We start from the raw sequence: 47,865 nt of genomic DNA on the forward strand, positions 1-47,865 counted from the left end.
GATTGCACAACCCGTGAAAAGTGCCCACCCACATGCTGCGGGTGTTGATCGGCAACATCGCGGATATCCGCGTTAGCATTTCTTTGGCGGCCTTGTTGGTGAAGGTCACCGCCAACACGCCACTTGGGCCCACTTGCCCGGTTTGAATCAACCACGCAATCCGTGCGGTCAACACCTTGGTTTTTCCACTGCCAGCACCAGCCAGAATAAGCGCAGACGCGCGAGGCAAGGTAACGGCGGCAAGTTGTTCAGGATTCAGCGTTTCAAGTAGGGACACAGGCTAAGCACACAGGCAGATGATTTGAACTGCTGTAGATTTTAACAGGAGAATCAATCCCCTTTGCTGCCCGAGGCGGCATCAATGGCCGCAGATGCAGCAGAGCCTGCCACACTGACGCCGGCAGACACCACCGCCCCCGTGACCGAAATGGCAGCACCCGCAGTGGCGGAGGCCACAGCGCAGCCACTTAAGGCAAAGGACCACAGCGGGGTCAATACCAGCAAACAAACCAAAGATCGCTTCATTTTGTGAACCCCGTTGAAGATGTGCCATCGAGTGTAACGGCAAACCGGCTGGCTGGCTGTAAAACCCCGATATAATTCAAGATTGGCCGAGTTTGACAGAAATTGCCCTCGGCCTTTTGTTGAATACGGTTCCTTTTAGCGTCTACTTAATCATGCTCGAAAAATACTCCGCCCAAGACATTGAAAACGCCATCCAGCAGGACTGGAAAGTGACTGACGCCTACAGGGCCGAAGCCTTTGCCAAAAATGCTCAAGGGCAGGAGAAGCCCAAGTACTACTGTGTGTCTATGCTGCCCTATCCAAGCGGCAAACTGCACATGGGCCATGTGCGCAATTACACCATCAACGACGTGATGATCCGCCAAAAGCGCATGAAGGGCTACAACACCCTCATGCCCATGGGATGGGACGCCTTTGGCATGCCCGCGGAAAACGCAGCGATGGCCAATGGCAAACCCCCAGCGGCATGGACCTACAGCAACATTCAGTACATGAAAAAGCAGATGGAATCCATGGGCCTGGCAATTGACTGGTCCAAGGAAGTAGCCACCTGCAAACCCGACTACTACAAGTGGAACCAATGGCTGTTTTTGAAGATGCTGGAGAAAGGCATCGTGTACAAGAAAACCGGCACCGTCAACTGGGACCCGATTGACCAAACCGTGCTGGCCAATGAACAAGTGATCGACGGACGCGGGTGGCGCTCTGGCGCGGTGGTGGAAAAACGTGACATCCCCATGTACTACATGGCCATCACCAGTTATGCCGACGCCCTGCTGGACGACCTGAAAGACCTGCAATGGCCGGAGCGCGTCAAACTGATGCAGGAAAACTGGATTGGCAAATCCACCGGTGTGCGTTTCGCGTTCACCCATGACATCACGGATGCGCAAGGCAAGTTGGTTCAAGACGGAAAAATGTTCGTTTTCACCACCCGTGCCGACACCATCATGGGCGTTACCTTTGCCGCAGTGGCGGCTGAGCACCCGCTGGCCACTTTGGCGGCAGCCAACAACCCTGAGTTGCAGGCTTTCATCGCTGAATGCAAGGCGGGTGGCGTGGCCGAGGCCGACATGGCCACCATGGAAAAGAAAGGCATGCCCACGGGGCTCAGTGTGAAGCATCCCGTCACAGGTGCCGACGTGCCGGTGTGGGTTGGCAACTACGTGCTGATGAGCTACGGCGATGGCGCTGTGATGGGCGTGCCTGCGCACGACGAGCGTGATTTTGCCTTTGCGTTGAAATACGGCATCGAGATCAAACAGGTCGTTGATGTCAAAGGCCAGCGTTTTGACGCCACCCAGTGGTCCGACTGGTATGGCGACAAAGACCATGGCATTTGTGTCAATTCAGGCGAATTGAATGGCAAACACTACAATGCTGCTGTGGATTGGGTTGCCGACTTCATGGCGGCAAAAGGCCTGGGTGAAAAGCGCATTCAGTTCCGCCTGCGCGATTGGGGCATTTCCCGCCAGCGCTACTGGGGCACGCCGATTCCCATCATTTACTGCGACACCTGCGGCGACGTGCCTGTGCCTGAGAAAGACCTGCCGGTGATACTACCCGAGGACCTCGTGCCGGATGGCAGTGGCAACCCTCTGGCCAAAAGTGCGGCGTTTTACCAGTGCACCTGCCCCAAGTGTGGCAAACCGGCCCGGCGCGAAACCGACACCATGGACACTTTTGTGGATTCCAGCTGGTACTTCACCCGCTACGTGTGCAACGACGCCAACACCATGACCGATGAACGCGCCGATTACTGGATGCCAATGGACCAGTACATCGGTGGCATCGAGCACGCCATTTTGCATTTGCTGTACAGCCGCTTCTGGACCAAGGTGATGAACGACCTGGGCTTGGTGAAATTCCGTGAACCTGCCACAGCCTTGCTCACCCAAGGCATGGTGTTGAACGACACCTACTACACCGAAGAAGCCAACGGCAAAAAAACCTGGATCAACCCCGACGACGTCGAGGTCAGCTTTGACGACCGCGGGCGTCCAGTGTCCGCCAAGCTGAAAGCCAGCGGCGCACCGGTGCACATCGGTGGTGTTGAAAAAATGTCGAAATCGAAAAACAACGGCATCGATCCACAGGCCCTGATTGACCAATATGGCGCTGACACGGCTCGCCTGTTTACCATGTTCGCAGCCCCGCCCGAGCAAAGTCTCGAATGGAGTGGCTCTGGCGTCGAAGGTGCGCACCGTTTCCTCAAGCGGCTTTTCCATCTGGGCTTGAATTTCGAATCGGTGTTCACTGCGCAATCCACCCTGCCAGCAAGTTTGGACAAGGCTGCGCAGAACACCCGACGGGAACTGCATGAGGTGCTCAAGCAGGCCAACTTCGACTACGATCGCAATCAGTACAACACCGTGGTTTCAGCCGGCATGAAAATGCTGAACACGCTCGATTCATTTGCTCAGCAGGCGAAAGGGGATGACGACAAGGCCGTGCTGGTCGAAGGCATGGGCATCTTGTTGCGTGTGCTCTACCCCATCGTGCCACACCTGACATGCCACCTGTGGCAGGCACTCGGTTACGCCGTCTCTCACGGCACGCTGCTGGACGCCCCATGGCCCGAGGTGGATGAAAAAGCCCTTGTACGCTCCGAATTGACACTGATGGTCCAAATCAATGGCAAATTGCGAGGCAGCATTGAGGTGTCGGCCGATGCGGACAAAGCGAGCATCGAAGCCACCGCACTGGCAAATGACACCGTGCAAAAGTTTCTGGATGGCGGCGCGCCGAAAAAGATCATCGTGGTGCCTGGAAAATTGATTAACATTGTGGTTTAACTGGAGATCGTGTCACGCATGCGACTGATCAAGCCCCTTTTACTGATCACCCTCACCTTCTGGCTCACCGCCTGCGGATTTCAGCTGAGGGGTCAGTACAAGTTCGACTTTGACGCCATCAAGCTCGCGGGCATGGAGAAAAGTGACGTCTACAGAATCATGGACCTTCAGCTTGAAATCAACGGCCTGAAAGTCAATGAGGGCGTCAAAGCCCCGCTTCGCTTGAACCTGATCCGTGAAAAGCGCGACCGCAGTGTGATCACCTTCAGCGCATCCGGCAGAGCACTCGAGGTGCGACTCACCTACGACCTGCAATACAGCGTGACTGACGCCAACGGCGATTACTTGATCGCCACCACCGACTTGACGCAACGACGAGACCTGACCTACAACGACAATCAGTTGCTCAGCAGCGAAAACGAAGAAAGCAACCTGTATCAGGAGATGCAGCAGGACATGGCACGCCAGATCGTGACCCGCCTCGCCAATCTCAAAGTCGCCAGCCAATGAGGTCGCGGAGGTGAAAAAAATTGCCCTTGAACACTGGTTAAAGCCAGAACAGGGAAATCCCAAGCAGCCACAACTTTTCTGTATTTTTACGGATGAACCTCTGTTTTTAACCCAAGGCAGCGATCTGTATCGCACCCGATTGCGTCTGAACACCCACTTTGAACGGCAGGTCATTGACGCAGACCGAAGTCTCGACCCACAAGCGTTTCTGGCGCTGTTCTCAGAGGTGTCCCTGTTTGGCGATCTTAGCCTCGTTGAATTGCGACTGACCCAACCGAAAATGAACAAGGACCTTGCTGAAGCGATCGACCAGGCGTGTCGATGGATGCAGCAGGGGCAATGTGATCATTGCCTGCTGGTCACCGGCCCCAGATTGAACAAAACCCAGGAAAAGTCCGCCGGTTTTTCATCTTTGCTTTCAACTGGCACCGAACTGGTTTGCAAAGCGATTACGAGCGCGAACATGGCCCAATGGATTTCGCAATCGGCTGAGCGCCTGGGTCTGAAAATGAGCCCTGACGGTTCAAACTGGCTGGCCGAGCGAACCGAGGGCAACTTGCTTGCGGCGCATCAGGCGCTTGAAAAGCTCGCCGTCGAGCACCAAGGGGCCATTTCGCTCGAACAGATTCAGCATGTTGCAAGCGACGCCGCACGCTACAATGTGTTTGACCTCGGCCCCAGCTTGCTTGCAGCCGACACACGACGCATATCCCGAATGATTGATGGTCTTCGCGCTGAGGGTGAATCCACTGTGCTGGTGCTTTGGACCTTGCAAGAAGAAATTAGGGCCATCCGTGAAACCCGTCTGCAGATGCATCGCGGCCTGCCTTTGGCGCAGGCCTGCCAGCAGGCGCGCATTTGGGGTGCTCGCCAACAACACATTGGCTCAGCCTTGAAACGCCACAACAGCGCCAGTCTGGAAGAATTGACGCGCTGGTGCTACACCGCTGAGAAAACCATCAAAGGTTTGCTCAAGGGTGAACCCTGGACTCTATTAGAATTGATCGGCATGGGCATTGCGGGTGTTTCCCCGCCCGCCCGAATTGGAATTGAATCATGAACATCGCAGAACAGGTGCTGAACATCGGAAAGCGCGCACGCACAGCGTCCGCCGCGATGGCCAAGGCCAGCACCGATCAGAAAAATCGCGCCTTGCGGGCCATTGCCCAACTCGTTCGACAACAATCAGCCATGCTGAAAGCCGCCAATGCGGAAGACCTTGAGCGCGCTCGACTCAATGGACTGGAACCCGCATTGCTGGACAGGCTGGCCTTGTCTGACAAAGCCATTGAAACAATGGCCGAAGGGCTGGAGCAGATCGCTCAGTTGCCCGACCCGATTGGCGAAATGACCGACTTCAAAAACAGGCCAAGCGGCATATTGGTCGGCAAGATGCGAGTGCCCCTGGGCGTGGTCGGCATCATTTACGAGGCGCGCCCGAATGTCACGGTTGACGCAGCCGGGCTGTGCATCAAATCCGGCAATGCAACCATTCTACGGGGTGGGTCCGAAGCCCTGCGCTGCAACAACGCCTTGGCCAAACTCGTGGCACAGGGTCTGGAGGCAGCAGGTTTGCCCGCAGACGCGGTCATTGTGATTGACACCACCGATCGGGCGGCAGTCGGCACCTTGATCACCATGGCCGAGTATGTGGACGTCATCGTTCCCCGCGGCGGCAAAGGCCTGATCGAACGCATCTCCAAAGAAGCCAGAGTGCCCGTCATCAAACATCTGGATGGCATCTGCCACGTGTTCATCGATGAATTCGCTGACGCGGACAAAGCCGTCGCCATCGCAGACAATGCGAAAACACACCGCTACGGCACCTGCAACACCATGGAAACCTTGCTGGTGCACAGTGCGCATGCCCCCGACACTTTGGCAAAGCTTGTTGAAATATACGGCAACAAACAGGTTGAACTGCGCGGATGTCAGCGCACCTTGGCGCGCTTTCCGAAGCTGCTTGCAGCCACCGAAGAGGACTGGTCTACCGAGTATCTGGCTCCGGTGCTGTCGATCAAATTGATAGACTCCCTGGACGAAGCCATTTCACACATCAACCACTTTGGCTCTCATCACACCGATGTCATCGTGACGGAAAATCACAGCAACGCCATGCGTTTTATCCGTGAGGTGGACTCCGCATCCGTCATGATCAACGCGTCCAGCCGTTTCGCCGATGGATTCGAGTACGGTCTGGGTGCAGAAATCGGCATATCCACCGACAAAATTCATGCGCGGGGCCCTGTCGGCCTTGAGGGATTGACCAGTCAAAAATACGTGGTGTTCGGCCACGGTGAAGTCAGACAATAAACACACTCGGGAGGCAGTTCGATGTCAGGTTATCTCTGGATCAAGTCATTTCACATTCTGTTCGTGGCGTCCTGGTTTGCAGGTCTGTTTTACTTGCCCCGCATTTTTGTGAATCTCGCCATGGAAACCGAACCAGCTGCCATCGCCCGGCTGCTTGTCATGGCCCGCAAGCTTTACAAATTCATGACATTGCTGGCCATTCCAGCCCTCTTGCTGGGCTTCATGTTGGTGGGCGTCTACAAAATCGGCACTGGCGGACACACCGGCTGGCTTCACGCCAAGATACTGGTTGTGTTGCTGATCGTGGGCTACCACCACGGCTGCGGCCGACTGCTGAAAAAATTTGAAAGGCAGGCCAACACCCGAAGTCACGTTTTTTATCGCTGGTTCAATGAAATTCCAGTGGTGCTCATGGCAATTGCCATCATTTTGGTGGTTGTCAAACCCTTTTGATCAAGGCACACATGTCGTTTAAAAACGCCCCGAAAGGTGGCAAATCTGCAGCAGTCCTGAAGCCAGTGTTTGAATGCTTCGCCAGCTGTCCTCGTGGCCTGGAAACACAGCTGCAAGCCGAAATCGAAAAACTGGGGGGCCGAAAGGTTGAAACCACCCACGGTGGCTGTACCTTCGAGGCCAGCTGGATCCAGGCCACTCGCATCACCTACTGGAGCCGCTTTGCTGGCCGAGTAGGTCTTCAGATCGCCAAAGGCCCATTCCAGTCCGATGAAGACTTGTACAAACTGGCATTGACCGTGCCTTGGTGGAACTGGTTTGGGCTCAGTCAGACCTTTCGGGTTGACCTCAACAATCTGGGTGCAAACGTCAAAAGCATCCGTTTCACGCAGTTGCGCCTCAAAGACGCCATTTGTGACGCCTTTATTCGACAGTTCGACGAGCGACCCAATGTCAGCATCGAAGAACCTGATGTGCGTGTGTTTGGCGCCGTGTCTGCCACGGAAGCCATGGTGTACATCGACCTGGCCGGTGAAAACCTGTTCAAACGGGGCTGGCGTCTTGACAAGGGCGAAGCCCCCTTGAAAGAGAACCTGGCTGCAGGCATCTGGGCCATTGCCGAACAACGCGCCACCGCCATTGGTGCAACCCATTTCATAGACCCGTTCTGCGGAAGCGGCACTTTGGTCATTGAATCGGTGTGCACACTGTGCGACCGAGCGCCCGGGCTTGAGCGCCCCTTCGGATTCGAGAAACTGAAGCCCTACGATCCAGCCTTGGGGCAGGCCTTGCAAAACGAGGCCAACCAACGCTTCAACGCTGGCCTGGACAAAGCGCTGGAGGAACGTCACTTTCAGTGGACCGCCAGCGACATCACCCCCCTCCTTGTCGAAATGGCTGAAGAAAATGCAAAGCGTGCTGGCCTGGGGGAATTGCTGGAAGCGGGATTGATTCAATTCAGCCAAAAAGACGCCCTGGTCACCAAACCAACCAGCGAACTCGGCTTGATGCTCACCAACCCACCTTACGGTGAGCGTGTGCGTGCCAAGGGCGCAGACATTCCTGAAGACGAAGCCTATGTCCGTCTCTTCAAAGAATTCGGCAATCTGTTGAAAAGCAGTTACGCCGGTTGGACCGCCATGGTGTTCTCGGGCGATCTGGAAATCAAGAAAGTCATTGGGCTCAGCCCCAAGCGCAAAACACCGCTGTTCAATGGCGCCATTGAATGCAGACTGTTTGAATTTCCGATTGCCGCGGGCAGTTACCGCCCGCGAGCAGAAAACAGCTGATCACTCGGCCAGCAACTTCTCGATGTCACCCGCCAGATCAGCAGGTTTGGTGGTGGGTGCATATCGCTTGAAAACATCCCCGTTTTTTCTCACCAGAAATTTGGTGAAATTCCATTTGATGGCTTCACTGCCCAGTATGCCTTTCGCCTCGGTGGTCAAAAACTTGTACAAAGGGTGGGCGTCTGCACCGTTGACGTCCACTTTGTCAGACATCGTAAATGTCACGCCATAATTCAGGTCGCAAAAGCCGGCAATTTCTTCTGCGCCGCCCGGTTCCTGCTTGCCAAACTGATTGCAGGGAAATCCGATCACCACCAAACCCTGACCGGCGTATTTGTCGTGCAAGGCCTGAAGACCCGCGTACTGGGGGGTAAAGCCACATTTGCTTGCTGTATTAACAATCAAAAGCACCTTGCCTTCGTAATCGGCCAATGCGATGGGTTTGCCTTGCAAGGTTTTGCTGCTAAAACTATAAATGGGTGCACTCATGAGGTGGCTTCTCCGGTTAAAAGTACTGAAAACCTGATGAAACTGATTGTAACGCTTAACCGGAAGCACCAAGGTGAACTTACCGCGTTGACAGTGCACTCATCGCCACTTCCCGGGTGATTTTGCCAGACACCATGAGCTTTTGAACCGACTGCTCCAAGGTGCGCATGCCCTGCTCCGCTCCAGTCTGAATGGCGGACATCATCTGAGCCACTTTGCCTTCCCGAATCAGGTTGCGAATCGGCGCAGTGGCCAGCATGATCTCATGCGCAGCAACTCGCCCTCCAGCATTCTGCTTCAACAAGGTCTGACAGATCACTGCCCTCAAGGACTCAGACAACATGGCCCTCACCATGGATTTATCGGCAGAGGGAAATGCATCGATAATTCGGTCGATTGTTTTGGGTGCAGAAGAGGTGTGCAAAGTCGCAAACACCAGGTGACCTGTTTCTGCCGCGGTCAATGCCAACTGGATTGTCTCCAGATCGCGCATTTCCCCCACCAGAATCACGTCTGGATCTTCGCGCAAGGCAGAGCGTAGCGCAGCGCCAAATGAATGGGTGTGCTCGCCCAACTCACGCTGGTTGATCACGCAATTGATGGGTGTGTGCACAAATTCAATCGGGTCTTCAATGGTCAGAATGTGCGCTTTGTCATTTCTGTTGATCTCGTTGACCATGGCGGCCAAGGTCGTACTTTTGCCTGACCCGGTGGGGCCAGTCACCAACACCAAACCTTTGGGTTCTCTGGCAATGTCTTTGAATACAGAGGGTGCGCCCAGCTCATCCAGACTTTTTACCCGGCTGGGCACAACCCTGAAAGCAGCGGCAGCCCCTCTGCTTTGCATGAATGCATTCACCCGGAAACGGGACAAACCCTCCACAGACGTACTGAAATCACACTCATGGTTTTGTTCCCAGTGCTGAAGCTGAACTTCGGTCATGCAGGATTCGATCAGCTTGTAAACCTCTCTGTGGCTCAAAACGGCATCATTGAGTTTTCGAACCTCACCATCGACCCGAACCATGGGTGGCAGGTCAGCAGACAAATGGAGATCAGATGCATTTTCTTCAACCGTCCATGTCAGCAATTCTGTCAGTGTCATTGGCTATAATCTCCCTTTGTGTTTTCAATCCAGCATCATGTCCAGCGCTCAACGTCTGTCAGACATTCAACTTCGAATCCGGAAAGCCTGCGAGATGGTCAATCGCCCGGTTGAATCCGTCTCGCTGCTGGCAGTCAGTAAAACATTCCCAGCCGAAGCCGTACTTGACTTCGCCAGGCTGGGGCAGACCGCCTTTGGAGAAAACTATCTGCAAGAGGCCGAAGACAAAATCACCCAACTGGCCGACACACCCGAATGCCCAACACTGACCTGGCATTTCATCGGCCCGGTTCAAAGCAACAAAACCAAATCCATTGCGTCCCTGTTTGCCTGGGTACACAGTGTCGATCGACTCAAAATTGCACAACGCCTTTCCAGTCAACGCCCCGCTGAACTGGCCCCTTTGAACATCTTGCTGCAGGTCAATACCTCAGGCGAGGCCAGCAAATCAGGACTGAACCCTGCCGAAGTTGAGGAGGTTGCAAGCACCGTGGCCAAGTTGCCCAACTTGAGCTTGCGCGGGTTGATGACCATTCCAAACCCCGACCATCGCGAAGAAGATTTGCAACACGAGTTTCTAATGTGCAAGTCACTGATGGACAAACTCAACCAGACAGGTTTGCATCTAGACACCCTCTCGATGGGCATGTCCCAAGACCTGGAGACCGCCATTGCTTGCGGATCCACTTGCGTGCGCGTCGGCACGGCCCTGTTCGGCAAACGCGACTATTCAAATCGTTAAAGGAATCATCCGGCATGCGCAACACCCTTTTCATTGGCGGCGGCAACATGGCCTACGCAATCATCAGTGGCCTGCTCAACAAAGGCGCCACGGGTGTCAGTCTGCGGGTTGTAGACCCCAGTGAAGATGCAAAAACCCGCCTGACAGGTCTGGGCGTGCCATGCAGCGCGACCTGGCCGGCAGAATTCGAGTGTGCCCAAGTGGTGTTGGCGGTCAAGCCTCAGGCAATGCCAGACGTACTGAAGCAGTACGAGGCTCATTTGGCAGGCAAACTGCTGATCAGCATTGCTGCTGGCGTCAGCGTAAGCCAACTGCGCCAGTGGAGCGGGCAGGCCAACGCAGCGGTCGCACGCACCATGCCCAACACCCCTGCGTTGGTGGGCAAAGGCATTACGGGCGTGTACTGCACCGACAATTGCACAGACGCCGATCACCGTGAAGTGGAAAGTCTGTTCCGCAGCTGCGGCGAAGTGGTCAACCTGACCAGCGAAGATGACATCAATGCCATTACCGCCATTTCCGGCAGCGGGCCGGGTTATGTTTTTTACTGGATGGAAGCCTTGGCCAAAGCAGCCCAGGAACTGGGGTTCAATGAATCGCAGGCCCGCCTGCTGGTCAATCACACCTTTCTGGGTTCGGCCTCACTGGCTGTGCAGTCAGACGAGTCTTTGTCCACACTTCGGGAACGCGTAACCAGCAAAGGCGGCACCACGTTTGCAGGGTTGGAGACCTTGAGAAAGCACCAGGTTGCCGACGGCATTGTAGAGGGTGCCAAAGCGGCTTATGCGCGAGCAATCGAGTTGCAGGGCCCCAAGCCTTAACGAAGGGCAAATTGCCCCACAAATCCGGCAAACAGCACTGCACCAAACCAGTTGTTGTGCAGAAAAGCCTTGAAACACGCCTGCCTGTCACGGTGCCGAATCAAAGCAAAGTGATAGCAGGCCACAAGGCCCGCAGCGATCACGCCCAGCCAGAATGGCCAGCTGTAGGCCTGTACCAGCCCCAACACCACAAACAAGGCCAGACAGACTGCGTAGCAAATCATGATGCCGGTGATGTCAAAGCGCCCCAAGGTGATCGCTGCCGTGCGAATGTTCAATTTCAGATCGTCATTTTTGTCGACCAGCGCATACTCGGTGTCATAGGCAACGGTCCAGAACACATTGGCCACAAAAATCAGCCACCCCTGCCACGGAACCGCCCCTTGAACGGCCACAAAGGCCATCGGAATCGAAAACCCGAAGGCGATTCCCAGGTAAGCCTGCGGCATCGGAAAAAACCGCTTGGTGAATGGATACGAACCTGCCAAAAAAACGGCTGGCACACTCATGGCAATCACTTTCCAGCCCAATGGCAGTGTAATCAACAGTGAAACCAAAGACAGCCCAATGGCAAGCCCCACCGCCTCGGTGGAAGAAATACGCCCTGCAGTCAACGGTCTTTCCCGGGTTCGCTCAACGTGCAAATCGATGTCTCGATCCGCAAAATCATTGATCGCACAACCGGCCGACCGCATCAGCACAACACCCAGCAGAAACACCACAAGAATTTTTAAATCGGGAATGCCTTGGCTGGCCAACCACAACCCCCACAAGGTCGGCCAGAGCAAAAGCAAAATACCAATGGGCTTGTGAAGGCGCAGCAATTGCCAGTAATCGCGCAGACGGGAAGAACGCATCAATCTTGCCCTATCGCACCATTTGAGGTGAATCAATCATCGTCACCCCATTCAATGGGCAGGCCGCAATGCCTTCAATCAGGGCATCAATGGCCTCTTTGCGCACAAAGCTTTTACGCCAAACCAAAGCCACAGTGCGCCGCGTGTCATCGTCTTTCAAGGGCACATAAGTCAACAGTGACCCTGCGGGAACTGGCGAAGGCACCGAGCTGGAGGGCAACATTGTGATTCCGATGCCAGAGGCCACCATGTGACGAATGGTTTCAAGAGAACTGCCTTCAAAAGTGCGCTGAATGCCCTCTGACGACTGAGAAAAACGCGACATTTCGGGACAAACCCCCAAAACCTGATCCCGAAAACAATGGCCAGCACCGAGCAACAGCATATTCTCATCCCGCAGCTCGTCGGCCCCCAGGCTCTCGCGCTTGGCCCACCGGTGTGACTTGGGCACAGCCACCACAAAAGGCTCCTCATACAGGGGCTGAATCACAAAACCAGACTCATTGATCGGCAAAGCCAGTATGGCCACATCAATTTCACCCTGCCGAAGCAACTCAAGCAATTTCACCGTGAAATTTTCCTGGAGCAACAAAGGCATGCTGGGTACCTTTTCAATCATGTGTGCCACCAGGGATGGCAAAAGATAAGGTCCGATTGTGTAGATGACACCAACCCGCAGCGGCCCCGCCAAGGGGTCCATGCCCATCATCGCAAGCGCCTTGATGGCAGAGGCCTCCTCAAGCACCCGCTGAGCCTGCACAACAATCCGCTCGCCAACAGGCGTCAGCGAGACCTCGCTGGAACCCCGTTCAAACAAGGCGACGCCCAGCTCGTCCTCCAACTTTTTGATGGCCACAGACAGCGTGGGCTGGCTGACGTAACAGGCATCTGCTGCACGACCAAAATGCTTTTCACGCGCGAGGGCGACAATGTATTTGAGCTCGGTCAGTGTCATATAAAAAACCTATCGAAAATAGCCAACCTATTATTGCAAAGGCAGAACCGTGAAGCAAGTCAAAGCCTGAAATTCACTCAGACAGCGTTATCATTTCAAGCTTCTTGCATTCAAATACACACAGACATGACCAGCAAAAGGATTGTTTCAACGAGCGGCGCCCCAGCGGCAATTGGCCCCTACAGCCAAGCTGTACAAGTGGGCAACATGGTTTACACATCCGGCCAGATTGGTCTGAACCCCTCCACAGGCGAACTGGTGGGGCCAAGCACCGCCGAGCAGGCCCGCCAGGCATTCAACAATCTCAAAGCTGTGGCAGAAAAGGCCGGTGGCAGCTTGGCGAGCGTGGTTAAATTCACCCTTTTTCTGACCGACCTTTCTGAATTCGCCGAAGTCAACGCGATCATGCAAGAATTCGTGCCACAACCCTACCCTGCCCGCAGCACCGTGGGTGTGGCCAGCCTGCCAAAGGGCGCGCGGTTTGAAGTTGAAGCCATACTTGTCATCTAACCCGTCTTTCCCCGAACTGGAACCCCTGCCAAGCAGCATCAGCGAACAAGCAGGGGGTCTTCTTCACGCCTCACACTGGATGGGTCTTGCCCTCCACCTGCCACTGCGATTTGAAGACCACGCCACGCTGACGGCCATGGACTCACTGACGGTTGGGCAGAAGGTCAATCTGAACGCCACCGTGATGGCCAAAGAAGTGCAATACCAGCCTCGCAAACAACTGAAAGTCTGGGTGCAAGACGGCGACACAGAATTGCTTCTGCGCTGGCTTCATTTTTACCCGGGTTTGATTCAAAAGCTGGAAGAAGGCACGCAGCTGCTGATCAGCGGACAGATACGACAAAGCTATGGATGTCTTGAAATCGTGCACCCACAAATCAAAATCAGTCGTTTGGGGCAGATTGGAGAATCCAGCGTTTCAAGCGCAAATCAAGCTGTACAAAAGCTGGAACCCGTTTACCCAAGCACTGGGCAACTGAAACAGGCGCAGTGGCGGGCATGGATGAAAAAGCTGCCAAGGGCCTGCTTTGAAGACACGCTCACCGAACAGCAGTGCAAGGCACATGGATTAATGCCTCTGAATGAGGCACTGAACACGCTGCATGGCGAGGCCGAGCCTCATTTGCTGTTCGACCTCAACCAAAGAACTCACCCGGCCTGGACGCGCCTCAAGGTCGACGAATTGCTGGCGCAGCAATTGTTGCTTCAGGTTTACAGAACGCAGCGAACCCAGGAAAAGGCAGAAACACTGCCGATTGGCAAGAGCAATCTGATCAATGCGTTTTTGAGGCAATTGCCCTTCCGATTGACCGGTGCCCAACAGCGCGCCCTGCTTGAAATTCAACAGGATCTGGCGAAACCTTATCCCATGCAACGTCTGTTGCAGGGCGACGTGGGCAGCGGAAAAACCCTGGTGGCCGCGCTGGCCTGCCTGACTGCGGTTGAACATGGCAAACAGGCAGCCATTCTTGCGCCCACCGAGGTGCTTGCCGAACAGCACTACTTCAAGTTGAAACCCTTACTGGACAAAGTGAACGTGCACAGTGCAAAGCTGCTGGGCAACCTCAAGAAAAGCGAAAAAAACAGGGTGTTGGCTTCGCTGGCGGATGGCAGTTGCCAGGTGGTGATCGGCACCCACGCACTGGTGCAAGAAGCCGTGGCGTTCAATCGCCTCGCCTTGGTCATTGTGGATGAGCAGCACCGATTTGGCGTCGCACAGCGTCTGGAGTTGATACGAAAAGCCCCGCCAGGTTATCTTGCCCATCAACTCATGATGAGCGCCACACCCATTCCCCGCACACTTGCACAAACGTATCTGTCCGACTTATCAGTCTCCAACCTGGACGAAAAGCCACCTGGGCGAAAACCCATCATCACCAAATTGCTTTCGCAAGGAAAACGTGATCAGTTGATTCAAGCCATTGAACTGGAAATCAACCAGGGCCGACAGGTGTACTGGGTGTGTCCACTCATTGAGGAAAGTGAAAAGCTCGATCTACAGGCAGCGCAAGCCACCTACGAGGGCCTTCTTGAGGCGCTGCCAAAGCACCGGATTGGCCTGCTGCATGGCAAACAGGACAGCAAAGAAAAGCAGTCCACCATGCAAGCATTCAGTGCTGGTGGCATCGACCTGCTGGTTTCAACCACTGTCATTGAGGTCGGGGTCGACGTGGGCAACGCCAGCCTGATGGTGATTGATCAGGCCGAACGATTTGGACTGGCGCAACTGCACCAATTGCGCGGTCGCGTGGGGCGCGGTGAGAATCAAAGCGTGTGTGTGCTGCTCTATGGCAACCCACTTTCAGCGACCGCAAAAGCGCGTCTGAAGGCCATGCATGAGAGCGACGATGGTTTCTTTCTGGCTGAAAAAGACCTTGAAATCAGGGGACCAGGGGAATTGCTGGGTAAACGACAATCGGGAATGCCGATGCTGAGGTATGCAGACCCAATGACAGAACGAACCTTGCTGCAAAAGGCCAGAACCATCGCCACAGAAATGAACCCCGACAGTGCTCAGGCTCAAAGGCACATCCGTCGCTGGACGGAAGAAACGCCCTGGTGGCTTTCCTAGTCAATCGCTCAAAAAAAAAACCGCCACAGACATGGCGGCTTTTTTGTTTGCCTGACAGGGTCAAATTACTTGACGCGCTGTGGCAACTTTTCCTTGATGCGTGCGGACTTGCCTGAACGCTCTCGGAGGTAATACAGCTTCGCACGGCGAACATCACCACGACGCTTCACTTCGATCTGTTCAATCAGTGGAGAGTACAGCTGAAACGTACGCTCTACACCTTCGCCAGAAGAGATTTTGCGAACGATGAACGAGGAGTTCAAACCACGGTTGCGCTTTGCAATCACGATGCCTTCGTAGGCCTGCAAGCGAGAACGACTGCCCTCGACCACGCGTACGCTGACAACGACTGTGTCACCAGGTGCAAAAGAAGGGATTTCTTTGCCCAAACGAGCAATCTCTTCCTGCTCCAATTGTTGAATCAAATTCATAACAAGCTCCATGCATCATTCACGGCCATTTCGAATGCTTGGCCCGAAAGCCAGGTGGTTTGCCGCCAGAGGATGAATTAAATAATCAAACCTTTTTGCCACCGCTTGAACCCGTGTTATTCACCGATTCATAGTCTGCAAGCAGGTCGGGACGAAATTTTCTGGTGTATTCAAGAGACTTCTCAAAACGCCAGCCCGCTATTTTGCCATGATTTCCAGACAAAAGCACCTCCGGAACTGAAATATTTTCAAAGACTTCCGGACGAGTGTAGTGCGGGCAATCCAGCAAACCACTTTCAAATGATTCTTCCACCGCCGAGAGGGCGTGATTCAGAACATCCGGCAGGAGTCGGACCCAGGCATCAATCATGCACGCCACAGCCAATTCCCCGCCTGACAACACAAAATCACCCAGACAAAAAGTGGCATCGACGTAGGAGTCGATAAACCGCTGGTCTACCCCCTCATAACGACCACACAAGAAAATGGCACCGGCGGATTGCGCCTTCAAAGCGCGAATTTCGGTCTGCTTCAGCAAAGGGCCATGCGGTGTTAAATAAACGAGCTTTGCATCGTCCCCCCGCTCTCTACGGATGGCTTGCAGACAACGAACCAATGGCTCTGCCAGCATCACCATGCCGGGGCCTCCGCCGTAAGGCCTGTCGTCAATGGTGCGATGGGGATCGTCGGTGAAATCGCGCGGATTCCAGCACTTCAGGCTTAGCAAGCCTTTTTTTTGCGCTCGCCCCACCACGCCCAGTTCAACCAGCGCCGGAAACTGATCTGGAAAAATGGTGATCACGTCAAAGCGGGGGGCTGTCTGAGTGCTCAAAGGTAGTCGTCCTCCCAATCAGCCACAATTCGCTTCTCAGTCAGCGTCACCTCTGAAACATACGCTTGGACAAACGGAATCAAAAGATCGTCCTTTCTGTCGGCACGCGTCACGATCAATATGGCATGGGCACCATGGTCAATGACAGCCTTGACCACGCCCAACGCATTGCCCAAGGTGCTGGTGACCGCACATCCGATTAAATCAACCCAGTAATATTCTCCATCCTCGGCTTTCGGAAACCGGGACCGAGGCACGTACACCCGCCGCCCTTTCATGGATTGTGCAAGTTCACGGGACTCAATGCCTTCCAGATGGGCGACCAAACGCCCGGCATGCCGCTTGACTGCAAGTACCCGAAACAACTCAAACTCAAGGTCGTCGGGGGCAATTAAAGCTTTGCGCACCGCACCAGAATCAGCCCCTTGTGCCCGAAGTCTGGATATCCACCAGCTGCTAGCTTTCAACAAAACCGCTGGGTCTTCTGTGTCGGGAAACACATTCACCCAGCCTTTCAGGCCATAGGGCTCGTTAATACGACCCAACTCAACGAGATCATCTGGTGGCGTCATGGCTTCAAATTCACAGCTGCTGTGTCAAAAAAACAAAAAGCCCGCGAGCACAGAATGCCCACGGACTTTCAGGATACTGCAAAGACAGTCGAATCAAGCAGCCTGTTTCTTGCTGTATTCGCCGACCAAGCGCTCAACGGTGGATGACAGCTGGGCACCAACGCCTTGCCAGTAAGTCAAACGATCCATGGCGATGCGCAGGCCTTCCGTGCTTTCCGGAGCCATTGGGTTGTAAAAACCGATGCGTTCGATAAAACGACCATCACGGCGGCTGCGGGAATCAGCTGCAACCACGCTGTAGAAAGGACGCTTTTTTGAACCGCCCCGTGCAAGTCGAATGACGACCATATTAACCTCTATGAAAATGTTGCCTCAGCATTTACCCAAAACAGGTCAAGGTAAAAACCGCCGGCATTGTGTCAGTGTTTGCCTACCATGCGTGCCCAGCCGATTTGCTTCAAGTGGGTTAAAGGCACACAATGCGATAACCCGCTATTATATCGGTCAGTTCTCGTTCACACAAGTTAAATTGCAAACCAATGACCCAAACTCCTCAAACAGCTCCGAAATCCAAACTTGTCTTTTGCTGGCTGGCATTGCTGACCGGCTTTGCGGGCGGGCACTGGATCTACATGCGCAACAACAAACGCTGGATTTGGTATGTGGTGTGCTTTCCACTATCGGCATTTGCCGGCTGGGTAGACGCCATGCGATTCGGGTTAATGCCAGACCCGCAGTTTAACGCGCGCTTCAATTCAAACATTGCAGCCCCGAAATCGCAAACAACACCACTGGTAATCATCGCGGTCATTCTGAGCTTAAGCGTAGGAACCATCGCCTTAATGAGTTCACTGGCCGTGCTGGTGCAACTCTATCTGGCAGGATATGCAGGCTAAAAAAAACCCGCCACTGGGGCGGGTTTAAACAGGGCTTGAGGAGACAGAGACACTCACCTCATGAATTTGTAAGAGAACAAACCAATTCGGTGAATCATTGGCCTAGCTTGAAATTCACAAAACAACCACGCTTCATTCAAGTTTGTCGTGTCAAGTACACGATGCAACCAACGTAGAATAAGTGGCTCCCCAAAAAATTTAGTTCATTTACTTGGTGTATTTCTTAATCAGTCGTTCGACATAACGCTGCACACCTTCTTCCACTGAGTAGAAATCACCCGCGTAACCGGCCGCGCGCAACCGGGTCAGATCGGCTTGCGTAAAACATTGATACTTGCCTTTCAAGGCTTCTGGAAATTCAATATACTGAATGTGCCCTTGCCCAACCGCTTCACCGAGCGTCAAACTTGCATCCCCCCGCGAACGCCTGAGCGTATTCAAGGTGGTCAATGCCACATCATTGAAATTTTGGGCACGCCCCGTCCCGAGGTTGTAGACGCCCCAAGGGGCCTCAGGATGATCCAGGAAGTGCAAATTGACTTTCACCACATCTTCAATCGACACAAAATCGCGCTGCTGACAGCCTGCCTCGCAACCACCGTACGGGCCAAACAGCTTCACAACACCGGATTCATTGAACTGATTGAAGTTGTGAAACGCCACAGAGGCCATGCGCCCCTTGTGCTGCTCGCGATCACCATACACGTTGAAGTAGCGAAATCCATGAACAGGCGCAGTCAAACCCAGCTGCAATTGCCGCCTTAGCACCTGATCAAACAAAAACTTGGAATACCCATAAACATTCAGGGGCGCCTCAACCTCACGACTTTCGACAAACTCGCTGCTGCCGCCGTACACCGCAGCCGATGAGGCATACAACATGTGCACGTGATGTTTCTGGGCCCAATCAAACACCGCCTGCGTGTATTTGAAGTTGTTGGCCATCATGTAGTTGCCATTGTGCTCCATGGTGTCTGAACAGGCACCCTCGTGAAAAATGGCATCCGCATGCGAAAACGCACCATTTTTGATCAATTCGAGAAATTCATTCTTGTCGAGATAATCGGATATCTCGCAATCCACCAGATTCAAAAACTTGTCACCCTTGGTCAGGTTGTCCACCGCCACCACATCCGTAATGCCGCGGTTGTTCAGTGCCTTCACCAGGTTGCTGCCAATAAAGCCGGCGGCGCCGGTCACAATTACTTTCATGATTACTTGTCCTTACTGAATCTCTAGTTCTTCGGGCAGAATGACTGCTGTACCCAGCTTGCCAACGACCACGCCACCGGCACGGTTGGCCAGGGTCACGCTGTCTTGGATGGACAAACCCGCACCCAGACCACAGGCCAATGTGGCGATCACCGTGTCGCCCGCTCCTGACACATCAAACACCTCGCGCGCTTGTGCAGGAACATGAAACACCCCATCCTGATTGAACAGCGTCATGCCCTCCTCGGATCGCGTCAGCAACAAGGCTCCAACATTCAATCGCTCCCGCAAACTGTGGGCCTTTTCGTGCAATTGTGCTTCGGTTTTCCAGCCGCCCATCACCTGCTTGAATTCGGCTCGGTTGGGCGTTAAGACTGAAGCCCCCATGTACTTGTTGTAATCGTCCCCTTTGGGGTCGACCAGCGTGGTTTTACCGGCCTTGCGTGCGCGTTCAATCATGTCCGCGACATGCTCCAAGGCCCCCTTGCCATAATCAGAAAACACCACCACATCGCAAGTGGGCAAAGCCTGATCAAACAAATCGAGTTTGGTGGACAGGTGCTCAGGGCTTGGCCTTTCTTCAAAATCAATTCGAACCAGCTGTTGCTGGCGGGCAATCACGCGCAACTTCACCGTGGTGGGAAACAGGGGATCCTTTAAAAGTTGTGACCGGACCCCACTTTGCGCCAACAAGGTTTCCACTTGCCTGCCGGGTTCGTCGTCGCCCACAACACCCATCAAACCAATACTGGCCCCCAGTGAGCTTGCATTCAGGGCCACGTTGGCCGCTCCCCCCAATCGCTCTTCTTTCTTGCCCACAAGAACCACTGGCACGGGTGCCTCGGGTGAAATGCGCTCGACATCACCAAACCAGTAGCGATCCAGCATGACATCCCCAACCACCAAAATTCGGGCACCGGAAAAACGGTCTTTGACAGACATCTCTATCCTCAGGAAACAGGGTAAAAATCAAGTTCCTCAGCCCTGCGAGGAACAATCGAGTCCCAGCTGGCACAACCGGGGCACTGCCAATAAAATTTGCGCGCCTGGAACCCACAGGACTGGCATCTGTAACGCTCAAGCCGTTGTGTGTGCTTGGCGATGAGCTCACGTGTCAGCCTCAAATCCTGACCTCGATCGTCATCCATGCCGCCTTTCAATTGATGTTCCAGTAGCTTGTCCAAGCCAAGCAGGCTCGGACGCGATCTCACCTCGTCGCGAAGCAGTTCAAAGGCAGCGCTTGCGCCCTGCAAATCCTCGGCAGCCTTGACAAGGACCAGCAAGAGATCAATCGACGGGTATTTCCGGCAATAATCCTGAATGGCGGCAAAACCAGCCTGCCTGCGATCCAGTCGGACATAGGCCTCCCACATTTTGGGACCCACCAGCGGCAAGTACCAAGGGTTTTGTCGCTCGGCATTGCGCCATTGATCAATCGCCTCTTCAAATGCACCCTGGGCAAAATAAATTTCTCCCAGCATCAGCGAAGCGCGTACGCTGGAAGGCTCTGTCTCCAGCGCGTTCTCAAGGTGCTGACGCGCCTGTTCAGCCTTGCCAGCCTCAAGTTCCTGACTGGCCAGTTCACAATAAAAGTGCGCAATGTCTCCCACAGGCACTTCAGCACCAAACTGACGAAGAATATGGGCTTGCTCAATCGCTCTGTCCCACGCTTTTTCAAGTTCGTACAGCTCCAGAAGTTGCCTGGCCGCCTCTGCCTTCAAGTCTGTGTTGGCGAGGCTGCAAAACGCATTTTCAGCACGATCCAGGATACCAGCCCTCAAAAAGTCAACACCCAGTTCGTAAGTGGCCCTTTCGCGGTCTGCCCCTTGGATCTGTTCCCGGCTTGTCAAAAACTGATGCACACGAATCGCCCGGTCGATTTCACCCTTTTTGCGAAACAGGTTTGCAAGCGCAAAATGCAGCTCAACGGTATTGGTGTCCACAGAAGCCACTTCCAGAAAGGCATCGATGGCCTTGTCCGGCTGTTCACTCAACAGAAAATTGACGCCTTTGAAATAGGAGGCTGGCAATTGACCTTGTCTTGATTTGTTGTCTCTGTTTTCAAGACGTGCTGCAAACCACCCTAAACTGAACAACAAGGGGATGATCAGCAACCACCACGCTTCAAACTCCATGGGTGGGTCCTATTGGCAGGGCCAGCAGATTTTCATCGGGTGCACCCGCTTGCACAGGGGTTTGTGATGGATTGGAAGAAACCGATTTCTCGGCCTTGGCCAAGGCTTTGTTGGCAACAGTGGCGTTGCGTTTGGCTTTCCACCAAGACGGCAGCAGCATTAACCAGGCAAACACAGCACCCAGCAAAAAGGCACCGAGTAGTGCCAACACCAAAGGCGCCTGGGTCGCAAGACCTGGCGCCCAGTTAACAGTCACCAATTCGGTGTTTCGAACAGAGAAAACAAGAACCAGAAGAAAGAGTGCAATGCGTATGCACCAGGAAAGAATTTTCACCGTGTGGCCCCTCATTGTAGTTATAAAACTTGGCGCGTTTGAATCGGCCAATATTACACCCTACAACAGCCGGGCTAACACAGTGAATGGTCCGATTCAGTCCTTAGACTTGGAGTATAAATCAACTCGCTCGCGAAGCTCTTTGCCCGGCTTAAAGTGCGGCACCCGCTTTTCCGGCACAACAACCTGCTCTCCGGATTTTGGATTTCTACCGACCCGCTGGGGACGCTTGGTCAGCGAGAAGCTGCCAAATCCGCGGATCTCAATACGCTGCCCTTCAGCCAGAGACTGGGACATGGTGTCCAGAATGCTTTTCACAGCGAAGTCCGTGTCACGCACCGGCAACTTTGGGAAACGCTTGACCAACTGATTGATAAGTTCTGATTTTGTCATGGTACGAAGGCAAAAAAGGGCGCTTTACCCGTATGAAGCAAAGCGCCCTGATTCAAAGCACGAATTACTGGTTGTTCAACTTGGCCTTGAGCAATGCACCCAGGCTGGTTGTACCAGCAGAACCAGCACTTTCCTCGGCAATCTTCTTCATTGCCTCGTCGGTGTCAATCTGGTCTTTCGCCTTGATGGACAAGCTGATTGAACGACTCTTGCGATCCACGTTCAATACCATGGCGGTCACTGAGTCGCCGTCTTTGTAGACGTTGCGAGCATCTTCCACGCGGTCTGTGGAAATTTCAGATGCGCGCAGGTAGCCTTCAACGTCGTCGCCCAGATCAACAACCACGCCCTTGGCGTCCACTGACTTCACAGTACCGGTCACCATGCTTCCGCGGTCATTGGAAGACGCGAATACGGTGAAAGGATCGCCAGACAGTTGCTTGATACCCAGGCTGATGCGCTCACGCTCTGTGTCGATGGCCAATACCAGTGCCTCAACTTCGTCGCCTTTCTTGAAGCGACGAACAGCCTCTTCGCCTGTTTCGTTCCAAGACAAGTCGGACAGGTGTACCAATCCATCGATGCCACCAGGCAGACCGATGAACACGCCAAAGTCGGTGATTGACTTGATGGCGCCAGACACTTTGTCGCCTTTCTTGAAGTTGGTGGAGAAGTCTTCCCATGGGTTTGGCAGACACTGCTTCATGCCCAAGCTGATACGACGACGATCTTCGTCGATCTCCAGAACCATGACTTCCACTTCATCACCCAGAGTAACCACTTTCTTGGGATCCACGTTTTTGTTGGTCCAGTCCATTTCAGACACGTGAACCAAACCTTCGATGCCCTGCTCAACTTCAACAAACGCACCGTAATCGGTGATGTTGGTGACTTTGCCGAACAAGCGGGTCTGTGCGGGGTAACGACGTGACAAACCGATCCATGGATCGTCGCCAAGCTGCTTCACACCCAGGGACACGCGGTTCTTGTCCTGATCGAACTTCAGTACTTTGGCTTCGATCTCTTCGCCAACAGTCAACACCTCGGACGGATGGCGAACACGGCGCCATGCCAGGTCGGTGATGTGCAGCAGACCGTCGATACCGCCGAGGTCCACGAACGCACCGTAGTCGGTGATGTTCTTGACGATACCCTTGACCACTGAACCTTCCTGCAGGTTGGACAGAAGCTTCTCGCGCTCTTCACCCATGGTGGCCTCAACCACAGCACGGCGTGACAGCACAACGTTGTTGCGCTTGCGATCCAGCTTGATAACCTTGAATTCCAGGGTTTTGCCTTCAAATGGGGTGGTGTCTTTAACAGGACGCACGTCTACCAGTGAGCCAGGCAAGAAAGCGCGAATGCTGTTGACCATGACAGTAAGGCCACCTTTGACCTTGCCAGTGATCGTACCGGTAACCAACTCGCCGGATTCCAGGGCTTGCTCAAGATTCAGCCATGCGGACAGGCGTTTGGCCTTGTCACGTGACAGGCGTGTCTCGCCGTATCCATCTTCCAGTGCCTCGATGGCCACGGAAATGAAGTCACCTGGATTCACTTCCACGTTGCCGTGGTCGTCCTTGAATTCTTCCAGGGGGATGTAACTTTCAGATTTCAGCCCTGCATTGACTACAACGTAGTTGTAATCCACACGGACGACTTCAGCCGTAATGACTTCGCCAATGCGCATTTCTTGGCGGGACAGGCTTTCCTCGAAAAGTGCTTCAAAACTTTCCGTGGCTCGGTTTGTTGCGTTATCGGTCATAAATTTGAGAATGTACACGCTCTCGCGGGATGCGAAGCGGAGTTGTTAAACGCCTTTCCCTGCTTTGGGTCCGGCGGCTTTGTGCCCTGAAAGTTCTCAGGACAAAACGGGTACTGCAAGGGTCAAGATGATAGCAAGAAAACCTTTAGGCATCAAGCCTTTAAATACCAGGCCTTGACCGTGTTGACCACCTCATCGATCGACATGTCGGAGCAATCCAACACGTGTGCCCCCTCACAGGGTTTCAAGGGCGCCACCGCCCTTTCAGTGTCACGCTTGTCTCTGGCCTGCAAATCAGCAAGAATGACAGCCAGATCAGCCGACTCACCCCGCTCAATCAGTTGCCGGTGCCTGCGCTCGGCGCGCGTTTGGGCCGAGGCAGTTAGGAACACCTTGAGCGCCGCGTCAGGAAACACCACAGACCCCATGTCACGCCCATCGGCCACCAAGCCAGATCCACGGCGAAAGTCTCGCTGGCGCTGCAGCAAATGCCCACGCAAGGATGGAATGACAGCCAATCTGGACGCCATGGTTCCAGCCTCTTCGGATCGGATGGACTCAGTGACGTCCTTTCCGCCCAAATAAATACGATCAGCCCTGAATTCGACAGGCAAAGAGGCCGCCAAGGCATCAAGCTTGCGCAAATCGGATTCGCTTTCAGGGAACAGACCGTGCGCCAACGCCGCCACAGCCAAAACGCGATAGATGGCACCGCTGTCGAGATAGTTATAGCCCAACTCGCGGGCAACTCGGCCAGCAATGGTTCCTTTGCCAGAAGCAGTGGGGCCATCGATGGCGATCACGGGAATGGAATGATCCATCATGCCCGCCCCTTGACTGCCGAGATATTCAAGCCCAACTGGCTTGCCAAAGTGACAAAGCCGGGAAACGAGGTGTCCACCGTCTGAGCGCCCCGAATCCGCATGGTGCCCTCAGCCCGAATGGCAGCCACAGCAAACGACATGGCAATCCGGTGGTCGCCTTGGGATTCAATGACTGTGCCTTGATAACGAAGCCCGGATTTGTAGCCAAGGCCCTGAATAATCATGCCATCTTCGGTCGGCTGGGCATTGACACCGCAAGCCTGTAACCCGTTGGCCATCACCGCAATCCGGTCAGACTCTTTGACGCGAAGTTCTTCAGCACCAGTGAGCACGGTTTCGCCAACTGCGTTGGCCGCTGCGACAAACAACACGGGAAACTCGTCAATGGCAATTGGCACCAGATGTTCAGGAATGCGAATGCCTTTCAACTTCGCACTGCGCACGCGCACATCGGCAACTGGCTCGCCGCCAATTGTGGCGTGATTCGACAACTCGATGTTCGCCCCCATGGCCAACAGAATGTCAATCACGCCAGCTCGAGTGGGGTTCAGCCCTACATGCTTCAGCGTAATGTCTGCATTTTCACAAATGGACGCGGCAACCATGAAAAAAGCCGCCGAAGACACGTCGGACGGCACATCGATCTTGCAGGCTTTAAGAGTTTGCCCGCCCTGCAATCGAACCGTACTGCCTTCGGTTTTTACATCCACACCAAATCCGCGAAGCATGCGTTCGGTGTGGTCGCGAGTGACCGCTGGCTCGGTCACAGTGGTGACGCCATCGGCGTACAATCCGGCAAGCAACACGCAGCTTTTGACCTGCGCAGAGGCCATCGGCAGTGAATAATCAATGGCCTTAACGGCCCCTTTGCCATGAATATGGAGCGGAGGGCGACTGCCCTCGCCGGCCTCCACCCGCACCCCCATCAGAGTCAGGGGATCGATCACTCGCTTCATGGGTCGCTTGCTCAGGCTTTCATCGCCAATCAGTGTCACGTCAAAACGCTGACCACTCATCAGGCCGGCAATCAGTCGCATCGAAGTGCCCGAATTGCCGCAGTCCAACGGTGCAGTTGGCGCTTTCAAACCATGCAAGCCGACTCCGTGAACCCGCACCCGACCTTGATCTGGACCTTCGATGTAAACCCCCATGGCACGAAATGCGTTCATAGTGGCAAGCGCGTCTTCGCCTTCCAGAAATCCTTCGATGTCAGTTACACCGTCGGCCAGTGAGCCCATCATGATTGATCGGTGGGAGATCGACTTGTCGCCGGGTACCCGGGCCAGGCCAGACATTCGGGCTGTACTCGCGACATGAAATTCTGTAAGGTTCAAGTAAGACATATAAGATCCAGAATCTAACCACAATTGAGGGGTAGTTATTACCACCAGTTTGGGAGCATTATACGGGTAGACGATTTAAATCGCGCCAGGGGGAAGACATGCATTCACAACTATCGCAACATGCCTATTTCGACTGGCTGGAGTCTGTTGAAGACGGCTCACTGACTTTGCAGGCTGAACGTTTTCTCTTTGTGGTGCCCGGTGAAATCGTGCCCTCTTTCACAACACTTTTCACACCCGATCTAATCAACATTGCAGTGGGCTCACTGAATGTCGATCTGTCCAATCCCAGTGAAACGCACTGGCAGGCACTGGCCGATCGGGTCGCTACCATCGTTCGCAATGAAGATTGCTACGGCGTCAGCGAACCCATCCAAATTCAGCGGATACAAAGCGAACTCCAGACGCTGGAAGACTGGTTGAGAAAACAGGCCAACCTGACTCGTTTGTCAGTGGAAGTTGGCCACGTTGATGCTGGCGTCGTAAAAAGCGCCGCCTGACCTTACAGTCAGGCCTGCGTCCAGTTTTTTCGGAAGACCGAGGCCCTGGTCAGGGTCTTTTCTATTTCTGAACGATTGCCCTGCTCAATGGCATGACGCAAGTCGGCAATCGTCGATTCAAACGCACTCAAAGAACGAAGCATTGCAGTGGCGTTGTTTTGAAAGATATCAGCCCACATTTCGGGCGAACTGGCAGCAATTCGAGTGAAATCCCGAAAACCAGCGCCCCCTTCCAACATGAAACGCTCCCCATTGGGTGTATCGAGCAATGCAGCCACGTAGGCAAACGCCAAAAAATGCGGCAGGTGACTGACCGCACCAAACATGTCGTCATGGTCTGCGGGGTTCATTCGACTGAGCCGGGCACCCATGGCGTTCCAGAAGCTTTCAACTTTGGCCACGGTGCCTTCCGACACGGCATCTGACGCACAAACGATGCAATTGCGATCCACAAAGAGGTCAGGGCTGGCTGCAGATGGCCCCTGCTTCTCGCCACCGGCAATGGGATGAACACCCACAAACCGCGATCTCAAGCCCGGAAACTGCAGATCCAGCTCGTCGACCACAGCTTGCACGTCTGTTTTTGTGCTGCCCGCATCAAATATCAGACAACTGGCCGGCAATACCGGTAAGAAATCCATCAAAACCTTGCGATATTGCTGCACAGGAATAGACAAGACCACGGCGTCGACGTTTCTCAAGTTGAAATCACCGGGGCCGGTGATGCATTCATCCACCAAGCCCAAGCGCAGGGCTTCATGCGTGGTTTCAAGACGCCGAGAGAACCCCAGAACATGGCGAACCAAACCACGCTTGCGCGCAGACAGGCAAACGGAGCCTCCGATCAGACCCACACCAATTGCCAGCATGTTCTTGAAAATTGGACTGGCCTCCTTGTTCATGCCTGATCCAGCACAGCCAGCGCGTGGGGCATTTCAGCCAGCAAACGTGCATTTTCAGCAGGTAGACCCACTGAAATACGCAACCACTGTGGCAGGCCATAATTGCCGACAGGGCGCACAATCACGCCTCGACGTTGCAAGGCGTCAAACACCAAAGCGCCCGCGTTGTCCGCAGTGCCCACTTTCACCAAGACAAAATTACCTGCTGAAGGAAGCACTTCGAGCCCAAGGGCTTGAAGACCTTGCGTCAGCACTGCGCGACCTTCCCGGTTTAGCTCGAATGTCTTTTTGAGAAACGCGGCGTCGTCCAGCGCGGCCTCCGCCGCAGCAAGGGCAATGGAGTTGACATTGAAAGGCTGCCGAACCCGGTTCATCAGGTCTGCAACCTCTGAAGAAGACACACTGTAGCCGACCCGCAGACCCGCCAAACCATAGGCCTTGGAGAAACTGCGCGACACCAGAAGGTTGGGGAAACGCGTAATCCACTGCGTGGCGTCGTATTGCTGATCGGTTTCAAGAAACTCGTTGTAGGCCTCGTCCAACACAATCAAGACATCCGAGGGCGCCTTTTCCAGAAATGCCAGCAGTTGTTTTTCTGTCAAAAATGTGCCGGTTGGATTGTTCGGATTGGCTACAAAAACCACCCGGGTGTTTTCATCGATCGTGGCCAGGAATGCGTCCAGATCGTGGCCATAATTCAAGGCCGGCACCACCTTGGCCTGTGCACCACACCCCTGCGTCGCAAGTGGATACACGGCAAACGCATATTGTGAAAACACGGAATTGGACCCGGCTTTCAAAAACGCCTTGGCAGCCAACTCCAGAATGTCATTCGAGCCGTTGCCAAGCGTGATTTGCTCGGCTGCCACGCCATGCCTTTCACTGAGTTTACGTTTCAGTGAAAAGCCGTTGGCGTCCGGGTAGCGGCCCAAGTCAAGTGCAGCCTGTGCGATGGCAACCTTGGCTTTTTCGCCCAGTCCAAGTGGATTCTCATTGGATGCAAGCTTCACCACGGTCTCTGGGTTCAAACCCAGTTCACGAACCAGCTCAGCGGCAGGCTTGCCTGCGCGATACGGGGCGATTTCCCTGACAAACGAGGGTGCCTTTTCAGTGAGGATACTCATGTGTGCTGTCCAGATTCAATTCAGATTGGTTGTCGGTTAGGCCTTCACGTCCCTCTGCGCCGCGGGGTAAGAACCCAACACACGGAGAAAGGACGTTGTTCTTTTAAGCTGATCAAGTGCACGCGCTACCGCAGCGTCGGTTTGATGGCCCTGCAAATCGATGAAAAAATTGTATTCCCACTTGCCCGTTTTGGCGGGTCGCGATTCCAGACGCGTCAGAGACACATTTTCAGCATTGAAAGGCTCGAGCATTTTGTAGACAGCACCAGGCTGATTGGGCACCGACGCAACCAGACTCGTTTTGTCTGCCCCGGACGGGCCTGTGGCCTGCCGACCCAGCACCAGAAAACGCGTGGTGTTGTTGACATCGTCCTGAATGTGTTCCTGAAATGCCTTTAATTGGTATCGGTCTTTGGCCGCCTCACCGGCGATGGCCGCTATGGTGGCGTCCTGTTGGGCCATGCTGGCGCCTTGGGCGTTGCTGGAAACCGCCTCTTGCTCGATACCCGGTGCGTACTGGCGCAGCCAGTTACGGCATTGAGCGAGCGCCTGAGGATGGGCGCAAATCTTCCGAATACCCTCCAGGGAGCCGGTTTGGCACAGCAGCTGATGATGAATAGGCAAGAGTACCTCGCCACAAATCAACAAATCTGAGCCCACCAGGGCATCCAGCGTGCGCGCAACCGAGCCCTCTGTCGAATTCTCAACGGGCACCACTGCAAAATCGGTGATCTCTGCCTGCACCTGTCGACACGCTTCTTCAATGCTTTCAACGGGCTCGGCAACCACACAATGCCCAAAAAAGCGCCAAACCGCCTGTTCACTGTAGGTTCCCAAAGGCCCCAGAAAGGCGACCTGGACCTCCCGTTCCAGCGAGCGACAAGCGGACATAATCTGTTTAAACAGCAGATTGATGTGCCCGACATTCAGTGGACCCGTGTTGCTGGCGTTCAATTTGTCCAGAACCTGGGCCTCTCGCTCAGGGCGCATGACGGGAGCATCTGTTTTCGCTTTGACATGCCCGATGGCTTGTGCAAGACGGGCACGCTCATTCAATAACTGCAGCAACTGCTGGTCAATGGCGTCAATTTGATCCCGAAACTGGAGTAAATCGCCTGAAATCTTGGGTTCTGTCATCAGGCCACCTCTTTTTCGAATTCGCGCATGAACTCGGTCAAAGCCAGTACGCCTTCATAGGGCATGGCGTTGTAGATCGACGCACGCATTCCGCCTACCGATTTGTGACCTTTCAATTGCACCAAACCGCGATTCGCGGCGTCACTTAAAAACCGGGCATTCAGACTTTCATCAGCCAACACAAACGGGACGTTCATTTTTGAACGGTCTTCTGGCCGGACAGGGCTTGTGTAAAACTGACTGTCGTCAATGGTTTTGTAAAGCAAGGCAGACTTGCGCTGCGCCTCGGCTTGCGCCCAGGCCACACCGCCCTTGCGTTTGAGCCAATCAAAGACCAGACCCGCAATGTAAATGGCATAGGTGGGTGGAGTGTTGTACATCGACCCGTTTTCGGCCACAGTGGCAAATTCAAAAGCGGAGGGGCAATGGTCGATCGACCGCCCCAGCAAGCGCTTTTCGATGACCACCAAAGTCACCCCAGCAGGCCCGATGTTTTTCTGGGCGCCGCCGTATACCAACCCATGGCAATTCCAGTCGATCGGACGGGAGAGAATGTTGGATGACATGTCAGAGACAACCGGGAAAGCCAGCTGGCTAGCAATTTGCTCAATTTGACCGTTGAACTCGACCCCACCAATCGTTTCGTTGTCGCAAAAATGAAGATAAGCGTACTTTTTGGACTTGAGTGAGTCGACCAATGCGCCACAGTCAGGCACATAAGAGCCTGCCTTGAATTGCCCCAAATCGGCGTCGTTGGACAACACGACATCTGCACGGCCATATTTGGCAAATTCTTTGGCGGTCTTTTTGGACCAGGAACCGGTGTTGACAAAGGCTGCAGCGTCAAACCCACGGAGCAGATTCATGGGAACGATCGCATTCATGCCCACGGCACCGCCCTGCATGAAAAGTACATCGTGTGTCTCTGGAATGGACAACAAGTCAACAAGACCGCGTTTGGCGTGCTCGAAGATCTCGGTGTACTCGGGGCTACGGTGGCTCATTTCCATCACCGAGAGACCCTTTCCACGCCAGTCCAGCATTTCTTCAGCGGCCTGTTTCAGCACTTCTTCCGGGAGGGTGGCGGGTCCTGCCGAAAAATTCCAAACTCTGCTCATGGTTTCAGTGCTTACGCCTCACTGTCTGTTGAGTCATCAGACTCGCTTGATTCACCCTCTTCACCCACATCCGATTCAACAATACGCTGAAGACCGGACAGGCGCGTTCCTTCATCGACGGAGATCAGGGTTACGCCCTGAGTGGCGCGACCCATTTCGCGAATTTCAGCCACACGCGTGCGCACCAACACACCACCAGTGGTGATCAGCATGATCTCGTCCGTCGGATTGACCAACACCGCCGACACCACGCGACCGTTGCGCTCGGAGGTCTGGATTGCAATCATGCCCTTGGTGCCACGCCCATGTCTTGTGTACTCTGCAACAGGTGTGCGCTTGCCATATCCATTCTCAGTGGCGGTCAGCACCGATTGGTCCTCAGACTCCGCCACCAACAGGGCGATCACCCGCTGACCGTCCTCAAGGTTCATACCCCTTACACCTCGGGCGTTTCGGCCCATGGCGCGCACGTCATTTTCATCAAAACGCACTGCCTTGCCTGAGTCAGAGAACAGCATGACGTCGTGCTTGCCGTCCGTCATGGCCGCACCGATCAGGTAATCGCCTTCGTCCAGGGTACAGGCAATGATTCCACGCTTCATGGGCCGTGAAAAATCAGACAGACGTGATTTTTTGACGGTACCCAGGCTGGTGGCCATGAATACGAATTTCTCATCTTCAAATTCTTTCACGGGCAGAACTGCGGTAATTTTCTCGCCTTCGGCCAATGGGAACATGTTGATGATGGGGCGCCCCCTGGAGGTGCGCGATCCTTGTGGCACCTCGTATACCTTCAACCAGTAAACCCGACCCGCGTTGGAGAAGTAGAGAATGGTGTCGTGGGTGTTGGCCACAAACAGGTAGTCGATCCAATCGTCTTCTTTGGTGGTAGCGGCCTGCTTGCCTCGCCCGCCCCGCTTTTGCGCGCGGTATTCGGTCAGTGGCTGACTCTTGATGTAACCGGAATGAGACAGGGTGACCACCATGTCTTGCGGGGTAATCAGATCCTCAGTGCCCAGTTCAGTTGCGTTGAACTCGATTTGCGATTTCCGCTCATCGCCAAACTCGTTGACAATTGCGGTCAGCTCGTCCTTGATGATCTGGTTAATGCGTTCGGGCTTGCTCAGAATGTCCAACAAATCGGCAATCAGGTCAATCACCTCTCGGTATTCACCGATGATCTTTTCCTGCTCAAGCCCGGTCAGGCGTTGCAGACGCATGTTCAGAATTTCTTGCGCCTGCACTTCGCTCAGGCAATACAAGCCATTGTCTTGAATACCAAATCGCACGGGCAAACCTTCAGGCCGGAAGGCTTTCATGCCACCAGCACCCTCAAAGTCGGTTCGACTCAGCATTTCTCGCACCAGGGAAGAGTCCCATGAACGAGCCATCAGTTCAGATTTGGCCACTGGCGGTGTTGGCGCTGCCTTGATAATGGCGATGAACTCATCGATGTTGGCCAATGCCACCGCCAAACCTTCCAGCACATGGCCACGCTCTCGCGCCTTGCGCAAGTTGAACACGGTGCGGCGTGTGACCACTTCCCTGCGGTGTTGCAGGAAGTACATGATCAGCTGCTTGAGATTCAGCAAGCGTGGCTGACCATCCACCAAGGCAACCATGTTGATGCCGAATGTGTCCTGCAGCTGCGTGTTCTTGTACAGGTTATTCAGAATGACTTCGGGCACTTCACCACGCTTGAGCTCGATCACAACGCGGATGCCGTCCTTGTCAGACTCATCGCGAATGTCGGAAATGCCTTCAATCTTCTTTTCAGAGACGAGTTCTGCAATCCGCTCCAGCAAACTCTTCTTGTTGACCTGATAGGGCAACTCATCCACGATGATTGAGCTGCGGTTTCCCTTGTCCAGCTCTTCAAAGTGGGTTTTGGCGCGCATGACGACACGCCCACGGCCAGTGCGATAGCCTTCACGAACCCCTGCGATACCGTAAATAATGCCGGCTGTCGGAAAATCGGGCGCCGGAATCATTTCGATCAATTCGTCGATGGTGCATTCGGGGTTGTCAATTGCAAACAGACAAGCGCCCACCACTTCGCGCAGATTGTGCGGAGGCATGTTGGTTGCCATGCCCACTGCAATGCCAGAAGAGCCATTGACCAGCAGATTGGGGAAGCGGGCTGGCAGCACCTTGGGCTCTTTTTCACTGCCATCGTAGTTGGGGCCGAAATCGACAGTCTCTTTGTCGATGTCGTGCAGCATTTCATGGGCAATTTTGTCCAACCGAATTTCGGTATATCGCATGGCCGCTGCGTTGTCGCCGTCAATCGAGCCGAAGTTACCCTGGCCGTCCACCAGGGTGTAGCGCAATGAGAAGTCCTGGGCCATGCGAACGATGGTGTCATACACAGCAGAATCGCCGTGAGGGTGATACTTACCGATGACATCACCCACGATACGGGCCGATTTTTTGTAGGCCCGGTTCCAATCGTTGTTCAACTCATGCATGGCGAACAGAACGCGCCGGTGCACGGGCTTCAAACCATCTCGAACATCAGGCAGGGCTCGACCGACGATCACGCTCATGGCGTAATCGAGGTAAGACCGCCGCATTTCCTCTTCAAGGCTGATGGGAAGGGTTTCTTTTGCGAAAGAGTCCATGTTTTGTTTTTTCTTTAAATGACAGCGCGACTTGCAAGCTCTTGATTGTATCAGCCAAAATCAGCAGGACGGCTCGCAATGGTGCGTTCCAATTCAACTAGATTGACCCTATGCAACTCTTGATTCCCAGACTGCTGCTATGCCTGGACGGAAACACTGAAGTCCTTGAAAATCATGCTGTTTTAATCGATGGCGAACGCGTTGCCGAGGTGGGCCCAGCCCTCACCTTGCTGGCCAAATACCCTGAAGCAGAAAAAATTGAATTGCCAGATCAGGTTTTGATGCCTGGCCTTATCAATTGCCACACCCATGCCGCCATGAACCTGTTCAGAGGCATCGCCGACGACCTAGCACTGCATGACTGGCTTCAAACCCGCATCTGGCCCTTGGAAGGTGCCCACGCGGATCAGGAGTTTGTTTACGACGGCACCGTGATGTCGGCAGCAGAGATGCTGCTTGGCGGAACAACGACTTTCAATGACATGTACTTTTACCCCGATCAGGTCGTGCAAGCTGCAATTGACGTTGGAATTCGCGTGGTTGCGGGCATCACAGTCATTGAATTTCCCACCCGCTATGCCTCGGATGCCAATCAGTACATCGAACTGGGCTTGGCCGCCAGAGACAAAACCCTGAACGAGGCGACGGTGCATTGGTCAGCGGCGCCGCACGCGCCTTACACCGTGTCCGACGACACTTTTCTGAGGCTTGCCAGCCTCGCTGAAGAATTGAATCTGCCCATTCACTGCCACCTGCACGAAACGGCCAGCGAGGTCACCGACGCGGTCAGCAGGAACGGCGTCAGGCCGTTCGACAGACTGCTCAAACTCGGCGTCATCAACGAACGTTTCATGGCTGTCCACGGCGTGCATCTCAACGACAGCGAGCTGGCTCAAATGAGCAAAGCGGGTGCCAGCTTGGTGCACTGCCCGGCGTCCAATCTCAAATTGGCCTCTGGGATTGCACCCATCTCTACAGCCTTGAAAGCCGGAGTCAACGTGGTGGTGGGTACAGACGGTGCTGCCAGCAACAACAAAATCGACATGTGGGACGAGATGCGTCTGGCCGCCTTGCTGTGCAAAGGCGCTTCTATGGATGCAACCGCCTGGACAGCCAGCGAGGCACTGCTTGGCGTCACCAATGGCGCAGCAAAGGCACTGGGATTGGAAAGCGTGACAGGCCGAATCTCCGCCGGTTTCAAGGCCGACCTGATTGCGGTCGAACTCGACCAGAAACCCCACCAAAGTCCCCTTCACAACCTCGTCTCAAAACTGGTGTACAGTGGCTCGGCGCGTGATGTGGCGCATGTTTGGGTCAACGGGAAACGAGTTGTGGAATCGCAACAACTTGTAGGAAAATCATCACAATTAGTGAGCCAAACCATGCGAAAAGTAACGCGAGTATGGCAGACTCGCTTACAGTAAGTTGGTGTGGGTATGTAAACCACCTGTTTGGTGTACCCGTTATTTATTCCCAACTATGACTTTAATTAACCCCAAGGAGCAACAATGAAAAAAATGTCGACCCTTACGCAAGTTCTGGTAGCTGCGGCTATCGGTGCAGCGTCAACAGCCGCCATGGCTCACACAACCAGCAAAGGCGAAGGCGAAGCTGGTTATGTAGTTGACTCAAGCAACAACATCGTTCGTTCAGGTTTCGGTGAGTGCGTAAGAACAAGCTACTTCACCGCTGCTTTGGCCACTCAGGAATGCGATCCTGACCTGCTGCCAAAGAAAGTAGTGGCTCCTGCACCAGCACCTGCGCCAGCACCTGCCCCAGCACCAGCACCTGCTCCAAAGGTTGTAGTAACCAAGGTTGACCTGTCTGCCGACACTTACTTCGACTTTGACAAGGCCACCCTGAAGCCAAAAGGCAAAGAGCGCATCGACCAGGAAATCAAGAAGCTGGGCGACGTGGATCTGAAGGGTGTAATCGCCATCGGTCACACAGACTCAATCGGTACTGAAGCCTACAACAAGAAGCTGTCACTGCGTCGTGCAGAAGCTGTGAAAGCTTACATGGTCAGCAAAGGCGTTCCAGCCGACCTGATCAAGGTTGAAGGCATGGGTGAATCACAGCCAATCGCAAGCAACAAGACTCGCGAAGGCCGTGCGAAGAACCGCCGCGTTGAAATCGAATTCAGCGCATCACAGAAAGTCGTGAAGTAATTCCGGTTTTCTGGAATAAAAAGCCCAGCTTATGCTGGGCTTTTTTTTATTCTGATTTTCGTCAGACTGGCTTAGTCGGGTAAACTTGAAGCTTTCCCAATCTGACCGAGCATCACCCATGAACCAAGCAGCACCCGGTAACGTTGATCCCTCTGAATTGGCCAAGTTCTCCGCACTGGCCAGCAAATGGTGGGATCCCAACAGCGAATTTCGTCCTCTTCACGAAATCAATCCCTTGCGCTTGAACTGGATTCATGAAAGGGCAGACCTCAAGGGCAAAAAGGTTCTGGATGTGGGTTGCGGCGGCGGCATTCTATCCGAAAGCATGGCGCACAAAGGTGCCGACGTTCTGGGCATTGATTTGGCAGAAAAGTCACTGAAGGTTGCTGAGTTGCACAAACTCGAGAGTGGCGCACAGGTTGACTACCGAATGATCTCTGCAGAGCAGCTGGCCGGTGAACAGCAAAACTGTTTCGACGTAGTGACCTGCCTTGAAATGCTGGAACACGTCCCGGACCCCAAACAAACGGTCAAGGCTTGTGCTGACTTGTGCAAGCCTGGTGGCTGGTTGTTCTTCTCAACCATCAACCGCAACCCCAAGAGCTTTGTCTTCGCAATTGTCGGCGCCGAATACATTCTGAACCTCTTGCCACGCGGCACACATGCCTACGAAAAGTTCATCAAACCCTCCGAATTGGCGAAGGCCACTCGCGATGCAGGGCTCGAGTTCACCGAAATCATCGGCTTGGTCTATAACCCAATCACCAAAGTCTACCGCCTGGCCAAAAACACCGATGTCAATTACATGATTGCTTGCAGAAAGCCAGGATAATCCCATGGCAATTCGCGCAGTCATGTTCGACCTGGATGGAACACTTGTGGACACCGCACCCGACCTGTGCGGCACCATACAAGACATGCAGCGGCAACGTGGGGTTGAAATTACGCCATTGAAAGAAATGGAACACCTTGCCTCTGGCGGGGCAAGGGCTTTGTTATTCAAAGGGTTCGGGCTACAGCCAACAGACTCCGAATTTCAGGCCATGCGTCAGGAATTTCTTGCCCACTATGAAAGCCGCATCGCGCACGAAAGCAGGGTGTACCAGGGTGTACATGAGCTTCTGGAATGGCTCGAGCGTTCGGGCATCCAATGGGGTATCGTCACCAACAAGCCATACTATCTGGCCGAATTGCTGATCAAGCAATTGAACGTTTTTCACCAGTGCTCAACCTTGGTGGGGGGCGACACCGCCCCGGAACCCAAGCCTTCCCCCCTTCCCTGCACGCTGGCTGCAAGCCGCATCGGTGTGTCGCCGGAACGCTGCGTCATGATCGGCGACGACGAAAGGGACGTGGTCTCAGGTCGAAAGGCAGGAATGCAGACCGTGGCCGTGCGTTACGGTTACATCGCCAGCGACATCGACGCCTGGAATGCCGACCACATTTGTGACCATCCTTTGGACATCAAAACCTGGATTGCATTGCAACAATAAGTCTCAGGGCTTATACTGGAAAGCTCTCTGGGGCCGCCATGGTTTCGACGTGGATTGCAAAGCTATTGAGGGCGTGTCGAGGATCAGTTACCTCGTAAATCCATCTGAAAAACAGTAAACGCAAACGACGAACAGTTTGCTCTAGCAGCTTAATCGCTCGCTAGATCTCACACCAGCTTGCCGATGGGCTGGGCAGGGTCAAACCTGCGGTGGGATCATCGCACATCGGATCGCTGCATGCAGGGTTGCGATGCAAGTGGCTAAATCAAGCAACTCGCGGCTGTCGTAGGGTGTCCCTTCCCGACAATGGCCGTTAAAACCAAATAAGACGACTACACACGTAGAACTTGTAGTGGAGGATTTGCGGACGCGGGTTCAACTCCCGCCGGCTCCACCAATATCGAAACCCCAACCACTCTCGGTTGGGGTTTTTTCTTGCCCGATCGCGCCGGTTCCCGCGTGTTAGCGCGGCTTCCTGCGAATGCCTGCGGACTTCGTAGGCTGGCCCAGTGGTCAGTTCATGGCCGCTTTCCACTCTCTCCCAGCTCTTCTTCTCTCCGGCATCGCTCTTTGCGAAACGCCCGAAGTCCGCAAAGGCCGCCATGCTACCCATTACAAATCAAAAAGTTACGCGCGGACTATTCAAGCGGTTGATTTTCATCATCGGTAGGCGAAGGAAACTGCCCGGAGGCAATGACGGGTTGGTTGTCGTTTTTAGACTATCTTGCAATAGGCGTATTTGGCCTATAAACTAACAGCATGTTTCAACCCATCCAAAGGGGAAACCATGCAGAAGATGATCATCATCCCAGCGCAGATCCGCGCCGGCCGAGCACTACTTGACTGGTCGCAGGATGAACTCGCCAAAGCCGCCGACGTGGCGCTCACGTCGGTCCGCGACCTCGAAAGCCAGAAGCGCGCAGCCGACAGCGGCACGGCCGCTGCGGTCCGCCGCACGCTGGAGAACGCTGGCATCGAATTCTTGCCCGGCACTGTGGAAGGCGGTCCAGGGGTACGGCTGATCGCGAACCGCCCGAACCTGGTCCGCCGGCCGACGACGATGACCAAGTGGGACGGATTGCCGTTCACGATCGAATGGCAAGGCAAGGAAGTGACGGTGTTCCTCAGCCGCGAGGCGATCGAAGATCTCGGCCGGCATAGCGGCACCGAAGACGACGCCGTCTATCTGAAGACCTTCGACAAGTTTCGCGGCAGCATCCTCGACGGCGTGCGCGCCGCGCTCGCCGATCCCAAGAATTTCGATCGGCAAGGAAACCTTCGGGTGACCGGTGCCTACCTGCGCGAGTTGGCCTGACCCATGAGCGCGATTGAAGAACTGCTCAAGGAATACCACGGCAAAGTCAACATAGCTGCGTCCAGCTTCTACGCTTGGAGAAAAATCGATAACCTGGCCGCGCACGACCCAGCATTGTTTCAGGCGCTGCAGCGGAATGCGCTGTCATGATCAGGTTCGCCCGACAACAACCGCTGCCACAGCGATGAACGTGGAGGGTTCAATGCCTGACCAAGTGACCAGGAACAATCACTACGTACCTCAGTGGTACCAACGCGGCTTCCTCGAGTCTGGTCAGTCGCATCTGCACTACCTCGACACGTCGCCGGAGCAGAAGATACTGCCGGATGGTCGAACTGTGCCGATGAACGCCGCGCACAGGTGGGGACCGAAAAACTGCTTCTACGAGTACGACCTCTACTCGACGCATTTCGGCACGGTGGTGAACGACGAAGTCGAGAAGTTCCTTTTCGGCTCCATCGACGTCAGGGGCACCAAGGCAGTCCGCGCATTTGCCGGCGGAGACTTGTCGGCGATGCACGACACGTTCCAGGACTTCTTCGAATACCTGGATGCTCAGAAGTTGCGAACTCCCAAGGGCTTGGACTGGATCAAATCGCGCTACTCGTCGCTCGACCAGCTGCAGCTCATGAGGGAAATGCAAGGTCTGCGGTTCATGCACTGCACAATGTGGACCGAAGGGGTGCGCGAAATCGTCTCAGCCGAAGAGTCCGACGTTAAGTTCATCGTGAGCGACCACCCGGTGACCATCTACAACGCAGCGGCTCCTCCGACGTCACCCGAGTGCGCGTACCCGGACGACCCGTCCATTGAATGGGTAGGCTCGCAGACGGTCTTTGTGCTCGACGCCAACACCTGCCTCATTCTGACGCACTTGGAATACGCGCAGGCCCCGAAGTCAGGCAACCTCACGGCGCCCCGAACTCACGCTAGGTATCGTGGGCAGAGTCTCGTGCGCACGGATGCTTTCATTCGCACTCGCAAGCTCTCGCGAGACGAAATCACCACCATCAACCACCTGCTCAAGAGCCGTGCACGGAGATACCTGGCCGCGTCCAACAAGGAGTGGCTGTATCCAGAGAAGTCGTTCACCGGCGCATGGCAAGACATCGCGCAAGTGCTGCTGCCAAGAGACGACCTCTGGCGATTTGGCGGTGAGATCTACGTCGGGCACGCCGACGGCTCAACGCAATACCAAGACGCCTTTGGACGCACCTCTGGTGCCCACGAATACCTGCGACGCAAGAAGCGCAAGACTGGCCTTGGTCCCAACGACTTCTGTGGCTGCGGAAGCGGCCGCAAGTTCAAGCATTGCTGCAAGGATCTGCCCTCAGCCGACCGCCCAACATGGGATGTCTACGGCATTCGCGAACGCAATCTCATGTTTTGCCATGTCGTGCAGGACACCTTGGGGTTGAAGTCGGGGAAGACCTGGGACGATGTCCGGCGTGAGCTGAGCGACGAACAGGTCAAGCGCATCCACGAGGCGTTCGCCAGCCTTTGGCCAGAGGACACGGACCTGTCGGAGCTATTGCCCAGGCCTAGGAATGGCACGTTTCGGGCTGTCTACCTGGGCACGTCCGATCCACGCACGGTCGAAGCGACGGTCCTTGGATGGCTTCCATACTTCGACCAGGTGATTCTCGCCCACCCCTTCATCAACCCTCTACGCATCAAGCCAGAGTTCAGCCCAACGAAATCTCCCTCACAGCACAGGGCACAGACGCTGAAGAACGTGCTTCTATTGTTGTTGCTGGAGCCTTATATCCGGGCCGGCTATGTGCACCTCATTCCCGACCCAGGGGACTTCAACTCGCAGTTCGGCATGTCGGCGCTTCAAATGGCGGAGCAGCGCACTGCGGGCTGGAAGCCGGACCGAAAGAGCGCGGGTCGGCTGGAGGCGCTGGCCAAAGACGATCACCAACGGCTCATGCGGCAGTTGCCGGAGAGCTCGCTGAGACGATCAATGCGTCAGCACATGCCAGAAGCCTCGGATGCGGAGATCGACTCCGTCATCGCGTACATGAAGTCAGAGCTCGCGGCGGACCCGTACGCACTGTTGCAGCCCATCGAGCCGGGAGAGTCAGGTGCGCAATTCCTGTACTTCAAGGGTTACAGTCTGGAGTCGGCGATGTACCTTGCATCACTTACCGGCTCGGCCATCTACACGGACGTCGAGGCGCATTGGCAGCAGCTGCACACGCATGCCCAGCAAGCAGACCGAGCGCCAAACACGGCATGGACTCCCGTAGTGGACAGCCTGCGGGTCGTCAACTTCCCGATCGACATGAACGCGCAGACACTCTACGAGACGCTGCAGGGCGGGCGCTTCGGGAGCATGAAGGCAGTGCTGCGGCGCTTTGTCGACGGGGTTCAACAATCAAGCGGCGCGCAACAGCCCGAGCAGATCGCACTGCAGTTTGCGAAGGCGCACCAGGCCATGCAAGGCGAGTTGGCCGACATGCCGGATGCGCTGCGCTTGGTTGGGCACGTCGAGCTTTCCGTGCCTGTCAGAGGCTTCGAACGGAACGACGTACGGCGTTTGCTGCTGACCTTCGGCAGGGCAAAGTCTGTTCGCCCCATACCGTTCGCCATGTTGATCAACCTTGAAGCAGCCACTGCTGCTGATGGCTATCAATGAGGCGGGGCGTCCGGCATCCGCATGTATGTCTGATCGTCAGCTTTGTGACTGGGAATCCGAGAGGCCGTAGGGCCGATCGGGGTCGCAAGGAGCCGCAGGAACCGAAAGATTTTCTCGCTTTTTTAATCGGCGCGCGAATATGCGTAGCGACCGGTCTACACGAGCCGGCTTCGCTGCTCGTCCCACAGCGCCGGCGGATCGACCGCTAGGTCGAACAGCGTGACGTGGTTCGGCATGGCATCGTCCAGGATGGCGGCAACGATGTCCGGCGCCAGCGTGGTCAGGTTGACCATCCGGCTCACGTAGCTGTTGTCGATCCCCTCCAGAGCCGCGATCTCCTTGAGGGACTTGGCCTCGCCCGACTCCAGCATGGCCAGCCAGCGGTGCCCCCTGGCCAGCACCAGTTGCAGCGGCGTGGCCGCCGTATCCCACGGCCTGGCCTTGGCTGTTTCGCCATTGGGCAGCGTGACCAGCTTGCGCCCGCTGCGCCGCTTGATCTGGATCGGCACCGACAAGGTCAGTCGGCCATCGCTGGCCTCGATGATGTCGGGCTCGCCCGTCTTGTGGATGCGGATCTCACTCATGCCAAGGCCTCCTCGGGCTGGGCAACACCCGCCGGTTGCAGTTCAAGCACCAAGCGCTCGATGCCGTTGGCCCGCAGTCGCACTTCAAGATCGTTGGGCGACACGATCACTTTCTCGACCAGCAGTTTGACGATGCGGGTCTGCTCGGCCGGAAACAGCTGGTCCCAAATCGTGTCGAGCCGCGTCATGGCGACCGTGACCTTGGCCTCGTCGAGACTGGGGTCCAGTTCGATGGCGCGCGGCAGGACGTCGCCCAAGAGAGTCGGCGATCGCAGGATCGAGCGCAGCTGGTCCAGCACGGCGGATTCGAGTTCGGCGGCCGGAAGTCGCGGCAGCCCCGATGCGCCCGCGTGCTCCTTGTTCTCGCGCTGCGGCACGTAATAGCGGTAGCGGCGGCCGTTCTTCTTGGTGGTGTGAAACGGTGACAAGGCCCGGCCGTCGTTGCCGAATACGATGCCCTTGAGCAGATACGGCACAGTCGCCCGGGTGGCATTGCCGCGCACCCGTCCGTTGGTAGCCAGGATGGCGTGCACCTGATCCCACAACGCGCGGTCGATGATGGGCGGGTGCTCGGCCTGGTACCACTGCTCCTTGTGGCGCAGTTCGCCGAGGTAGGTGCGGTTATTGAGCAGCTTGTAGATCAGCCCCTTGTCGATCGGCTTGCCTTCGCGGGTCTTGCCGTCCTGCGTGGTCCACGCCTTGGAGGTCACGCCGTCCAGCTTCAGCTCCTTGAACAACAGCGTCCCGGAGCCGAGTTCGACGAAACGCTGGAAGATGTGCCGAATGAGCTTGGCCTCGCGTTCGTTGGGCACTAGCCGCCGGTTCTCGACGTCGTAGCCGAGCGGCGGTACACCACCCATCCACATGCCCTTGCGCTTGCTGGCGGCGATTTTGTCGCGGATGCGCTCGCCGGTGACCTCGCGCTCGAACTGGGCGAAGGACAGCAGGATGTTCAACATCAGCCGCCCCATCGACGTGGTGGTGTTGAACTGCTGGGTGACCGACACGAAGGACACACCGTAGCGCTCGAACACCTCGACCATCTTGGAGAAGTCGGCAAGGCTGCGTGTCAGGCGGTCGATCTTGTAGATGACGACCACATCGATCTTGCCGGCCTCGATGTCCGCCATCAGTCGCTTGAGTGCGGGACGATCCATGTTGCCGCCGGAGAACGCCGGATCATCATAGTCATCGGCGACAGGAATCCAGCCCTCGGCGCGTTGGCTAGCAATGTAGGCATGACCGGCATCGCGCTGGGCGTCGATGGAGTTGTATTCCTGGTCCAGTCCCTCGTCGGTGGACTTGCGCGTGTAGACGGCGCAGCGCATACGGCGCTTCAAAACTTCGCTCATCGCCGCGCTCCCTTCGTCGCCTTCGTCTTGGATGTGGCGGGAACCTTGAGCCCGAAGAACAGCGGCCCGGACCAGCGTGTTCCGGTGATCTCGCGGGCGATCATCGACAGGCTCGGGTACATCCGGCCCTGGAAGTCGTACTGGCCGTCCTGGGTCACGATCACGCGGTGCTCAACGCCCTGGTACTCACGGGTCAGCACGGTACCGGCTGCCGGTCGGTAGTCGCGATCGCGCTTCTTGACTTTGCCGGTCTCGATCAAGGATGCGATCCGGCGCTTGTTGCGCTCCAGCAGGCCTGCATCGACCTTGCGGAACTCCATCTCCTGCAGGCGGTAGGCAATGCGGCGCTCGAGAAACTGGCGGTTGTGGGTGGGCGTATCGCCGCCGAAGAGTCGCTGCCAGAGATGTTTGATTTCCGGCATAGCCAGCTCGGGCAGTCGTGCGATCTGCGCAGCCACCGAGGGTGGCGTGGTGAAGGTGCTTGTATTCGTTCTCATCAGGACTCCGTTTTTGTGTTGTTGACGGTGTCTGAATGAACGCTCTGGTTGCCATGAAAGCCAAGTAAAACTTCGCTATCTTCAGCACTATCTGCGGACCGGAGATGGTCAGCCAGTCGAAGGCGCGCGATCCCATTTGCCAGCAACGACGCGAGCTCGCGCCGACGCTGTTCGGGAGTCATCCGGTTGGGTGGTACTTGGTTGATTGCATGCATCGGTGTCGGTCCTCTCCGTCAAACTCGCTTGAATAGCGAAATTCTCCGGACGAACGCTGACCGACACCATGAGGGAGTTTCGGGCGCGGGCGTACTGGTGCGGGCCGCTGCGAATACGCAGTATCGGCGCAGCCAAAACGCCGTGTCGCCAGAGCCCAAACCGCGCGCGAATCAGCCCGGCAAATGATGGGCCAGGACCGTTTTCATGAACTGGTTGCCCACGGGCGCGGACGACATCAGGTTCCTGATCTGCGCCCTGATCTGTTGAGCATCCGCCCCGGCCTTTGATGCCGCCTGCATCACGACCGAGTAGGCGTCGAGCACATCGAGGCCGGTGATGTCATAGCCGTGACCGAGCGAAATCCAGCGTAGTGACGCAAGGCCGGCGGCGACAGCGAACTCCGGTTGACTCTCGGCAAAATCCCTGGCTGCGCGCGCCAGTGTGCGCGGGTCGGTCGGGTTGTGGGTGACCAACTCGATGGCAACGTCGAACAGGCCGGCATCCTTTGCGGCGGCGAACCACTTGCCTTCAGCGCCTGGGGTGCTGGCAATCAGATCGCGCAGGATCTGTTCCGGCAGAATGCCCGGATATTTTTTGGCGATGGCGCGAAAGGTGGCAAGGTTGGTCGTGCCTTGATTGGCTTCGATCGCATAGCGCCGGTACGCATCCTCTGCCATGCCCGACGACAACAGGATGGCTTCGCAGGCCTCGGCAATCTGCCAGCCCGGGTCGTTCAGACCGCGTGACTGCTCGGCATATCGAACCGCCTCCGCTTTCTTCCCCATCGCTGCCAGTGCTTTGACGCCCCACTGGCGGTCGTGCCACCACTTGAAGGGCGCGCGCTCCAGCAGCGCCAGCAGTTGTTCGTGGCGGCCGGCGGCATACAGCGAAGCCAGGCATGCGCTCGTGCCCTTGAAAAAGCCGTGGCCGGAGGAGCGGGGACTCCAGACGTGTTCGACCAGCGGCAAGAACTCGTCGACCCACGCGAGCGCCATTTCCGGCGTGACGCACAACTCACCCCAGTGCTCCCCGAGGGATTCGATGTAGGGAATCTCGTCGTCCTGCAAGGCCTGCCACAGGCGTTCGAGCCAATGCTGTCGAACGCGCGGTTCGACATCAACCTTGGCAATGATCGGCACCAAGGTCTCGATGGCCTTATTGACCGCCGAACCCAGGGCGCCCGACGAACTGTCGACCTGCTCCAGCGCTGGCGAGAGCTTCTCCAGCAGGGTCACGGCACCCTCGGCCGCGAGCAGCGGCTCCTTGCGCGCGAACTGCTTGATTTCCGCGAGGGCTTCCTTGATACGCTGAATCGGCGTGTCAGATCGCCAGCCGAAGGCGTGACGGCGGAAGCGGGAACTGAACTGCCATTTGTGCGCGCTCATGATCTATCGCACCGGGTTTTGGCCGTTGCGGATGAATCGGTCGAAGGTGTCTTCCTCAGCCTCTTCATCCTCATGCCGAGGCCGCTGCCATTCGGCGTCGGGCATCAACAGCAGCGTCAGTGTGTAGTCGTACTGCCCCGCCACCCGGGTCATTTCGGTGACGGGCATGCTTGCGGGTTCGCGTGGAAACCAGCTCTGTGCCCGGCCCGTCTGTTGATCGCCTGCGTCCCAGCCGTTGTAGCTGTGAGCCAGCGCCTGGCGAGGCAACTCGATGGTGTTCTTGCGGGTGGCGAAGTAAGCGCCGGACCGAAGTGCTGCCTCGTTCGACTTGGCCCACAGCATGTGATCATCCCGGCTGGCCACCAACACGGCGCGCTTCGGAGCGATTTCGGTCCAGCGCAAGGCGGCGGCTGTCAGCGAAACACCGTAGCGTTCGGCGCAGTGACCCAGCAGATCGAAGCTGATCGGCTGCCCATCCACCTGGCGCCGGAAATCATCCAGCGGCATCAACAGGGTCGAGGCGAACGAGTCGGATTCGGCCTCGATGTCGCGCCCATTGTTGTCCCCGGTTTCGATGTCGTCGCCACCGCACTCGAAGCGATCCTGTTGGTGGCGGTGCAGGAGGTAGTGTCCAAACTCGTGCGCAATGGTGAAACGCTTCCGACCTTCCGAGGCTGTTGCACTGTTGTAGAGGATCAGCCATTTCGAGCGCGACTTGTTGGCCGCCAACATGCCGTCGAAATCGTCCAGGTCTTCTCCCTGAACCTTGTCGATCGGCGAATCTGCAAAACACTGATGCGAGTACTCCAGCGCCAGCTCGTCGACCTTCACCGGAAATCGTTCGGTGCCAAGCACCGCGTTGAGCATCTTCGAGATGCGGTTGGCCTCGGCCATGGGCCTCTTCGCATCCGTCATTCGTCTTCCCACGCATCGAGGATTTTGCGGATCTTCTTCTTGTCCGGCTCGGACATGGCTTTGAACTTGCGGAAGAACGCTTCATCGAGCACGGCCTCGTCCGGCGTGGCCGAGGACTCCGTGAGCAGGAACTCGGTGGTGACCTCGAGCACAGCGGCGATCTTTCCGATCTTCTCTGCTGACGGCTTCGGATCGTCCTTGTTTTCCAGCTCCCAGATGTAGCTCTTGCTGGACTCGGTCAGCTCGGCCAATTGTTCAAGGCTGAGCTTTTTCTGCTTGCGCAGTGCACGGATCTTGTCGCCCAGGGGGGATGGCACCGTTTTCTCCTCATTCGTCTGCTTCAATCCAAAAATGATACCACTACACCGAACAAAACTGTACCTGCTTGACAAACCACTATCCGACCGGAAATAATCTGAATCGTTCGGTACACCGAACGTTATCGGTCTGAAATCCCCAACAAGAAGACGGGGGCCTGGGCTGGTGCCAACCCAATCAAAACCTTGCAAAGGGGGAATGTCGATGAACGATGCTGAAAATCTGTCCAAGCTGCTCGGCCACCTGCCGCCGGCAGTCTTCCGTGAATTCATGGTGGGGGAGTTCAGTCTGGCCATGCCGGAACTGGACAAAAAGCAGGGCAAGCAGGAACAGCGCGCCGTCATGGAGTCGGTACTGTCGACCCTGACGGTGAGCGAGCGCCAGAAGATCGAGGAAGTGGCCGAGCGCATCGTGCTGCTGTCGGACGGCGCCGGGCAGGACGTCATCGAAGGCATCAGTCAGGACATCTTCGGCGACGCTGAAAAAAACGGCGTTTGCCGCCATCCCGAATCAATATGAACGCGCGCTGTGGCTTCACCTCCATGAGCCTGCACTGTTCGAGGAGGCATTGAACGCCCGTCAGGCCGACGTGTTCCGACAGAGCGCGTCGTGCTATTCCGGCTACGTCGCGCCCAAGGACCTCACGGTGCTGGACGACGCAGCAGCGCGGCAGGCATTCCATCAGGCCGTCGCTCAGCACCTTGGTTGCGCGGCGGACACTGTCGCCGTCCAGGTCTTCAAGCGGCTGCGCCCCAAAGGTAGCTTTCGAGTTCTTGTTGTGTAATGCGGGTACTCATAATGCCTTGACCTTTTCGGCAATGATCATGAGTTCTTCTTTTGCGAACTCTGCCAATTGCTGCCAGAAATCCGTTGCGATGAACCGGATGAGCTTATCAAGCTGTTTCGATCTGTAACCTTCTGGAAGATATGACTCTAGATCCCCCCTCGACAGGACAAAGAGATAATCCTCTCTTTTTGACCTTACGAAATCATTAACCGAGCGCTGCTCATCTTCAGTCAAGTCACTTCGCAATCTACGTCGCCGCCCTTTTATGTACTCCCAAAGTGTTCGCAAATCATCTATTGAACCTGAGGCGATAGCCTCCTCGAGCCGGTTAGCTAACGAGTCGCCATCTGTGCTCTTAGGATTGTCTACGACATCTGTCTTGATTTCCTGCTCATTCAGAGTAAACAGCGCCTTGATTTCAGCCGTTCCCAGTTGGTTCAAGTAATCGCGATCTGCGATTACGGCATACGGCACTTCGCATGCCTTGAGAATCGCCTCATAGGGGGCGAAGAACCCCTTTCCGCCCACACTAATAATTTCGCACGTGCGGGTAGTTGACCTTGCCCTCGTTTAATGGATACGTTAACTCGAACTATGCAGCCTTCCCGTTGAGGGATTTG

51 protein-coding genes and 1 other RNA gene (1 of these 52 cut by a window edge) are annotated in these 47,865 nt (G+C 55.5%); 22 read left to right on the forward strand and 30 right to left on the reverse strand.

Annotation, left to right across the window (positions count from 1 at the left end; translation table 11 throughout):
• Positions 1-277, reverse strand: the beginning of a protein-coding gene (locus QQJ87_RS05560; protein ID WP_284280463.1) for a UvrD-helicase domain-containing protein. The gene continues 1,967 nt to the left of window position 1, outside the view; the window shows 277 of its 2,244 coding nt (coding positions 1-277); the start codon lies at positions 275-277; the stop codon falls past the left edge of the window.
• Between the two features lie 53 nt (positions 278-330).
• A complete protein-coding gene (locus QQJ87_RS05565; protein ID WP_284280464.1) occupies positions 331-525 on the reverse strand; it encodes a hypothetical protein in 195 nt (64 codons plus the stop codon).
• A 152-nt stretch (positions 526-677) separates the two neighbouring features.
• Between QQJ87_RS05565 and leuS the strand changes: the two genes are divergently transcribed.
• Genes leuS through QQJ87_RS05595 form a run of 6 tightly spaced genes read left to right on the forward strand, consistent with a single transcriptional unit; the run spans position 678 to position 7,885 of the window.
• The gene (leuS, locus tag QQJ87_RS05570) at positions 678-3,320 is read left to right on the forward strand and encodes a leucine--tRNA ligase (protein WP_284280465.1); all 2,643 of its coding nucleotides are present in this window, start codon (positions 678-680) and stop codon (positions 3,318-3,320) included.
• A gap of 18 nt (positions 3,321-3,338) precedes the next feature.
• On the forward strand, positions 3,339-3,830 hold the full coding sequence (locus QQJ87_RS05575; RefSeq protein WP_284280518.1) for an LPS-assembly lipoprotein LptE: 492 nt from the start codon (positions 3,339-3,341) through the stop codon (positions 3,828-3,830).
• 10 nt (positions 3,831-3,840) lie between these two features.
• A complete protein-coding gene (gene holA / locus QQJ87_RS05580; RefSeq protein WP_284280466.1) occupies positions 3,841-4,890 on the forward strand; it encodes a DNA polymerase III subunit delta in 1,050 nt (349 codons plus the stop codon).
• On the forward strand, positions 4,887-6,143 hold the full coding sequence (locus tag QQJ87_RS05585) for a glutamate-5-semialdehyde dehydrogenase (protein WP_284280467.1): 1,257 nt from the start codon (positions 4,887-4,889) through the stop codon (positions 6,141-6,143). Before holA ends, QQJ87_RS05585 begins: the two co-directional genes overlap by 4 nt.
• A 21-nt stretch (positions 6,144-6,164) precedes the next feature.
• The gene (locus QQJ87_RS05590) at positions 6,165-6,596 is read left to right on the forward strand and encodes a CopD family protein (protein WP_284280468.1); all 432 of its coding nucleotides are present in this window, start codon (positions 6,165-6,167) and stop codon (positions 6,594-6,596) included.
• An 11-nt stretch (positions 6,597-6,607) separates the two neighbouring features.
• Positions 6,608-7,885 (forward strand): THUMP domain-containing class I SAM-dependent RNA methyltransferase, encoded by a 1,278-nt coding sequence (locus tag QQJ87_RS05595; protein ID WP_284280469.1) that lies wholly within the window; start codon positions 6,608-6,610, stop codon positions 7,883-7,885.
• Here the strand turns inward: QQJ87_RS05595 and QQJ87_RS05600 are convergent, their stop codons facing one another.
• Positions 7,886-8,374, reverse strand: a complete 489-nt coding sequence (locus tag QQJ87_RS05600) for a glutathione peroxidase (RefSeq protein WP_284280470.1) — start codon at positions 8,372-8,374, stop codon at positions 7,886-7,888.
• Between the two features lie 79 nt (positions 8,375-8,453).
• Entirely contained in the window at positions 8,454-9,479 is a 1,026-nt protein-coding gene (locus tag QQJ87_RS05605; RefSeq protein ID WP_284280471.1) for a type IV pilus twitching motility protein PilT, read from the reverse strand.
• Between the two features lie 34 nt (positions 9,480-9,513).
• Between QQJ87_RS05605 and QQJ87_RS05610 the strand changes: the two genes are divergently transcribed.
• Both QQJ87_RS05610 and proC read left to right on the forward strand, forming a co-directional pair.
• On the forward strand, positions 9,514-10,221 hold the full coding sequence (locus QQJ87_RS05610) for a YggS family pyridoxal phosphate-dependent enzyme (protein ID WP_284280519.1): 708 nt from the start codon (positions 9,514-9,516) through the stop codon (positions 10,219-10,221).
• Between the two features lie 14 nt (positions 10,222-10,235).
• Positions 10,236-11,042, forward strand: a complete 807-nt coding sequence (gene proC, locus QQJ87_RS05615) for a pyrroline-5-carboxylate reductase (protein ID WP_284280472.1) — start codon at positions 10,236-10,238, stop codon at positions 11,040-11,042.
• Here the strand turns inward: proC and ubiA are convergent.
• Complete coding sequence (ubiA, locus tag QQJ87_RS05620; RefSeq protein WP_284280473.1) at positions 11,039-11,899, reverse strand: 4-hydroxybenzoate octaprenyltransferase; 861 nt, start codon at positions 11,897-11,899, stop codon at positions 11,039-11,041. The two genes, proC and ubiA, sit on opposite strands and share 4 nt — an antisense overlap.
• Positions 11,900-11,909: 10 nt before the next feature.
• On the reverse strand, positions 11,910-12,854 hold the full coding sequence (locus tag QQJ87_RS05625) for a LysR substrate-binding domain-containing protein (protein WP_284280474.1): 945 nt from the start codon (positions 12,852-12,854) through the stop codon (positions 11,910-11,912).
• Positions 12,855-12,980: 126 nt separating this feature from the next.
• On the opposite strand from QQJ87_RS05625, the gene QQJ87_RS05630 reads away from it, so the two are divergent.
• Both QQJ87_RS05630 and recG read left to right on the forward strand, forming a co-directional pair.
• Complete coding sequence (locus tag QQJ87_RS05630) at positions 12,981-13,364, forward strand: RidA family protein (RefSeq protein ID WP_284280475.1); 384 nt, start codon at positions 12,981-12,983, stop codon at positions 13,362-13,364.
• Entirely contained in the window at positions 13,354-15,435 is a 2,082-nt protein-coding gene (recG, locus tag QQJ87_RS05635; RefSeq protein ID WP_284280476.1) for an ATP-dependent DNA helicase RecG, read from the forward strand. The genes QQJ87_RS05630 and recG overlap by 11 nt, the downstream gene beginning before the upstream one ends.
• 65 nt (positions 15,436-15,500) lie before the next feature.
• On the opposite strand, the gene rplS is transcribed toward recG, so the two are convergent.
• The 4 genes from rplS to rpsP form a co-directional block, all read right to left on the reverse strand.
• Positions 15,501-15,866, reverse strand: a complete 366-nt coding sequence (rplS, locus tag QQJ87_RS05640; protein ID WP_284280477.1) for a 50S ribosomal protein L19 — start codon at positions 15,864-15,866, stop codon at positions 15,501-15,503.
• An 85-nt stretch (positions 15,867-15,951) separates the two neighbouring features.
• Positions 15,952-16,698, reverse strand: a complete 747-nt coding sequence (trmD, locus tag QQJ87_RS05645) for a tRNA (guanosine(37)-N1)-methyltransferase TrmD (RefSeq protein WP_284280478.1) — start codon at positions 16,696-16,698, stop codon at positions 15,952-15,954.
• Positions 16,695-17,270: a ribosome maturation factor RimM gene (rimM, locus tag QQJ87_RS05650; protein ID WP_284280479.1), complete on the reverse strand. Its 576-nt coding sequence runs from the start codon at positions 17,268-17,270 to the stop codon at positions 16,695-16,697. The genes trmD and rimM overlap by 4 nt, the downstream gene beginning before the upstream one ends.
• A 93-nt stretch (positions 17,271-17,363) precedes the next feature.
• Positions 17,364-17,618: a 30S ribosomal protein S16 gene (rpsP, locus tag QQJ87_RS05655; RefSeq protein ID WP_284280480.1), complete on the reverse strand. Its 255-nt coding sequence runs from the start codon at positions 17,616-17,618 to the stop codon at positions 17,364-17,366.
• A gap of 191 nt (positions 17,619-17,809) precedes the next feature.
• Between rpsP and QQJ87_RS05660 the strand changes: the two genes are divergently transcribed.
• Positions 17,810-18,166, forward strand: coding sequence for an NINE protein (locus tag QQJ87_RS05660; protein ID WP_284280481.1), 357 nt, complete (start codon positions 17,810-17,812; stop codon positions 18,164-18,166).
• 207 nt (positions 18,167-18,373) lie between these two features.
• On the opposite strand, the gene rfaD is transcribed toward QQJ87_RS05660, so the two are convergent.
• The 8 genes from rfaD to aroA all read right to left on the reverse strand — a co-directional run bounded on the left by rfaD (position 18,374) and on the right by aroA (position 26,172).
• Positions 18,374-19,378, reverse strand: coding sequence for an ADP-glyceromanno-heptose 6-epimerase (rfaD, locus tag QQJ87_RS05665; RefSeq protein WP_284280482.1), 1,005 nt, complete (start codon positions 19,376-19,378; stop codon positions 18,374-18,376).
• A 12-nt stretch (positions 19,379-19,390) separates the two neighbouring features.
• Positions 19,391-20,320: a D-glycero-beta-D-manno-heptose-7-phosphate kinase gene (rfaE1, locus tag QQJ87_RS05670; RefSeq protein ID WP_284280483.1), complete on the reverse strand. Its 930-nt coding sequence runs from the start codon at positions 20,318-20,320 to the stop codon at positions 19,391-19,393.
• 8 nt (positions 20,321-20,328) lie between these two features.
• Positions 20,329-21,513 carry a lipopolysaccharide assembly protein LapB gene (gene lapB / locus QQJ87_RS05675; RefSeq protein WP_284280484.1) on the reverse strand — a complete coding sequence of 395 codons (1,185 nt, stop codon included), beginning with the start codon at positions 21,511-21,513 and terminating at the stop codon, positions 20,329-20,331.
• Positions 21,503-21,847, reverse strand: a complete 345-nt coding sequence (locus QQJ87_RS05680; RefSeq protein ID WP_284280485.1) for a lipopolysaccharide assembly protein LapA domain-containing protein — start codon at positions 21,845-21,847, stop codon at positions 21,503-21,505. Before QQJ87_RS05680 ends, lapB begins: the two co-directional genes overlap by 11 nt.
• 96 nt (positions 21,848-21,943) lie before the next feature.
• Positions 21,944-22,240 carry an integration host factor subunit beta gene (locus tag QQJ87_RS05685; protein ID WP_284280486.1) on the reverse strand — a complete coding sequence of 99 codons (297 nt, stop codon included), beginning with the start codon at positions 22,238-22,240 and terminating at the stop codon, positions 21,944-21,946.
• Between the two features lie 64 nt (positions 22,241-22,304).
• Positions 22,305-24,023 carry a 30S ribosomal protein S1 gene (gene rpsA / locus QQJ87_RS05690; protein ID WP_414674888.1) on the reverse strand — a complete coding sequence of 573 codons (1,719 nt, stop codon included), beginning with the start codon at positions 24,021-24,023 and terminating at the stop codon, positions 22,305-22,307.
• A 134-nt stretch (positions 24,024-24,157) separates the two neighbouring features.
• Positions 24,158-24,829: a (d)CMP kinase gene (gene cmk / locus QQJ87_RS05695; RefSeq protein ID WP_284280488.1), complete on the reverse strand. Its 672-nt coding sequence runs from the start codon at positions 24,827-24,829 to the stop codon at positions 24,158-24,160.
• Positions 24,826-26,172, reverse strand: a complete 1,347-nt coding sequence (gene aroA, locus QQJ87_RS05700) for a 3-phosphoshikimate 1-carboxyvinyltransferase (RefSeq protein WP_284280489.1) — start codon at positions 26,170-26,172, stop codon at positions 24,826-24,828. The genes cmk and aroA overlap by 4 nt, the downstream gene beginning before the upstream one ends.
• A gap of 98 nt (positions 26,173-26,270) precedes the next feature.
• On the opposite strand from aroA, the gene QQJ87_RS05705 reads away from it, so the two are divergent.
• Positions 26,271-26,672: a hypothetical protein gene (locus QQJ87_RS05705; RefSeq protein WP_284280490.1), complete on the forward strand. Its 402-nt coding sequence runs from the start codon at positions 26,271-26,273 to the stop codon at positions 26,670-26,672.
• An 8-nt stretch (positions 26,673-26,680) separates the two neighbouring features.
• Here the strand turns inward: QQJ87_RS05705 and QQJ87_RS05710 are convergent, their stop codons facing one another.
• Genes QQJ87_RS05710 through gyrA form a run of 5 tightly spaced genes read right to left on the reverse strand, consistent with a single transcriptional unit; the run spans position 26,681 to position 33,574 of the window.
• Positions 26,681-27,574 (reverse strand): prephenate dehydrogenase, encoded by an 894-nt coding sequence (locus tag QQJ87_RS05710; RefSeq protein ID WP_284280491.1) that lies wholly within the window; start codon positions 27,572-27,574, stop codon positions 26,681-26,683.
• Positions 27,571-28,698, reverse strand: coding sequence for a histidinol-phosphate transaminase (hisC, locus tag QQJ87_RS05715; RefSeq protein WP_284280492.1), 1,128 nt, complete (start codon positions 28,696-28,698; stop codon positions 27,571-27,573). The genes QQJ87_RS05710 and hisC overlap by 4 nt, the downstream gene beginning before the upstream one ends.
• A gap of 36 nt (positions 28,699-28,734) precedes the next feature.
• Complete coding sequence (pheA, locus tag QQJ87_RS05720) at positions 28,735-29,835, reverse strand: prephenate dehydratase (RefSeq protein ID WP_284280493.1); 1,101 nt, start codon at positions 29,833-29,835, stop codon at positions 28,735-28,737.
• A complete protein-coding gene (gene serC / locus QQJ87_RS05725; RefSeq protein WP_284280494.1) occupies positions 29,835-30,953 on the reverse strand; it encodes a 3-phosphoserine/phosphohydroxythreonine transaminase in 1,119 nt (372 codons plus the stop codon). The genes pheA and serC overlap by 1 nt, the downstream gene beginning before the upstream one ends.
• A gap of 11 nt (positions 30,954-30,964) precedes the next feature.
• Entirely contained in the window at positions 30,965-33,574 is a 2,610-nt protein-coding gene (gyrA, locus tag QQJ87_RS05730) for a DNA gyrase subunit A (RefSeq protein ID WP_284280495.1), read from the reverse strand.
• A 110-nt stretch (positions 33,575-33,684) separates the two neighbouring features.
• On the opposite strand from gyrA, the gene QQJ87_RS05735 reads away from it, so the two are divergent.
• From QQJ87_RS05735 to QQJ87_RS05770, 8 genes are all read left to right on the forward strand, one after another.
• The gene (locus QQJ87_RS05735; RefSeq protein ID WP_284280496.1) at positions 33,685-34,998 is read left to right on the forward strand and encodes an amidohydrolase family protein; all 1,314 of its coding nucleotides are present in this window, start codon (positions 33,685-33,687) and stop codon (positions 34,996-34,998) included.
• 84 nt (positions 34,999-35,082) lie between these two features.
• Positions 35,083-35,742, forward strand: coding sequence for an outer membrane protein OmpA (gene ompA / locus QQJ87_RS05740; protein WP_284280497.1), 660 nt, complete (start codon positions 35,083-35,085; stop codon positions 35,740-35,742).
• Between the two features lie 118 nt (positions 35,743-35,860).
• Positions 35,861-36,574 carry a bifunctional 2-polyprenyl-6-hydroxyphenol methylase/3-demethylubiquinol 3-O-methyltransferase UbiG gene (gene ubiG, locus QQJ87_RS05745; RefSeq protein ID WP_284280498.1) on the forward strand — a complete coding sequence of 238 codons (714 nt, stop codon included), beginning with the start codon at positions 35,861-35,863 and terminating at the stop codon, positions 36,572-36,574.
• A 4-nt stretch (positions 36,575-36,578) separates the two neighbouring features.
• On the forward strand, positions 36,579-37,235 hold the full coding sequence (locus QQJ87_RS05750) for an HAD family hydrolase (RefSeq protein ID WP_284280500.1): 657 nt from the start codon (positions 36,579-36,581) through the stop codon (positions 37,233-37,235).
• Between the two features lie 29 nt (positions 37,236-37,264).
• Positions 37,265-37,632: a transfer-messenger RNA gene (ssrA, locus tag QQJ87_RS05755) on the forward strand.
• Between the two features lie 390 nt (positions 37,633-38,022).
• On the forward strand, positions 38,023-38,550 hold the full coding sequence (locus QQJ87_RS05760) for a helix-turn-helix domain-containing protein (RefSeq protein ID WP_284280501.1): 528 nt from the start codon (positions 38,023-38,025) through the stop codon (positions 38,548-38,550).
• Between the two features lie 3 nt (positions 38,551-38,553).
• Positions 38,554-38,700 carry a hypothetical protein gene (locus tag QQJ87_RS05765; RefSeq protein WP_284280502.1) on the forward strand — a complete coding sequence of 49 codons (147 nt, stop codon included), beginning with the start codon at positions 38,554-38,556 and terminating at the stop codon, positions 38,698-38,700.
• A gap of 52 nt (positions 38,701-38,752) precedes the next feature.
• On the forward strand, positions 38,753-41,191 hold the full coding sequence (locus tag QQJ87_RS05770; RefSeq protein ID WP_284280503.1) for a DUF4238 domain-containing protein: 2,439 nt from the start codon (positions 38,753-38,755) through the stop codon (positions 41,189-41,191).
• A gap of 155 nt (positions 41,192-41,346) precedes the next feature.
• Here the strand turns inward: QQJ87_RS05770 and QQJ87_RS05775 are convergent, their stop codons facing one another.
• From QQJ87_RS05775 to QQJ87_RS05800, 6 genes are all read right to left on the reverse strand, one after another.
• The gene (locus tag QQJ87_RS05775) at positions 41,347-41,775 is read right to left on the reverse strand and encodes a LacI family transcriptional regulator (RefSeq protein WP_284280504.1); all 429 of its coding nucleotides are present in this window, start codon (positions 41,773-41,775) and stop codon (positions 41,347-41,349) included.
• The gene (locus tag QQJ87_RS05780) at positions 41,772-43,127 is read right to left on the reverse strand and encodes a recombinase family protein (RefSeq protein ID WP_284280505.1); all 1,356 of its coding nucleotides are present in this window, start codon (positions 43,125-43,127) and stop codon (positions 41,772-41,774) included. Before QQJ87_RS05780 ends, QQJ87_RS05775 begins: the two co-directional genes overlap by 4 nt.
• Positions 43,124-43,624 (reverse strand): DUF2924 domain-containing protein, encoded by a 501-nt coding sequence (locus tag QQJ87_RS05785; protein WP_284280506.1) that lies wholly within the window; start codon positions 43,622-43,624, stop codon positions 43,124-43,126. Before QQJ87_RS05785 ends, QQJ87_RS05780 begins: the two co-directional genes overlap by 4 nt.
• 386 nt (positions 43,625-44,010) lie before the next feature.
• Positions 44,011-45,225, reverse strand: coding sequence for a hypothetical protein (locus QQJ87_RS05790; protein WP_284280507.1), 1,215 nt, complete (start codon positions 45,223-45,225; stop codon positions 44,011-44,013).
• Positions 45,226-45,228: 3 nt separating this feature from the next.
• Positions 45,229-46,119: an ImmA/IrrE family metallo-endopeptidase gene (locus QQJ87_RS05795; RefSeq protein WP_284280508.1), complete on the reverse strand. Its 891-nt coding sequence runs from the start codon at positions 46,117-46,119 to the stop codon at positions 45,229-45,231.
• A gap of 17 nt (positions 46,120-46,136) precedes the next feature.
• Complete coding sequence (locus QQJ87_RS05800) at positions 46,137-46,457, reverse strand: helix-turn-helix domain-containing protein (protein WP_188469092.1); 321 nt, start codon at positions 46,455-46,457, stop codon at positions 46,137-46,139.
• A 205-nt stretch (positions 46,458-46,662) separates the two neighbouring features.
• Between QQJ87_RS05800 and QQJ87_RS05805 the strand changes: the two genes are divergently transcribed.
• On the forward strand, positions 46,663-46,977 hold the full coding sequence (locus QQJ87_RS05805) for a hypothetical protein (protein ID WP_284280509.1): 315 nt from the start codon (positions 46,663-46,665) through the stop codon (positions 46,975-46,977).
• 49 nt (positions 46,978-47,026) lie between these two features.
• Positions 47,027-47,242 carry a hypothetical protein gene (locus QQJ87_RS05810; protein WP_284280510.1) on the forward strand — a complete coding sequence of 72 codons (216 nt, stop codon included), beginning with the start codon at positions 47,027-47,029 and terminating at the stop codon, positions 47,240-47,242.
• 9 nt (positions 47,243-47,251) lie between these two features.
• On the opposite strand, the gene QQJ87_RS05815 is transcribed toward QQJ87_RS05810, so the two are convergent.
• Positions 47,252-47,782: a hypothetical protein gene (locus QQJ87_RS05815; protein ID WP_348534576.1), complete on the reverse strand. Its 531-nt coding sequence runs from the start codon at positions 47,780-47,782 to the stop codon at positions 47,252-47,254.
• Between the last annotated feature and the right edge of the window lie 83 nt (positions 47,783-47,865).

Source organism: Limnobacter litoralis (assembly GCF_030160455.1).
Classification (GTDB): Bacteria; Pseudomonadota; Gammaproteobacteria; order Burkholderiales; family Burkholderiaceae_B; genus Limnobacter; species Limnobacter litoralis.

Bases quoted from the DNA above. Each gene is read 5' to 3' on its own strand.
- gyrA (WP_284280495.1), bottom strand. From the start codon at position 33,574: ATGGACTCTTTCGCAAAAGAAACCCTTCCCATCAGCCTTGAAGAGGAA.
- lapB (WP_284280484.1), bottom strand. From the start codon at position 21,513: ATGGAGTTTGAAGCGTGGTGGTTGCTGATCATCCCCTTGTTGTTCAGT.
- QQJ87_RS05630 (WP_284280475.1), top strand. From the start codon at position 12,981: ATGACCAGCAAAAGGATTGTTTCAACGAGCGGCGCCCCAGCGGCAATT.
- cmk (WP_284280488.1), bottom strand. From the start codon at position 24,829: ATGATGGATCATTCCATTCCCGTGATCGCCATCGATGGCCCCACTGCT.
- QQJ87_RS05760 (WP_284280501.1), top strand. From the start codon at position 38,023: ATGCAGAAGATGATCATCATCCCAGCGCAGATCCGCGCCGGCCGAGCA.
- pheA (WP_284280493.1), bottom strand. From the start codon at position 29,835: ATGACAGAACCCAAGATTTCAGGCGATTTACTCCAGTTTCGGGATCAA.
- QQJ87_RS05710 (WP_284280491.1), bottom strand. From the start codon at position 27,574: ATGAACAAGGAGGCCAGTCCAATTTTCAAGAACATGCTGGCAATTGGT.
- rfaE1 (WP_284280483.1), bottom strand. From the start codon at position 20,320: ATGTCTGTCAAAGACCGTTTTTCCGGTGCCCGAATTTTGGTGGTTGGG.
- QQJ87_RS05775 (WP_284280504.1), bottom strand. From the start codon at position 41,775: ATGAGTGAGATCCGCATCCACAAGACGGGCGAGCCCGACATCATCGAG.
- QQJ87_RS05795 (WP_284280508.1), bottom strand. From the start codon at position 46,119: ATGGCCGAGGCCAACCGCATCTCGAAGATGCTCAACGCGGTGCTTGGC.
- QQJ87_RS05565 (WP_284280464.1), bottom strand. From the start codon at position 525: ATGAAGCGATCTTTGGTTTGTTTGCTGGTATTGACCCCGCTGTGGTCC.
- QQJ87_RS05735 (WP_284280496.1), top strand. From the start codon at position 33,685: ATGCAACTCTTGATTCCCAGACTGCTGCTATGCCTGGACGGAAACACT.
- rfaD (WP_284280482.1), bottom strand. From the start codon at position 19,378: ATGAAAGTAATTGTGACCGGCGCCGCCGGCTTTATTGGCAGCAACCTG.
- serC (WP_284280494.1), bottom strand. From the start codon at position 30,953: ATGAGCAGAGTTTGGAATTTTTCGGCAGGACCCGCCACCCTCCCGGAA.
- ubiA (WP_284280473.1), bottom strand. From the start codon at position 11,899: ATGCGTTCTTCCCGTCTGCGCGATTACTGGCAATTGCTGCGCCTTCAC.
- proC (WP_284280472.1), top strand. From the start codon at position 10,236: ATGCGCAACACCCTTTTCATTGGCGGCGGCAACATGGCCTACGCAATC.
- rimM (WP_284280479.1), bottom strand. From the start codon at position 17,270: ATGACGCCACCAGATGATCTCGTTGAGTTGGGTCGTATTAACGAGCCC.
- QQJ87_RS05585 (WP_284280467.1), top strand. From the start codon at position 4,887: ATGAACATCGCAGAACAGGTGCTGAACATCGGAAAGCGCGCACGCACA.
- QQJ87_RS05790 (WP_284280507.1), bottom strand. From the start codon at position 45,225: ATGAGCGCGCACAAATGGCAGTTCAGTTCCCGCTTCCGCCGTCACGCC.
- QQJ87_RS05805 (WP_284280509.1), top strand. From the start codon at position 46,663: ATGAACGATGCTGAAAATCTGTCCAAGCTGCTCGGCCACCTGCCGCCG.
- QQJ87_RS05595 (WP_284280469.1), top strand. From the start codon at position 6,608: ATGTCGTTTAAAAACGCCCCGAAAGGTGGCAAATCTGCAGCAGTCCTG.
- ompA (WP_284280497.1), top strand. From the start codon at position 35,083: ATGAAAAAAATGTCGACCCTTACGCAAGTTCTGGTAGCTGCGGCTATC.
- QQJ87_RS05600 (WP_284280470.1), bottom strand. From the start codon at position 8,374: ATGAGTGCACCCATTTATAGTTTTAGCAGCAAAACCTTGCAAGGCAAA.
- QQJ87_RS05625 (WP_284280474.1), bottom strand. From the start codon at position 12,854: ATGACACTGACCGAGCTCAAATACATTGTCGCCCTCGCGCGTGAAAAG.
- rpsP (WP_284280480.1), bottom strand. From the start codon at position 17,618: ATGGTCGTCATTCGACTTGCACGGGGCGGTTCAAAAAAGCGTCCTTTC.
- rplS (WP_284280477.1), bottom strand. From the start codon at position 15,866: ATGAATTTGATTCAACAATTGGAGCAGGAAGAGATTGCTCGTTTGGGC.
- QQJ87_RS05685 (WP_284280486.1), bottom strand. From the start codon at position 22,240: ATGACAAAATCAGAACTTATCAATCAGTTGGTCAAGCGTTTCCCAAAG.
- hisC (WP_284280492.1), bottom strand. From the start codon at position 28,698: ATGAGTATCCTCACTGAAAAGGCACCCTCGTTTGTCAGGGAAATCGCC.
- QQJ87_RS05590 (WP_284280468.1), top strand. From the start codon at position 6,165: ATGTCAGGTTATCTCTGGATCAAGTCATTTCACATTCTGTTCGTGGCG.
- QQJ87_RS05770 (WP_284280503.1), top strand. From the start codon at position 38,753: ATGCCTGACCAAGTGACCAGGAACAATCACTACGTACCTCAGTGGTAC.
- QQJ87_RS05605 (WP_284280471.1), bottom strand. From the start codon at position 9,479: ATGACACTGACAGAATTGCTGACATGGACGGTTGAAGAAAATGCATCT.
- QQJ87_RS05765 (WP_284280502.1), top strand. From the start codon at position 38,554: ATGAGCGCGATTGAAGAACTGCTCAAGGAATACCACGGCAAAGTCAAC.
- ubiG (WP_284280498.1), top strand. From the start codon at position 35,861: ATGAACCAAGCAGCACCCGGTAACGTTGATCCCTCTGAATTGGCCAAG.
- leuS (WP_284280465.1), top strand. From the start codon at position 678: ATGCTCGAAAAATACTCCGCCCAAGACATTGAAAACGCCATCCAGCAG.
- QQJ87_RS05705 (WP_284280490.1), top strand. From the start codon at position 26,271: ATGCATTCACAACTATCGCAACATGCCTATTTCGACTGGCTGGAGTCT.
- aroA (WP_284280489.1), bottom strand. From the start codon at position 26,172: ATGTCTTACTTGAACCTTACAGAATTTCATGTCGCGAGTACAGCCCGA.
- QQJ87_RS05780 (WP_284280505.1), bottom strand. From the start codon at position 43,127: ATGAGCGAAGTTTTGAAGCGCCGTATGCGCTGCGCCGTCTACACGCGC.
- QQJ87_RS05750 (WP_284280500.1), top strand. From the start codon at position 36,579: ATGGCAATTCGCGCAGTCATGTTCGACCTGGATGGAACACTTGTGGAC.
- QQJ87_RS05785 (WP_284280506.1), bottom strand. From the start codon at position 43,624: ATGAGAACGAATACAAGCACCTTCACCACGCCACCCTCGGTGGCTGCG.
- QQJ87_RS05660 (WP_284280481.1), top strand. From the start codon at position 17,810: ATGACCCAAACTCCTCAAACAGCTCCGAAATCCAAACTTGTCTTTTGC.
- QQJ87_RS05575 (WP_284280518.1), top strand. From the start codon at position 3,339: ATGCGACTGATCAAGCCCCTTTTACTGATCACCCTCACCTTCTGGCTC.